General features: G+C 62.1%; 57 protein-coding genes and 1 tRNA gene (2 of these 58 running past the window's edge). 22 read left to right on the top strand and 36 right to left on the bottom strand.

Translation table 11 applies throughout. The annotated features are described in order from the left end of the window. A protein-coding gene (locus tag HY795_13395; GenBank protein MBI4806224.1) for an MFS transporter crosses the window boundary here: on the top strand, positions 1-97 show its end. 1265 nt of this gene lie to the left of the window's left edge; only the last 97 of its 1362 coding nucleotides appear in the window; the start codon falls outside the window, past its left edge; it ends in the stop codon at positions 95-97. Positions 98-145: 48 nt separating this feature from the next. On the opposite strand, the gene der is transcribed toward HY795_13395, so the two are convergent. The 10 genes from der to gatB form a co-directional block, all read right to left on the bottom strand. After that, positions 146-1642: a ribosome biogenesis GTPase Der gene (gene der, locus HY795_13390; protein ID MBI4806223.1), complete on the bottom strand. Its 1497-nt coding sequence runs from the start codon at positions 1640-1642 to the stop codon at positions 146-148. Between the two features lie 128 nt (positions 1643-1770). Then, on the bottom strand, positions 1771-2322 hold the full coding sequence (locus HY795_13385) for a cysteine hydrolase (protein MBI4806222.1): 552 nt from the start codon (positions 2320-2322) through the stop codon (positions 1771-1773). A gap of 12 nt (positions 2323-2334) precedes the next feature. Next, positions 2335-2685 carry a cupin domain-containing protein gene (locus tag HY795_13380; GenBank protein ID MBI4806221.1) on the bottom strand — a complete coding sequence of 117 codons (351 nt, stop codon included), beginning with the start codon at positions 2683-2685 and terminating at the stop codon, positions 2335-2337. A 137-nt stretch (positions 2686-2822) separates the two neighbouring features. Beyond that, positions 2823-3455 (bottom strand): thiamine phosphate synthase, encoded by a 633-nt coding sequence (gene thiE / locus HY795_13375; GenBank protein MBI4806220.1) that lies wholly within the window; start codon positions 3453-3455, stop codon positions 2823-2825. A gap of 8 nt (positions 3456-3463) precedes the next feature. After that, entirely contained in the window at positions 3464-4078 is a 615-nt protein-coding gene (thiF, locus tag HY795_13370; protein MBI4806219.1) for a sulfur carrier protein ThiS adenylyltransferase ThiF, read from the bottom strand. Between the two features lie 10 nt (positions 4079-4088). Continuing rightward, positions 4089-5192 carry a 2-iminoacetate synthase ThiH gene (thiH, locus tag HY795_13365; protein MBI4806218.1) on the bottom strand — a complete coding sequence of 368 codons (1104 nt, stop codon included), beginning with the start codon at positions 5190-5192 and terminating at the stop codon, positions 4089-4091. A 219-nt stretch (positions 5193-5411) separates the two neighbouring features. Beyond that, positions 5412-6191 (bottom strand): thiazole synthase, encoded by a 780-nt coding sequence (locus HY795_13360; GenBank protein MBI4806217.1) that lies wholly within the window; start codon positions 6189-6191, stop codon positions 5412-5414. Between the two features lies 1 nt (position 6192). Then, a complete protein-coding gene (gene thiS, locus HY795_13355) occupies positions 6193-6393 on the bottom strand; it encodes a sulfur carrier protein ThiS (GenBank protein ID MBI4806216.1) in 201 nt (66 codons plus the stop codon). A 266-nt stretch (positions 6394-6659) separates the two neighbouring features. Next, a complete protein-coding gene (mtnA, locus tag HY795_13350) occupies positions 6660-7703 on the bottom strand; it encodes an S-methyl-5-thioribose-1-phosphate isomerase (protein ID MBI4806215.1) in 1044 nt (347 codons plus the stop codon). Between the two features lie 8 nt (positions 7704-7711). After that, entirely contained in the window at positions 7712-9142 is a 1431-nt protein-coding gene (gene gatB / locus HY795_13345) for an Asp-tRNA(Asn)/Glu-tRNA(Gln) amidotransferase subunit GatB (GenBank protein MBI4806214.1), read from the bottom strand. Positions 9143-9279: 137 nt separating this feature from the next. On the opposite strand from gatB, the gene HY795_13340 reads away from it, so the two are divergent. Both HY795_13340 and HY795_13335 read left to right on the top strand, forming a co-directional pair. Beyond that, entirely contained in the window at positions 9280-9600 is a 321-nt protein-coding gene (locus HY795_13340) for a hypothetical protein (GenBank protein ID MBI4806213.1), read from the top strand. 102 nt (positions 9601-9702) lie between these two features. Beyond that, a complete protein-coding gene (locus tag HY795_13335) occupies positions 9703-10377 on the top strand; it encodes a GNAT family N-acetyltransferase (GenBank protein ID MBI4806212.1) in 675 nt (224 codons plus the stop codon). Positions 10378-10496: 119 nt separating this feature from the next. On the opposite strand, the gene HY795_13330 is transcribed toward HY795_13335, so the two are convergent. The 3 genes from HY795_13330 to HY795_13320 form a co-directional block, all read right to left on the bottom strand. Continuing rightward, the gene (locus HY795_13330) at positions 10497-10856 is read right to left on the bottom strand and encodes a LysR family transcriptional regulator (protein MBI4806211.1); all 360 of its coding nucleotides are present in this window, start codon (positions 10854-10856) and stop codon (positions 10497-10499) included. A gap of 232 nt (positions 10857-11088) precedes the next feature. Continuing rightward, positions 11089-12849, bottom strand: a complete 1761-nt coding sequence (locus tag HY795_13325) for a DUF89 family protein (GenBank protein ID MBI4806210.1) — start codon at positions 12847-12849, stop codon at positions 11089-11091. A gap of 95 nt (positions 12850-12944) precedes the next feature. Next, entirely contained in the window at positions 12945-13796 is an 852-nt protein-coding gene (locus HY795_13320; GenBank protein ID MBI4806209.1) for an NAD(+)/NADH kinase, read from the bottom strand. 157 nt (positions 13797-13953) lie between these two features. Here HY795_13320 and HY795_13315 point away from each other — a divergent pair, with 157 nt between their 5' ends. From HY795_13315 to purU, 3 genes are all read left to right on the top strand, one after another. Further along, positions 13954-14373 carry a hypothetical protein gene (locus tag HY795_13315; GenBank protein MBI4806208.1) on the top strand — a complete coding sequence of 140 codons (420 nt, stop codon included), beginning with the start codon at positions 13954-13956 and terminating at the stop codon, positions 14371-14373. A 113-nt stretch (positions 14374-14486) separates the two neighbouring features. Next, positions 14487-14807: a flagellar biosynthesis anti-sigma factor FlgM gene (flgM, locus tag HY795_13310; GenBank protein ID MBI4806207.1), complete on the top strand. Its 321-nt coding sequence runs from the start codon at positions 14487-14489 to the stop codon at positions 14805-14807. A gap of 230 nt (positions 14808-15037) precedes the next feature. After that, on the top strand, positions 15038-15922 hold the full coding sequence (gene purU, locus HY795_13305; GenBank protein MBI4806206.1) for a formyltetrahydrofolate deformylase: 885 nt from the start codon (positions 15038-15040) through the stop codon (positions 15920-15922). A 163-nt stretch (positions 15923-16085) separates the two neighbouring features. Here purU and fliW read toward each other — a convergent pair whose 3' ends face one another. The 12 genes from fliW to HY795_13245 form a co-directional block, all read right to left on the bottom strand. Continuing rightward, entirely contained in the window at positions 16086-16541 is a 456-nt protein-coding gene (gene fliW / locus HY795_13300; protein MBI4806205.1) for a flagellar assembly protein FliW, read from the bottom strand. After that, complete coding sequence (gene csrA / locus HY795_13295; GenBank protein ID MBI4806204.1) at positions 16517-16756, bottom strand: carbon storage regulator CsrA; 240 nt, start codon at positions 16754-16756, stop codon at positions 16517-16519. Before csrA ends, fliW begins: the two co-directional genes overlap by 25 nt. Before the next feature lie 71 nt (positions 16757-16827). Further along, positions 16828-18372 carry a flagellar hook-associated protein FlgL gene (gene flgL, locus HY795_13290; protein MBI4806203.1) on the bottom strand — a complete coding sequence of 515 codons (1545 nt, stop codon included), beginning with the start codon at positions 18370-18372 and terminating at the stop codon, positions 16828-16830. A gap of 16 nt (positions 18373-18388) precedes the next feature. Further along, positions 18389-20512 carry a flagellar hook-associated protein FlgK gene (gene flgK, locus HY795_13285; protein ID MBI4806202.1) on the bottom strand — a complete coding sequence of 708 codons (2124 nt, stop codon included), beginning with the start codon at positions 20510-20512 and terminating at the stop codon, positions 18389-18391. Next, positions 20513-20986 carry a flagellar export chaperone FlgN gene (gene flgN, locus HY795_13280; GenBank protein ID MBI4806201.1) on the bottom strand — a complete coding sequence of 158 codons (474 nt, stop codon included), beginning with the start codon at positions 20984-20986 and terminating at the stop codon, positions 20513-20515. It abuts the gene before it with no gap. Between the two features lie 12 nt (positions 20987-20998). Further along, a complete protein-coding gene (locus HY795_13275; protein ID MBI4806200.1) occupies positions 20999-22255 on the bottom strand; it encodes a peptidoglycan DD-metalloendopeptidase family protein in 1257 nt (418 codons plus the stop codon). 1 nt (position 22256) lies between these two features. Beyond that, a complete protein-coding gene (locus HY795_13270) occupies positions 22257-23369 on the bottom strand; it encodes a flagellar basal body P-ring protein FlgI (protein ID MBI4806199.1) in 1113 nt (370 codons plus the stop codon). 41 nt (positions 23370-23410) lie between these two features. Then, a complete protein-coding gene (locus tag HY795_13265) occupies positions 23411-24175 on the bottom strand; it encodes a flagellar basal body L-ring protein FlgH (protein MBI4806198.1) in 765 nt (254 codons plus the stop codon). 16 nt (positions 24176-24191) lie between these two features. Then, the gene (gene flgA, locus HY795_13260; protein ID MBI4806197.1) at positions 24192-25196 is read right to left on the bottom strand and encodes a flagellar basal body P-ring formation protein FlgA; all 1005 of its coding nucleotides are present in this window, start codon (positions 25194-25196) and stop codon (positions 24192-24194) included. A gap of 15 nt (positions 25197-25211) precedes the next feature. Further along, complete coding sequence (gene flgG / locus HY795_13255; protein ID MBI4806196.1) at positions 25212-25997, bottom strand: flagellar basal-body rod protein FlgG; 786 nt, start codon at positions 25995-25997, stop codon at positions 25212-25214. A 17-nt stretch (positions 25998-26014) separates the two neighbouring features. Beyond that, positions 26015-26800, bottom strand: a complete 786-nt coding sequence (gene flgF / locus HY795_13250; GenBank protein MBI4806195.1) for a flagellar basal-body rod protein FlgF — start codon at positions 26798-26800, stop codon at positions 26015-26017. Positions 26801-26853: 53 nt separating this feature from the next. Continuing rightward, the gene (locus tag HY795_13245; protein MBI4806194.1) at positions 26854-29235 is read right to left on the bottom strand and encodes a glycosyltransferase family 39 protein; all 2382 of its coding nucleotides are present in this window, start codon (positions 29233-29235) and stop codon (positions 26854-26856) included. A 100-nt stretch (positions 29236-29335) separates the two neighbouring features. On the opposite strand from HY795_13245, the gene HY795_13240 reads away from it, so the two are divergent. The 12 genes from HY795_13240 to HY795_13185 all read left to right on the top strand — a co-directional run bounded on the left by HY795_13240 (position 29336) and on the right by HY795_13185 (position 41049). Next, positions 29336-29411, top strand: a tRNA-Gly gene (locus tag HY795_13240). A gap of 80 nt (positions 29412-29491) precedes the next feature. Continuing rightward, positions 29492-30034, top strand: a complete 543-nt coding sequence (locus HY795_13235) for a ribosome maturation factor RimP (GenBank protein ID MBI4806193.1) — start codon at positions 29492-29494, stop codon at positions 30032-30034. A gap of 30 nt (positions 30035-30064) precedes the next feature. Continuing rightward, positions 30065-31405: a transcription termination/antitermination protein NusA gene (nusA, locus tag HY795_13230; protein ID MBI4806192.1), complete on the top strand. Its 1341-nt coding sequence runs from the start codon at positions 30065-30067 to the stop codon at positions 31403-31405. Then, entirely contained in the window at positions 31383-31631 is a 249-nt protein-coding gene (locus HY795_13225; protein MBI4806191.1) for a YlxR family protein, read from the top strand. Before nusA ends, HY795_13225 begins: the two co-directional genes overlap by 23 nt. Beyond that, positions 31618-34524, top strand: a complete 2907-nt coding sequence (gene infB, locus HY795_13220; GenBank protein ID MBI4806190.1) for a translation initiation factor IF-2 — start codon at positions 31618-31620, stop codon at positions 34522-34524. Before HY795_13225 ends, infB begins: the two co-directional genes overlap by 14 nt. Before the next feature lie 89 nt (positions 34525-34613). After that, the gene (locus HY795_13215; GenBank protein MBI4806189.1) at positions 34614-34901 is read left to right on the top strand and encodes a DUF503 domain-containing protein; all 288 of its coding nucleotides are present in this window, start codon (positions 34614-34616) and stop codon (positions 34899-34901) included. Between the two features lie 136 nt (positions 34902-35037). Further along, positions 35038-35379: a 30S ribosome-binding factor RbfA gene (gene rbfA, locus HY795_13210; protein MBI4806188.1), complete on the top strand. Its 342-nt coding sequence runs from the start codon at positions 35038-35040 to the stop codon at positions 35377-35379. Next, the gene (locus HY795_13205) at positions 35360-36334 is read left to right on the top strand and encodes a bifunctional oligoribonuclease/PAP phosphatase NrnA (protein ID MBI4806187.1); all 975 of its coding nucleotides are present in this window, start codon (positions 35360-35362) and stop codon (positions 36332-36334) included. The genes rbfA and HY795_13205 overlap by 20 nt, the downstream gene beginning before the upstream one ends. Positions 36335-36455: 121 nt before the next feature. Beyond that, positions 36456-37379 (top strand): tRNA pseudouridine(55) synthase TruB, encoded by a 924-nt coding sequence (truB, locus tag HY795_13200; protein MBI4806186.1) that lies wholly within the window; start codon positions 36456-36458, stop codon positions 37377-37379. A gap of 15 nt (positions 37380-37394) precedes the next feature. Then, the gene (gene rpsO, locus HY795_13195) at positions 37395-37664 is read left to right on the top strand and encodes a 30S ribosomal protein S15 (protein ID MBI4806185.1); all 270 of its coding nucleotides are present in this window, start codon (positions 37395-37397) and stop codon (positions 37662-37664) included. A gap of 199 nt (positions 37665-37863) precedes the next feature. Beyond that, positions 37864-40101, top strand: coding sequence for a polyribonucleotide nucleotidyltransferase (pnp, locus tag HY795_13190; protein MBI4806184.1), 2238 nt, complete (start codon positions 37864-37866; stop codon positions 40099-40101). Between the two features lie 192 nt (positions 40102-40293). Then, positions 40294-41049 carry an SDR family NAD(P)-dependent oxidoreductase gene (locus HY795_13185; GenBank protein ID MBI4806183.1) on the top strand — a complete coding sequence of 252 codons (756 nt, stop codon included), beginning with the start codon at positions 40294-40296 and terminating at the stop codon, positions 41047-41049. A gap of 93 nt (positions 41050-41142) precedes the next feature. Here HY795_13185 and HY795_13180 read toward each other — a convergent pair whose 3' ends face one another. From HY795_13180 to HY795_13155, 6 genes are all read right to left on the bottom strand, one after another. After that, the gene (locus HY795_13180; GenBank protein ID MBI4806182.1) at positions 41143-41775 is read right to left on the bottom strand and encodes a hypothetical protein; all 633 of its coding nucleotides are present in this window, start codon (positions 41773-41775) and stop codon (positions 41143-41145) included. Positions 41776-41835: 60 nt separating this feature from the next. Further along, complete coding sequence (locus tag HY795_13175; protein MBI4806181.1) at positions 41836-42519, bottom strand: TVP38/TMEM64 family protein; 684 nt, start codon at positions 42517-42519, stop codon at positions 41836-41838. 196 nt (positions 42520-42715) lie between these two features. Next, positions 42716-43528, bottom strand: a complete 813-nt coding sequence (amrB, locus tag HY795_13170) for an AmmeMemoRadiSam system protein B (GenBank protein MBI4806180.1) — start codon at positions 43526-43528, stop codon at positions 42716-42718. Positions 43529-43605: 77 nt separating this feature from the next. Beyond that, on the bottom strand, positions 43606-46800 hold the full coding sequence (locus tag HY795_13165) for a tetratricopeptide repeat protein (GenBank protein MBI4806179.1): 3195 nt from the start codon (positions 46798-46800) through the stop codon (positions 43606-43608). 52 nt (positions 46801-46852) lie between these two features. After that, complete coding sequence (locus HY795_13160; protein MBI4806178.1) at positions 46853-47869, bottom strand: sigma-54-dependent Fis family transcriptional regulator; 1017 nt, start codon at positions 47867-47869, stop codon at positions 46853-46855. 95 nt (positions 47870-47964) lie between these two features. Continuing rightward, positions 47965-48357, bottom strand: coding sequence for a hypothetical protein (locus HY795_13155; protein MBI4806177.1), 393 nt, complete (start codon positions 48355-48357; stop codon positions 47965-47967). A gap of 253 nt (positions 48358-48610) precedes the next feature. On the opposite strand from HY795_13155, the gene HY795_13150 reads away from it, so the two are divergent. After that, positions 48611-49084 carry a hypothetical protein gene (locus tag HY795_13150; protein MBI4806176.1) on the top strand — a complete coding sequence of 158 codons (474 nt, stop codon included), beginning with the start codon at positions 48611-48613 and terminating at the stop codon, positions 49082-49084. Here the strand turns inward: HY795_13150 and HY795_13145 are convergent. The 4 genes from HY795_13145 to HY795_13130 all read right to left on the bottom strand — a co-directional run bounded on the left by HY795_13145 (position 49081) and on the right by HY795_13130 (position 51959). Then, positions 49081-49854 (bottom strand): GTP cyclohydrolase I FolE2, encoded by a 774-nt coding sequence (locus HY795_13145; GenBank protein ID MBI4806175.1) that lies wholly within the window; start codon positions 49852-49854, stop codon positions 49081-49083. The genes HY795_13150 and HY795_13145 overlap by 4 nt on opposite strands. A 104-nt stretch (positions 49855-49958) precedes the next feature. Then, on the bottom strand, positions 49959-50735 hold the full coding sequence (locus HY795_13140) for a 4Fe-4S binding protein (protein ID MBI4806174.1): 777 nt from the start codon (positions 50733-50735) through the stop codon (positions 49959-49961). Between the two features lie 4 nt (positions 50736-50739). Next, positions 50740-51159 carry a nickel-responsive transcriptional regulator NikR gene (gene nikR, locus HY795_13135; GenBank protein ID MBI4806173.1) on the bottom strand — a complete coding sequence of 140 codons (420 nt, stop codon included), beginning with the start codon at positions 51157-51159 and terminating at the stop codon, positions 50740-50742. Between the two features lie 92 nt (positions 51160-51251). Next, positions 51252-51959 carry a 50S ribosomal protein L11 methyltransferase gene (locus tag HY795_13130; protein MBI4806172.1) on the bottom strand — a complete coding sequence of 236 codons (708 nt, stop codon included), beginning with the start codon at positions 51957-51959 and terminating at the stop codon, positions 51252-51254. A gap of 149 nt (positions 51960-52108) precedes the next feature. Here HY795_13130 and gcvH point away from each other — a divergent pair, with 149 nt between their 5' ends. Genes gcvH through gcvPB form a run of 3 tightly spaced genes read left to right on the top strand, consistent with a single transcriptional unit; the run spans position 52109 to position 55273 of the window. Beyond that, positions 52109-52486, top strand: coding sequence for a glycine cleavage system protein GcvH (gcvH, locus tag HY795_13125; protein MBI4806171.1), 378 nt, complete (start codon positions 52109-52111; stop codon positions 52484-52486). Between the two features lie 13 nt (positions 52487-52499). Then, positions 52500-53831, top strand: a complete 1332-nt coding sequence (gene gcvPA / locus HY795_13120) for an aminomethyl-transferring glycine dehydrogenase subunit GcvPA (GenBank protein MBI4806170.1) — start codon at positions 52500-52502, stop codon at positions 53829-53831. Then, a complete protein-coding gene (gene gcvPB / locus HY795_13115; protein ID MBI4806169.1) occupies positions 53828-55273 on the top strand; it encodes an aminomethyl-transferring glycine dehydrogenase subunit GcvPB in 1446 nt (481 codons plus the stop codon). Before gcvPA ends, gcvPB begins: the two co-directional genes overlap by 4 nt. Before the next feature lie 243 nt (positions 55274-55516). On the opposite strand, the gene HY795_13110 is transcribed toward gcvPB, so the two are convergent. Next, a protein-coding gene (locus HY795_13110) for an NAD-dependent malic enzyme (protein MBI4806168.1) crosses the window boundary here: on the bottom strand, positions 55517-55803 show its 3' end. Its footprint extends 1342 nt past the window's final position; 287 of the gene's 1629 nt are visible here — the last part of the coding sequence; its start codon lies off the right edge, out of view — the gene reads right to left on this strand; the stop codon is at positions 55517-55519.

Genomic DNA, 55803 nt, shown 5'->3' with positions numbered 1-55803 from the left:
ACCGGAGATCGTAAGCGCCCTGGGAGCGTGCTTCCTGCTTTTCGGGGTGGTTTCGCTGGCCGGAGCCGTGGTATCAATGCGAACGGCCCGGCAGTGACATGACATCACGCCGGGCCTTCAATCTTCACCGCACGTAAAACGTGCTCTAGCCTTTCCGGCTCGACTTCGACGGGCTCGATTTCGACGGTTTCCGCTTCGTACCACTCGCCTTGGGCGAACCCGACCTGAACTGACTCTCCTTCGATTCCCTGGCCTTCTCCTGATACGACTTCCCTTTCCCAGGCCTGGGCGTGGGCGGCTTGGCCCTGGTGATGAGCGAGCCGTCCTCGGCCTTCTGGCGGCTTCCCCTGAACAGAAGCTTCACGGGCGCATGGCGTATGCCGAAAAGCTTGCGCAGTTGGTTCTCCAGGAATCTGGCGTAACTGGCCTTGATGCGCTCTGGGTCGTTGACGAAGAAAACGAAGGTGGCCGGGACCGTGGCGGTCTGGGTGAGATAGTAGAACTTGGGCCGCTTGCCCTTCACCAGCGGCGGCTGGTGGCGCTCCAGGGCCTCGCGCAGGAGCCTGTTCAATTCGCCGGTGCCCACCCGGATATGGCATTCGTTGCGGATAACCTGGGCCGTGGGCAGCACGTCCCGCAACCCCTTGCGGGTGGCTGCCGAGACGAAGAGCACCGGCACGTGCGGGCAGATGCGAAGTTCCTGGCTCATCTCCTGCTTGAGTGCGGCAAGCCCCTTGGCATCCACCAGGTCCGTCTTGTTGATGGCGATGAGGAAGGGAACCTTCTCCTTGTCCAGGTAGGCGATGAGGCGCTTGTCCTGCATGGCCAGGCCGCCCGGACCGTCGATCACCAGGATGGTCACGTCGGAGCGCTTGCCGCTGCCCAGGGCGGTAAGGCTTGATATGCGCTCGAGCTGGTCCTCGATCCTGGTCTTGCGCCGGACTCCGGCAGTGTCCACGAAGATGTAGTGCTTGCCGTCCTTCTCGAAATGCACGTCAATGGCGTCGCGGGTGGTCCCGGCCTGTTCGCTGACGATCAGGCGCTCGTCTCCCACCAGGGCGTTAATTATGGAGCTCTTGCCCGCGTTGGGGCGGCCCAGCATGGAGAAGGTCAGCTCCGTGGCCAGCTTGACCTCGGGTTCGTCCACCTCCGGCAGGCGGGATACGATCTCGTCCACCATGGTGCGCATGCCGAAGCCGTGCTCGGCCGAGACCGGGGTCTGGTCGAGGCCCAGGGAGTGGAAGTCCGCCGTGTAGAGCCCTTCCTTTTCGCCTCCGTCCACCTTGTTCACCGCCACCAGCACCGGCTTCCCGGACTGGCGCAAAAGCTTGGCCACGCGCTCGTCCTCGCTGGTCAGGCCTTCGCGGCCATCCACCACAAAAAGGACCAGATGGGCGGCCTCCACGGCGCGCCGCGCCTGTTCGAGAACATCGAGCTCCAGACCCTGCGGATCGTCCAGGGTCATGCCGCCAGTGTCGATCAGGACGACGGGTACACCGGCCAGCACGGCATGGCCTTCCAACCTGTCCCGGGTGACGCCGGGAAGGTCGTGGGTGATGGCTTTGCGCTTGTGCAGGAGCCGGTTGAACAGGGTGGACTTGCCCACATTGGGGCGCCCGATGATGGCTACGGTGGCTGGCATGGTGGAGTGTGTCCCGGGTTAGGCCTCCGGCGGCAAAAGGGATCGCCTTTTGAATCCCCTTGAGAGGGGCGTCCGCCGGGGACGGGTTCTTTGCATCAATTGCCTGTGCGGGTCAACCAACTGGGGTCTTACACCAAAGATCCCGCCATGTCCTTCACTCCGGTTACCTCGGCGTACACGGCCCCCAAGGCTGCCATGAACGAGGCGTGCACGTGCGCGGCAGGCACCTTGACGTGCCCGAACTCAAGCTCGCGGGTGGCGCAGGCGTCGGCCAGGACCACGCACTGGTAGCCCAGGTCGAAGGCGGCCCGGGTGGTGGCGTCCACGCACATGTGGCTCATCATGCCGGCTATCACCAGCCGCTTCACGTTGGCCTCGTCCAGCTTGTCCTGCAGCCCGGTACCCCGGAAGGAATTGGGGAAATGCTTCTGGATAACGGTTTCGCCCTCAAGCGGGGCCACGAAGGGGTGGAACTCCACTCCGGGGGTGCCGGGGATGAAGAAGCCCGCCCCCTGGCGTACGGACAGATGCTGCACGTGAATAACGGGCCAGCCCTTTTCCCGAAACCAGCCCAGGGCCCGGCCGGCCTTGGCCGCGGCTGCCTCGGAACCGGAGAGTTCCATGGCCCCGCCCGGGAAATAGTCCTTCTGGATGTCGATAACGATAAGTGCCGTGTTCATGTGATGATCCGCTTACAGTTCGGGTGCGCCAGAAGGCACCAGGCACACCACCACCAGGGGAACGTTGCCGGTATTCTTGATCTGGTGCTCCTCACCCGACTTCACGTACACCACGCTGCCGGGGCCGACCGGGTTCCATTTCCCGTTGCCGTACACCTCGCCCTGGCCCGAATGGTAGAACATCTCGTGCTCCCAGGCGTGGGTATGTTTGGGGGTGTGACCGCCCGGGGCGATCTCGAAAAGGCGCATGCAGAAGTTCGGCGCGCCGTCGGCCTTGCCGATGAGCACGCGCCCGGCCACGCCCTTGGCCACCTCGTTGTTGAAATGCGTCGCTTCTATGGATGAATACTGCTTGAGCTCCACGACTTCCTCCAGGTGACTGCCGGGCAGGTGTCCGGCGTTTGTTGCGTTGATACCTCTCGAGCCGAATTAGCAGCCCGCTCTAAAGCCGACCGTCGCAGTCGCGGCAACGCCGCCAGCGGGAGTTTTTGGGCAGGCAGCTAGCCTTTCATGATGGCCTGGAGCGAGCGGACCTTGCCCGCTATGTCCCCGGCTCCGACTATTTCCGTAACCAGACACGCCATCCTGGCCCCGCGCCCTCGCACCTCGGCCAGATTGCCTTCCTTGATGCCCCCGATGGCCACGAACGGCATGGGAACGTGCTCCACCACGTAGTCCAGGTATTCGAAGCCCACCGGGTCGCACACGTCCTTCTTGGTCTTGGTGGCGAAGATGGGCCCCACACCGATGTAGTCCACCAGCCCGGAGGTCTGGGCCGCGCGGGCCTGGCCCGGGCCGTGGGTGGAGAGCCCGATGATTCTGCCTGGGCCTATGAGCTTGCGCACAGCCGCCGGAGGCAGGTCCTCCTGGCCGATGTGCACGCCGTCGGCCTCCGTCAGGAGGGCCAGGTCAATATGGTCGTTTATGATGAACGTGGCCCCGGCCTGGCGGGTCATGTCCCGAAGAACAAGGCACTCGTCGTACATGGCCCCGGCTTTTTTGTCCTTCTCCCGGTACTGGACCACCTTCACCCCGGCCAGCAGAAGCTCTTCCGCCACGTCCAGGTTGGAGCGGCCCAGGGAGTGTTCCTCGGAGAGGATGGCGTAGATGCCGCCTGCCAGGAAATTCTTCATGACCTGCTTCACGGTTGCCTCCGCAGCGCGAATTCAAGCACCAGATCGGCCTGCTTGGCCGCGGCCACAGTGACGCACGGCGACAGGGGCGGGCACTCGGGCGACACCTGGGTGACCAGATCGCCCACGACGTAGAAATTGTCCTTCATCTTATGCGTCTTGATGCGGTCCGCATCGCCGCAGCCGGCCAGGCCGGAGGCGGCCACCAGGAATTTTCCCGTGCCCAGGTAGGCCTCCACTATCATGCGTTTGGCCTGGGGTTGGTCGAAGGCCTCGATCACCACGTCGCGGTCCGCGAACAGGCTGCCTACGCTTTCCTGGGAGACCAGGCCGTCTATGGAATTTACTGTAACGTCGGGATTGATGGCGAGCAAGTTCTCGGCAAGGGCCTTAACTTTGGGCATGCCCGCCTGGCGGGCGAAGAAGAACTGGCGGTTTAAGTTGCTCGGCTCAACGACATCGTTGTCCACGATGATGAAGTCCGTGAAGCCCGAACGCACAAGCATCCAGGCGCAGTTGGAGCCCAGGCCCCCGGCTCCGGCGATGCCCACGCGGGTTGCGCGGATTCGTTCAAGCTCTTCCGGCCCCAGATAGCGGCACAGCCCGGTTTCAAACGGATTCATGGTTCTCAGTCTACAGGTACTGCCAATCCTTGTACACTGGCTGATACCCCTTGGAATAGAGCATCTCGGCCATCTCGGCCACGCTGCGGCCGTCGGAAATCTCGAACTGGCCCGGATCGTCCTGGCCCGAAGCCCGGCCGCCAACCTGGGTGCACACGCCTGCGCTCATCTTTGTCACACCAAGACTGAGCAGATTCTCGCGCAATTTGGCGTTCTCCCGGGTGGAGACCGTCACCCCGGCCCGGGGCATGAACAACCTGAAAGCCAGAATGTACTGCACCAGATCCGCGTCCGAGACGATCTCCTTGGGGGGGAACCCGCCCAGGTGCGGCCGCATGCGCGGCGGGGAGATGGCCACTTCGATGTCGGGATAGGTGCGCTGCAAAAAGTCCGTGTGCACGCCGGTGAAGAAGGCCTCCCGGCGCCAGTCGTGCAGGCCCAGGAGCGCCCCGGTGGTTATCTGACGGATTCCGGCCGCCGCTGCCCTTTCCGGAGCTTCCAGGCGCCTGAGATAGTTGCGCTTGGGCCCCTTGGGGTGCAGCTCCAGGTAGGCAGGCTCGTCGTAGACTTCCTGGAACATGGTCATGCCGTCCACGCCCGCCTCGGCAAGCTCGCCGTACTCTTCCCTGGTGAGGGGATAGACCTCGATGGAAATGCTGGTGAAGTACTTCTTGAGCGCCTGCACGCACTCCACCATGTAGCTGACCGGGGTGACCTTGCGGTCCTCGCCGGTGAGAATGAGGATGTGCTTGAGCCCGCTCTTGGCGATCTCCTGCGCTTCGGCCTCCACCTCCTCCACGGTGAGCTTGCGGCGCTCCAACTCGTTCTTGGTGTTGAACCCGCAGTAGACGCACTGGTTGGTGCAGAAGTTCGCCAGATAAAGCGGCGTGAAAAGCACAACCGCCCGTCCGAAGTGCCGGACGGTCAATTCGTGGGCGCGCGTGGCGATTGCTTCCAGGTGGGACGCGGCGCGGGGGGAAAGAAGCGCCAGGTAGTCCATGGGGGAAAGCCTGTTCTTGGCGATGATGCGGGCTATGTCCGCATCGGCCACCTGCGAGAAGAACCTGTCGAAATCGAGGCCGTCGTAGCGGCGCAGTTCGTCGTGAAACGTCATGATATGGTGCTCTTTTGGCCAGAGAGGGCGCCGCCCTCTCTGGACTCTCCCGCCAGGGGGAGTGCCTCCCCCTGGACCCGGCATTATGCTTCGCGGTTAAGTTACCGGGTCAAAGCTCTGTAGCGCTAGGGCCACACGGCGCCGCGCTTCCTGCGAAGCGAAACGGGATTCCAAAGGGACGCAGTCCCTTTGGCCGCCGGAAGCCTCTTTACTCTTCTCTTACTCGTGCAGAAAGCCCGTCAGCGGCGACGACGCCTTGGCCGTCTCCTCCACCGCTCCGGGCCCGGCCAAAAACGCTGTCCGGCCAGCGGCCACAGCCTGGCCGAAGGCCCTGGCCATGGCCACCGGGTCCGCGGCCGAGGCCACCGCGGTGTTCACCAGCACGGCCGCCGCGCCCATCTCCATGCACTCGCAGGCCTCGGAAGGCCTGCCGATGCCGGCATCGACGATAACGGGGAGGCTTATTTCCTCGATCATGATGCGAACGAGTTCCTTGGTGCGAAAGCCGCGATTAGTCCCGATGGGCGCGCCAAGCGGCATTATTGCCGCCGCGCCCGCCTCGGCCATGCGCTTGGCTGCCATGAGGTCCGGGCTCATATAGGGCAGAACGGTGAACCCTTCTGCGGCCAGTATGCGGGTGGCTTCTATGGTCTCCTGGTTGTCGGGCAGCAGGTAGCGGTTGTCGCTTATCACCTCGATCTTTATCCAGTCGCCGCAGCCGGCCGCCCTGGCCAGGCGTGCGATGCGCACCGCTTCCTGGGCGTTTCTGGCCCCGGAAGTGTTGGGCATGAGAATGCAGGACTTGGGGATGTGGGTGAGGATGTTCTCCTGGCCTGCCTCAGGGTCCACCCGGCGCACGGCCACGGTGATCACCTGCGCGCCGCTGGCGTTCACGATGGGCGGGATGAGGGAATTGGACGAGTACTTGCCGGAGCCAAGAAACAGGCGGCTCGAAAGCATGCGGCCGCCGATGAGAAGCGTGTCTGACGCGTGAGTCATATCAGCCCCCTCCCACAAAGGACACCACCTCAAGCCGGTCGCCTTCCTTCAAGGCGATGGTTGGCCAGATGTCCTTGGGGACGATGGATTCATTGAGTTCAACGACCACGGCCTTTGCGTCGAAGCCCTTGGAGGCGAGGCAGCCTTCCAGGCTTTCACCGTCTTCAAGCTGCGCGTCCTTGCCGTTTATGACCACTTTCATGTTTGGATTCTCCCGGTGGGGAAGAGTGTACCACTGCTGGCAGCGGCGTAAAGAGTGGGGAAAGATATTGAGTATGGTTATCAGGGAGTGAGGCCCTGCCCCCGAGGGCTCGGATCGATCTGAAGACGATCCGTCGCCCTCGGCTGCAAAACCTCACTCCCTGTAAGCTACTTATGGCTGCATGATGCGAAGCCGAACGGGATTCCAAAGGGCGCAAGCCTTTTGGCCGCCAGAGGCCTCAAAATCCCAAAGCCCGCACGCCTCGCCTATTTGCCGCCGATGATCTTGGCGATGTTCTCCACGTACGGGGCGCGGATGACACCGCGCTCGGTAACTATCCCGGCGATGAGCTCGGAAGGGGTGACGTCGAAGGCGTAGTTGAACACGCCAACGCCCTCGGGAGTGATCTGGTGTTCGCCCACGTGGGTCACTTCGCGCGGGGTGCGGTCCTCGATGGGGATGCCCGCGCCCGTGGGGGTGTTCAGGTCGAAGGTGCTGGCCGGGGCGGCCACGTAGAACGGCACGCCGAAATGCTTGGCCAGGATGGCCACGCCGAAGGTGCCGATCTTGTTGGCGGCGTCGCCGTTGGCCGCGATGCGGTCCGCGCCCACGACCACCTTCTGCACCATGCCGCGCTGCATGAGAAGCGCGCAGGCATTGTCGCAGGCCACCTTCACCGGGATGCCGTCCTTGTGCAGCTCGTAGGCCGTCAGGCGGGCACCCTGGAGAAAGGGCCTGGTCTCGTTGGCGATTACCTGGATCTTCTTGCCCTGCTCCCAGGCCCCGCGGATAACGCCAAGGGCCGTGCCGTGCCCGGCCGTGGCCAGGGCCCCGGCGTTGCAGTGGGTCATCACCGTGTCGCCGTCGGCGATGAGTTCCGCGCCGAAGCGGCCCATGGCCTTGTTGATCTCGATGTCCTGGGCGTGGATCTCCTTGGCCATGGCCAGCCACTTGGCCTGAAGGCCTTCCAGGCTCAAGCCCTGCTCGGCCTGCCAGGCGCTGCGCATGAGCTCCACGGCCCAACGCAGGTTGACCGCCGTGGGACGGGCTTCCTCCAGCTCCTTTAAGAGCTTTTCCAGACGGGCCTTCCACTGGGCGTCGGAAGGTTCAACTTCGCGCGATGCCAGGTAGCAGCCGTAGGCGGCGGTGACGCCGATGGCCGGCGCTCCGCGCACCACCATGGTCTGGAGGGCGTAGATGGTGTCCAAGGTGTTCTTGCAGAGGAAGTACTCCTCGCGTCCGGGAAGGATGCGCTGGTCGAGAAGCATCAGGGCATTTTGGTCTTGGGAGAACTGAATATGGTCGGTCATGGTGTGTCCTAGCTGAGTTTTTTCACTAAAAGTTCGTTGACCAGGCCCGGGTTGGCCTGGCCCTTGGTCGCCTTCATTATCTGGCCCACAAAAAAGCCCATGAGCTTGGTCTTTCCGCCCTTGAAGGCTTCAACCTCGGCGGGGTTGGCGGCCAGCACCTGGTCGATGGCGGCCTCCAGGGCCGAAGTATCCGAAATCTGCACCAGCCCCTTGGCCTTCACCAGGGCTTCGGGGTCGCCGCCCTGGGCGAAGAGTTCAGGGAAAATCTGCTTGGCGATTTTGCCGGAAATGAGCCCGGAATCGATGATGGCCACCAGCTTGGCCAGATCCGAAGGCGTAAGCTTCACCTGGGTGGCCGAAAGCTTGGCCTCGGCCATCTCACGCATGAGCTCGCTCATGATCCAGTTGGCGCACTTTTTCGCATCGCCGCCAGCGGCCACTGCGGCCTCGAAGTACTCGGCCACGTCGCGCTCGGCGGTAAGGACATCGGCGTCCTGCACGGAGAGGCCGAAATCCTTCATGAAGCGCTCGCGCTTGGCGCGGGGCAGCTCAGGCAGGACGGAGCGCCAGTCCGCTATCTGTGCGGGATCGAGCTTTATGGGCACCAGATCCGGGTCCGGGAAGTAGCGGTAGTCGTGGGCCTCTTCCTTGCCGCGCATGCTGGCCGTGATGTTCTTGTCCGGATTGTAGAGCCTGGTTTCCTGGACAATGGCCTCGCCGTCCTCCAGGCAGTCCTTCTGGCGCTGGATTTCGTATTCGATGGCCTGGCGCACGTGGCGGAAGGAGTTGACGTTTTTTATCTCGGTGCGGGTGCCGAATGCTTCCTGCCCCACGGGCCTGATGGAGACGTTGGCGTCGCAGCGGAACGACCCTTCCTCCATGTTGCCGTCGCAGATGCCCAGATACACCAGGATGGAGCGTAGCTCCTTAAGATAGGCCACGGCCTCGTCGGAGGAACGCATGTCCGGCTCGGACACGATTTCGATAAGCGGGACGCAGGCGCGGTTTAGGTCCACGTAGCTCACGTTGTCCGTGGCGGAGTGGATGTTCTTGCCAGCGTCCTCCTCCATGTGGATGCGCGTGACGCCGATGGTCTTGGCCTGGCCGTCCACCAGGATGTCCACGCGGCCATGCTCGCAGATGGGGAGCTCGTACTGGGAGATCTGGTAGCCCTTGGGCAGATCGGGATAGAAATAGTTCTTGCGGGCGAACACCGAAACCGGATTCACCACGCAGTCCACGGCCATGCCCATCTTGGCCGCATATTCCACGGCCCTGGCGTTCAGCACCGGCAACACGCCGGGCATGCCTGAACACACGGGGCAGACGTTCTCGTTGGGGTCCGCGCCGAACTCGGTGGAACAGCTGCAGAAAATCTTGCTTTTGGTCAGAAGTTGGGCGTGGACCTCAAGGCCTATCACCGCCTCATACTGCGCCATATCGGGAGGCTCCTGGGAGATGTGTGCTTGCGGGCCTTGGTCTTACAGCCCAGGGCTTACAGGGTCAATGGGAACGCGGCATTGACTTGACCGCAAGTTCATGGTGTTTGTTACTTGGCATATCCCAGGAGGACACCATGCGAGCAACCATATTTCTTCTGCTTAGCCTCTCGCTGCTGGCCGGATGCGTGGAGAGCGGACGGGGCGGCTATTACGACGACGGCTATTACGACACCGGCCAAGGCTATTACCATCCCACCTACCAACAACGCCACGGCGGAACGTATTACGGCCCTAACCAGCAGAATTACGACCAACAGCGCAGACGCGTCGAAGCCAACTGCAACATGAACTGGCAGAACTGCGCGGGCGTCTGCAACACCATGCGCGACGCCAACCAGCGCGCTGTGTGCATCGCCAACTGCAACAACGCATTGAACCAGTGTAAAAGCCGCTAGCAGCCAGCAGGCGACCTCCCTTCCAGACCGTCTGGAAGGGAGGCGCGAGCGCCCGGTGTCCAAGCGATTGCCCCTATCCACCCAGCGTGGTAGACTTTCTTCATGCCCGTAGACAATACCGAACCCCTCTCCGTGTACCGGGCCGGGCCAGGATACGCCAGATGCCTGGCGGACATGATCCTTCTGGCCTCCCGTTCCCACCACAAGCGAGGTTTCCTGGATCACCTCACCGGCTTGCCTGAAGCGGCCCTGCTCAAGCTGCTGGCTGGCCTGGCCATGCACCCGGCCCAGCCCTGGGGCCGCATAGACAACACCTATGTGGCCCTGGTGGACGGCGTGTGTTCCGGCACGGTCACGGTGCGCGAAGACATCTCCACACCGGATTATCCGTTCTCCCCCCAGGCACTGCGCGATCTTGCACCCGGCATCGGGATAAATCCCGAACAGGTCGAGAACATCTTGAGCCGGCAACGCGTCTTCGTGGATGCCCTGCCAGCGGTGACCGAACCGGCAACGCCTGGAACATGGCTTGTGGAATTTCTCGGCGTGCGCAGGGAGAACCGGGCGGGTGGCGTGGCCAGAGGCCTCATGGCCAGGGTGGAACAGGACCTGCGGGCCGCAGGCGCGAAAGCCGTGGAGCTTTATTGCGACCTGGGCAACACGCGTGCGGAAAGGCTTTTTTCCACCCTGGGTTTTACCCTCGTCAGGGAGTACCGCTACGGCCCCGGGATGGAGGTCTATGGCGAGGGCGTCAGCCTCTATAAGCTGGAATTGTGATTTCCCTGGGCACGGGGATTATTTCATGTGCGCAAGGGACGCTGATTAGAATTAACGAAAGGATGGACTTGGTATCGGCGATCTCCCGACGAACCGCCACAACGCACTCCTGCCAGGGATCAACTCTCGTCGGCGTCGCCCGCGTCCCTGGCCAACCCACGCTTCATCTTGCGCGCCTCTTTGAAACTTAGGCAGGCCCAGGGGAAGAGTTCCCGGGCCTTGTCCACAGCGGAGTTCTCCACCGCCTCATACCACTCGCGGAACTTGTCCATGAGAAGCCGTCCGCCAGGCGTGAGCCTGTGTCCTCCATTTCTGCTCCCGGCCTGCTCGATGAGCACGACGCCTAACACCTTTTCCGTTCTCTTTATCTTGCCCCAGGCCGCCCGGTAGGACATGCCCAGATGCTCGGCGGCCTTCTTGAGCGAGCCGAAACGGTCCACGGCCTCGAGGAGCATGCCCCGGCCCGTACCGAAGAACATGCCGTCCTCCGTTTCCAGCCATAGCCTCAGGCGCACAACGGGAGGCGGGGTTTCCCCAAAGGAACCATTGGCTCCCTTCAATTGACCATCTCCTGGCGTAGACCGTTTCTGAGATTTGTTTTCCAATCCGGCCAAATTGTATCAAACCCTCCCGGGAAAAACCTCCCGGAATCTTGGGCGTATAGACTCATGCTGACACGCCTAGTTTCACGAAGACCGGGTGAAGAGAATTCTACCGCGCCGCTATGGCCGCGTCGAAGAACTTCCCTACCCCGTACTCGCGGCGGCGGAAGAACTTCTCCGGGTCTGGCCCGATGACCTGCATTTCCGGGTGGGAGCGCTGCATGTCCAGGGCGATCTGCATTTCCTTGGTGCAGCCTGTGGAGAAAGTGGCGTCCTTTCCGGCCCAGACCGGAGGGATGCTGCGCCCCATGAGCTCGAAGGCCTGCTCGATGTCCTGGGTGGACTGAAATCGCCACACGTTGATGAGCCCCGAGCGCTGCACCTTCTCCCACATGAACATCAGGTCGTCGGCGTCCATGCCTTCCTCGAAGTGCTCCGCCGGATTGATGATGTAGGTCCCGGCGAGCTTGGCCCTCAGGTGTTTGACGAAGGTGTGCAGGATGGTGATGGCTGTCTCGGTTTCATGGGGAATGGAGCCCACAATGGCCGAATAGAACATGATGGACTTGCCCGCCGACTTTTCGGAACGCATGCGGGTGATGATGGCCTCGGCCTTGGCCGTGATCTCGGGTTCGGTGAAGGTGCGAAGCTTGGAGGGCTTCGGCTTGAACTCGATGCGCAGCGTTCCTTCCTGGTCCCGGTGTACGCTGATGACGTCCCGGGTGAACTCGGTCTTGGTCATCATGAGGCGGCGATGGTTGAGCTCGCCCTTGGCGATGATCAGGTCCGACTCCTTCCAAGCCCGCGCAAAGGTGATGCTGGTCTTGTACAGGTTGAGCCGTTCCCTGGTCCCGTCGGAGATCACCAGGAAGGGGTTCTCCTTGATGGCCTGGAGGAGCTGATTCTTGCCCACCCGGTTGTCGCCCAGGATGCGCGCCCCGAACATGGAAAAATACTGCGCCAGGATCGGGTCCTCGTCCGCGTCCCATACCGTGGGGCAGTCGAAGAAAAAGCCTTCCTTGAGCGCCATGATCACCCTGTGCCCCATGCGCAGCAGCGAACGCACCACCAGAAGATCGAAGAGCATCCCTCCCGCCGTGTCCGGGAGGTAGAGAATCTTCATGGACTTGGGCTTGCCCGGGTCCAGGGCTAAGCGGAACGCGTCGAACGGGCCGCAGTTTAAGACCTCCCGTTCGATTTCCTCGGGCTGGGGGAACCCCTGGTCGTCTTTCCAGACCTTGCTCCAGACCGAAAGGCACAGGAGGCGAGAAATCTCCAGCATGTCCAGCTCGAAGCGCATGTCCCGGATTGTCGCGCAGTTGGCGGACATGCCCGGACAGGTGTTCAGGGCGGCGTTCATGGCCGGCGTATCCATGAACTGCCTGGCCCGGCGGTTCATGACGCGCTTGCGGGCCCGGTACGGGTCGTCCTGGCCGGCCTGGGCCAAAAAGACCGACGTCAGGCGCTTTAAGAGCCTGGACGGAATGAGCACCGGCGCGTTCACCGCCTGGCGGTATTTGTGGTCGCACAGCGCGAGGATCATCATCTTTTCGTACTGGCCCGGGCAGTGGTTTTCTATAAGCTCCAGCACCATGCGCCAGACCTTGGCGTAGGCGTCCATGAGGGCCGGTTCCTGATTCTTTTCCAGCAGGTGTCCCAGCATGACGTCGGAACAGGGCACATAGATCTGGTCCGGCCCAAGAGCCACCATGAAGCGCATCTGCTCAGGTGAAGCGTTGCGCAGGGGGTCGATGCTGTATTCGATGTGGTTCTCGCTCATGAAATGGAGAATCCAGGCATCGAGGAGAGGGTCTTTGCCGTAGCGCAGTTCCGAGGGGGAACCGATGGAGGGAAAGCTGACCGGGCTCATCGTTCTCTGATGGGGTCAATCCTGTAAGAAGTCAAACGATATGGAGGGTTATACCCGCGCTTAGCGTAAGTATTCCGTTTTCCTTCCACAGCGCATCAACGTTCCCTGATGAATCCCTTATCCAAAAGCTTGTTGAAATAGGTATGCCTGCCCACGGCCACGAGCTTGAGCGAATGCGGGGCCTGGCGCACCCTTATCCAGTCGCCTGGCTTCAGGGGGAAGGTGGACTGCCCGTCGCAGGTGAGCACGACATCCGCGGTGGCCTCCTCCACTCCAAGGTCAAGCGGACGGTCGGTGGGGAGAACCATTGGCCTGAAGTCGCACAGGAACGGACAGATGGGGGTAAGGGTGAGCACCCGAAGATCCGGGTGGACCAGCGGCCCGCCCGCGCTCATGGAATAGGCGGTTGCGCCCGTGGGCGTGGCCACCACCATGCCGTCGGCCCGGAAGCCGCCCAGCTTTTCTCCGCCGAATACGACGCCGACCTTGATGAGCCGGGCCATGGACCCGCGCACAACCACGTCGTTCACCGCGCCGCTGGAAAAAACCTGCCTGCCGTCGCGGGCCACTTCGCAGGCGAGCATGATGAGCTGGCCAACGGAGAAACCCTTCACTATCACCTGTTTCAGCGGCTCCTGCCAGTCCTCGGCAGTGAGCTGGGTCAGAAAACCCAGCCGGCCCTGATTGATTCCCAGAAGCGGCACCGACTCGCCGGCCAGCTTGCGGGCCACGCTGATCATGGTTCCATCGCCGCCCAGAACAACGGCGAGCTGCGGCCTGGGCAGGGTTCCCACCAGGCAGAACGCGTCGAAACACCCTTCCTGGTCCGTGCGGTTTTCCACCACGCGTCCCGAGGACCCGAGGCCGGAAAGCCAGGAGAGAAGTTGCTGAGCCATTGCCCGGGCCTTTTCGTCCCCGGCCTTGACCACCACGAGAACATCGCGCACCGCTGGTTGCATAGCGCGTGTCTAGAGCAAAGCGGACCTGGCTTCAAGACGTATCCGGCATTACTGGCAAAAATGGATATGGCTTTTTTTAAAAGCCACCCTAAAGACTTCACTGTTACTGACCGATAGAGTACGTGACGAGCGAGGAGAATCGAGAATGGCTGCGAACCCCGCCCTGCTCCGAAACATGCTTCGCACCTACGGGCGGCAGGTTACGACGGCCAGACGGCTGGCACGATACAGGCGTTCGCTTCGGGCGGCCGGGGCGGAGGACCAGATCGAAATCTCCCGCGAAGCCAAGCGCCGCGAACTGGTGCACAAAGTGGCTGCTGAAATTGTCGAGAGTCTGATCGTCACAGGTTCCGACAATCCAGTCGTGGAGGAAATACTTCGAGAGTTGGAAACCGCGTTTCGCACGAAGTTCCTTTTCGCCTACCCTCCCGAGGAACAGGACTTGCAGATCTTTCGGGTCCCGGGTGAAAAAAACGCGGTCGAAGTGACCGGCGCCGAGCGGGCGAAGGTGTTGGAGAAGCTCTGGCACATCGCACTCGAAAAGGTCGACGAAACGATGCTTTAGCGGGCTAAAGCCCGCAAGAGTGCCAGCAAGTCAGGCCATCTGGGGAGAGGGCCCTTACCGGAAACGGAGTCTTGCGAGGCATCTCGGCGGCAGAAGCCGTCGGGGAGGGGATCATGGACATCAAAAAGATTTTGGGAGGAGCAAACCCGTACGCACAGTCCAAGGTGGACAAGGGCGAAGGTTCCGAAGCGACCGCCAAGGCTGACAAAGCCAAGGCAAAAGCCAAGAGCCAAGCCGCCACTGGAGACAGGGTGTCTGTTTCCTCCGACTCCAAACTGGTGGCCGAAGCCGCCAAGGTGGCGGCGGAGAGCCCAGACGTCCGGGTTGACAGGGTCGAGGCGCTTAAGAATCAGGTTCAGGCGGGCACGTACAACCTGGATTCACGGCGTATCGCCGAAAAAATGGTCGAAGGCGAACTCGACTTCCTGCGCTAGAACAATTTGCCGTCCGGGAGGCGGCCAACCATGAAAAGGCACTCTCGCTCGCCAAGCTTGGATTAATTATCCTCGCTTGGCGAGCTTTCATGCCTGTTTTTTTTCGCCTCAACACCCAGGACGACCGTCCCGGGGTGGTTCAACCGGCCGTCCCGGCCAAGCACCGCACCCATCACGCTCCCCCCGCACCACAAGTGGATTTCCCCGCTCCTTTCCGATAGTTTTTCCGGATGAGAACCGATTCCACCCCGTCCCTTCGCACAACAGCCAGACTGCTCATTACTTGCCCGGACCGACCCGGCATCGTTGCAGCTGTGAGCCAGTTCATTTTCACCCACGGCGCCAACATCACCCAGCTCGACCAGCATTCCACCGACCCCGAAGGCGGAACGCTGTTCATGCGCCTTGAATTCCAGACCCCCAACCTTGACCTGGGCCGTGAGGCTCTCATGTCCGCCTTTGACAGGGTTGTGGCAAAGCCTTTCGAGATGCGCTGGGGCATCTACTACGCCTGGCCCCCAAAGAAACTGGCGATCATGGTGTCGCGCCACGAGCACTGCCTGATGGAGCTTCTCTGGCGTGTTTCCCGTGGGGAGCTCCCATGCTCGCTGTCCATGGTTATCAGCAATCACCCCGACCTTCGTCATGAAGTTGAGCGGTTCGGGGTGCCGTTTCACCACGTCCCGGTGCCACGGGATACTGAAGGCAAACAAGGCGCGGAAAACGCCATCCTCGAGCACTTGGCCGGACATGCCGACGCAGTTGTGCTGGCTCGCTACATGCAAATACTCTCGGCTGATTTCATATCTCAGGCACCAGGTCCTGTCATAAACATCCACCACTCCTTCCTGCCAGCCTTTGTCGGATCTGCGCCCTACCATCAGGCATTCGACCGAGGGGTGAAGATCATCGGGGCCACCGCCCATTACGTCACGGAAGAACTCGACGCTGGCCCGATAATCGCCCAGGACGTCGCCCACGTGTCCCACAGGCACGGAGTGGAAGACTTGAAAGACCTGGGCAGGGACCTGGAGCGACAGGTGCTGGCCCGCGCGGTGAAGGCCCACCTGGAGGACCGCATAATCATCGACGGCAACAAGACCGTGGTGTTCTAGTCCCGGCGCAAGACCGGCCCTCCGCCGCGCCTCTTGCGCGTCAAAGCATTGAAGGTTCGGACCTGATACGTTTCGGCCCTTCCCGTACAGAGCGATCTGAACAAAAAAACCGGGCGCCATCGGGCGCCCGGTTTCACATTCCAGAGCAGCAAAACAGCTTTCGCTATTTATTTTCCAACAACTCTCCAGGCTTGAAATGGGTCAGGTATTTGGCGTCCGTCTGGGGAACCTGGAGGCCGATGCGGGCCTGCATGTTGATTACCACAGGTCCGGTGAGGTTGAGGGTGGTGTCTTCTGGCCTGCCTGGAGGGATGGTGACGGTGACCAGCACCATGACCTGGCGTATGTTCTCGATGCGCAGGAGCTTGCGCTCGGCATCACCCACCACCACATCGTAGTCCTGGATGAAGCTGTAGGGGTCTACCACCATGAGTCCCAGGCGAGGATCGTTCATGCTCTGCAGTATGAGAAAGGGCGAATCTTCCTTGATCTTCACCAAGGTGAATTCACGCTCGCTCTCAAAACCAATGATCCCCCGGGGGAAATGCAGTATCCGCTCGGCAGGGATGATCAGCTTGCCTATTCGGCTCTGGATCACTCGTTCTTGCTTTTTTGCCATAATGCCGCCGCCGCGAGAACGTCTTGTTGATCCGCTTCAAGTGCCATGCGGTTCTGTTCGAGCACACGCAGGTATACTTCTTCTCTATACACAGGCATTTCCTGAGGCACATCCAGGCCAATCTTGATCTGCTTTCCCTGCACACCAAGAACGGTAATTTTTATTTTGTCACCCAGGTGGATGGATTCCCCAGGACGACGTGTCAGTATAAGCATTCCCGCCTCGTATCCTTCCGATGTCGGGTACCCTAGAGCGCGTACCGATGCTTGTCAACGAATGCCTTACTCTAGAGATAGTTCATCAAGCTCAAGTTCATGATCATCGAAGTGGATTTAAGTACCGACTGATATGCAAGCTGCTGCTGGGCGAGTTTGGTCATCAGCGCGGAGATGTCCACGTCTTCGATGTTCGAAAGCTGCTCGGTCTGGTTGTCGTAGAGATTGGTGAGCACGCCTGTGGCCACCACCAGCCTGTTCTCGCGCGCACCCACGTCCGCCGCGTAATTGAGAACCGTCTGGCTTGATGATCTGAGATCCGCCAGGGCCTGCTGCACTCCCGACTGGTTGTTGGTCTCCAGATAGCCCACCAGCTTGCCCACGGTTTCAAAGAGGTTCGTGGCGTTGGAGTACCCCGCTATGACCACTGGCCTGGCGGAGTTGCTCGCCGGGTCCTGGTAGACGCCGCCGAAGATGTTCTTGCCTATGCCGTTTACCGCGATGCGTTCCGTTGGCGAAATGTCGTAATTTATTATGCCCTTGCGCGGGCGGACAACGAACATGCTCCCGGCCGTGAGTTGGTTCCCGCCATTTGAATGCAGGGTCAAAACGCCGCCGGGAAGGTTCAGGCTGGCCGAGCTGGCGGTATTGTCCGGAGTGGACGAGTTGGACACCTTCCAGGTCGCCCCTCCGTCCAGACTGTACGAGTAGGTCACCCTGGATGCCAGGGTGGTGGTCTGGTCCACGCGCACTATGACGTTGCTGTTGAAAGACCCCATGGCCGAACCGGTCACGGTGGACCCCATGCCCTGCAGGGGATCGACGGTGATCGTGTCCTCGTCGTCTCCCGTGTATTGGGCGGTGGGCCTTATCCACATCCATGTTCCGTTGGTGTCGTTGGTGTTGGTGGCGCTGGTGGCAACGACGCTCGTGTTCCTGTCGAGTTCCAGGCTCACTCCTCCGAGCGACAGCTGGAGCCTCTCCGGAGCTCCCGGATCCACCACGGTTCCCTGGGTCCAGGTGGAGCCGCCGTCAGTTGAATAGCGGAACGGAGAACCGTTGGAGAGCAGGCCGGAAGTCGTGAATTGAACCAGGGTCGTGGTCTGGTTGAAGCCATTGATCTTGAACCCGGCGTTGGAGACCACACCCTGCTGGTTCGTGGTCAGCCAGAGGGCTTCGGTAAAGGGATTGGTGTCCGTCTTGTGCCCGGCGAAAATGGCCTTTCCGTCAAACTGGGTATTGGCCATTCCCACAAGCTGACTGAACAGCTGCCTGACCTCGGAGGCTATTTCGGACCTGTTGTCGGCTGAAAGGGTGCCGGTCGCGGCCTGCTCCGCCAATTCCTTGACCCGGGTGACGACCGTATTCATCTGGATCAGGGTGCTGTCGGCCAGGTTGAGCCACCCTTCGGCCATGGAAATGTTGGTCTTGTACTGGTCGATGGCGTTCAGGTTGTCCCGGTAGCTCAATATGCGGCTCATGCCCACGGGGTCGTCGGAAGGCCTGTTGACCTTCTTCTGGCTGGCGGCCTGCAGATTGGACTCCATGAGCTGGCTCAGGGAGGTGTTCATGTAGCCCAGGCTGGATGAGTAGATCATCTGTTGGGCGACGCGCATAGCCATGACGCCCTCCTTATTGTTTGAGTCCCAGCACGGTCTGCCACATCTGGTCGGCCGCGGAGATCATTTTTGCGGCAGCCTGGTAAGAGTGCTGAAACTTTACCAGGTTGGACATTTCTTCATCCAGGTTCACGCCGGATACTTCCAGTTGGCGGTTTTTGAGATCATTGGCCAACGAGCTTTCATAGGAATAGTTGAACTGGGCGCTTTCGGTGTCCGCTCCCACAACGCCCACCAGACTGGCGTAGTATGCCTGGATGGACTGGGTGGTGGGGGCGTCTATGGACGTGCCTATGGTCACGGCCTTGGTGCGAAGCGCGGCGATGTTGAGCGCAGTGATGTTGTCGCCCTGGTTCGACTCGGCCGCTCCGTTTATGTGACCCGCGTTGACGAATCCGGAGTCCGCTCCGCACTTGGGGTTTATGATCATGGTGCGGGCGGTGTCGCCAGCGAAGAAGGTGTTTATTCCAAGCGCCGCCCACAGCCCCGTGGCATCGGTGCCGAATCCGAACGTATACCCGGCCTTGGCGTTTATCTGCAGCTCGTTGTTGACCACGGTGGCGGTAAGAAAGTTGCCGAAGGTGTTGTTCACGGCTCCGGCCACGTCCGAGAGGGTGTGCAGGTGCGGGTTGAAGAGCTGGAGTCCGCCCTGGGTCGAGTCGAAATCCAGGAAGCTGTTGGATACCAGCTGCCCGGTCGAGGAATCGTACACGTACATCATGGACGCGCCCGAAGTGAGCTTGGAGGCGAAGGTCAGGTTCGAGGAGTCGGACCCCAGGGCCACATCGGCCGACCTGACCTGGTAGGTGCCGGTCACGTCGGTGAACATCTTGGTCCCCGAACCTTGGCTGTGGATGCGGTTGGTCTCCCAGATGAGGGTCTTGACCATCGCGTCGAGGCGTTCCCTGTAGCGCCCGATGTTGTAGTCCCTGAGCTGGAAATTTCCGGCCAGGCTGCCCCCGGTTACCCGGGTCATGTTGTCCTCGCCGTTCATGTATATCTGCGGGGTCACGTTGATGGGCGTGGCCGCGGACGTGTACCAGAACAACCCGGACTTGGGCACGATGGTGAACTTGTCGCCCGCCTGGAGCATTCCGGTGGGCGTTATGGTCGAGTTGGAATTCTGGCCGAAATAAATGTTCAAGTTCCCGGCGTTCACCGAGAGGCTTTCCGGGCGCGCGTAGAAGGTCTTGATGGCTCCCGAGTCGCTCCTGAGCCAGGTGACTCCGCCATCCAAGGACACCTGGAACTGCGCCGCGGAGGAGCCCGAAGAGACGTCGCCGTCCTGGGTCACCTTGACGGTATATTCGAAGTTGTCGGTGCCGCCGAAATAGACGTTGCCGTCAAAGCTCGAGCCCGTGACCAGCTGTTTGATCACCTTGTTGCTCTCGAGCTTGAGCTCGAAATAATTCACGCCGTCAAGCAGGGTATGCCCGGCCCTGTCCATGATCGTCATGTTTCCGCCGCCGTTGTCCACCACGTTCACGTCGATGAGCTGAGCCAGGGCGCGGATTTTCCGGGCCCGCTCGTCGTAGAGGCCGTTGGCGTTGTTGCCCGGGGGGTTGTCGTGGATGACGATCTGCTTGTTGATGTCCGTGATGTCCTTAAGCAGGCTGTTCAGGGAATTCACGTCCTGAGCAATGTAGTTGTTGGCCTGCTGCCAGATGGTGTTCAGGTCCGAATCGGCCTGAGCCAGGATGGACATGAGGGACTGGGTGTCGGACAGGACGTTCTGGCGCTGCGGGTAGCTGCCGGGGTCCAGGCTCAGGTTCTGCCAGTCGGTGAAGAACTTGCTGAGCGCTTTGGCTACGCCGCTTCCGCTGGCGTCGTTGAATGTGGACTCCACAGAGCGCATCATCTGGTAGAGCGAGTTGTAGCGTTCCGCGGAAGAGGCTTTGGTGTTGTAGGAACTCTCTATGAACTTGTCGAACATCCGGATAATCGACGCGGCATCGACGCCCGTTCCCATCTGGCCGGGCTGGGAATCGACATAGAGAGAGTCCTCGAAGATCACCCTTTGCCTGGAATAGCCCTCGGTATTGACGTTGGCTATGTTCTGGCCGGTGACTTCAATACCGACCTGCGAGGCGAACAGCGCCTTCTGGCCGATATTGAGAAGGGACGTGATGCCGGCCATTTACAGGGCCCCCCTCAGCATTGCCGGAGCGGGCTTGGATTTGCCGAAGACGCCCCGGGGACCGTAGGAGGTTTTTTGCGGCATGAGCGTCTGGGTGAAGAAGTCCACGTAGCCGCTGGACTGATCAAAGAGGGCCAGGGCCAGGGAGTAGCTCTTCTCGGCCTGCTTGGCGCAGCCCTGTTCGAGAGCGTCGATCTTTTCGAGAAAGCTCTTCGCGTCGGCCCACTTGTCCCCGAAGAAGGGAGCCAGGTCCTGGAGCCGCTTCGCGGAAGGATCAACCGCGAGCATCATGCGGCGGGCATCTTTGCGTTCAACGAGAAGCTGGCGCATGAGCTCCTGGATGGAAAATTCCACCGCACCCACGGATTGAGGCCTGAACTCCTTCAGGTGGGCAAACTCTTCCTCCTGGAGGAACTGCAGGACTTTGAGGGCCTGATACTGCCGGGAAAGATTTTCCAGGATGCGCTGGGTCATGGCGAACTCCCTTTAGAGATCCGGTATCATCCTTTCGGGTTCCGGAGCGGCTGCCAGCATTGAGCCGCCGAGCTTTGACGGGTTCACCGCCGAGTCGTTCACCCTCACCTCGAAATGCAGATGGGGGCCTGTGGCTCTGCCCGTCTGACCCACTTGTGCAATTACCTGACCAGCCTTCACAGCCTGGCCCACGGCAACGGAATTGGCCTTGTTGTGGCCGTAAAAACTCTTGACCCCGTCCGCGTGCTCCACCACCACCAGATTGCCGTATCCGTGCATCTTTCCGGAGAAAACAACGTTGCCGTCCCGCCAGGATTTGACCGGAGTACCCTCGGCCGCGGCGATGTCCACGCCGTTGTGCCAGGCGCGCTGCCCGGTGAAGGGGTCCTTGCGCCAGCCGAATTCGGAGGTGAGTTCGCCCTCAACCGGCGCGACCGCGCCTACTCCGGTAGCGGCAAGCTGGACGTCCGCACCCTTTAGGTATTGGGCGCCGGGAAGACCCATATGCTGCGAGGGCGTGCCCTGAAGTGATCCGGGGGATGTTTGCTTGGGTGCGGCAGACACTGGAGCGTACGGACCAGGGGGGGTGCCCGGGCGGACGGCGTCAGCGGCCAGGACCACGCTTTGCCCGCCGGAAAGCCCCGAGGGACGCAGCTGATTGAACAATCTGCCCCGCAATCCGTTCGCCTGCACCTTGTTCACGGGAGCGGTGACCACCGATTCCGAAGCCGTTCGCCTGAGGCCCGCTTGCGATTCCGGTGAGGCCTGCTGTTTTTTCGAGGAAGCGCCAAGAGCGAGCTGGCGCTGCATGAAATCAGCAAGGCCAATTCCGCCCTGCTTGGTCAGGGTTTTGGACAGCTCCTCATCGAACATGGAGACGTATTCGTCCTCGTGCTTGCCGTGGAGCATGCCGTCCTTGGGGACGGTCTTGCGCATTTCCTTGATCATCTGGCCGATGAATACGGCTTCGAAACCCTCGCAGGCGTCCCTGGCCTTTTTCTCCTCGCTCGGTCCCGGGCTTAGGCGTTTGTTCATGGCCTGCCCCGTCAGGGTCTTCACCACTTCCGGGCTGGCCCCGGCCGCCTCGGCCTTTTCGGGCGTGAGCGAATCGAGAATCTTTCCGAAAGCCTTTTCAGGGATCTTTGGGCTCTGGGTATTCTGGGGGTTCTGGCCCGGAGCTACGCGAGCGGCCAAGGCCTGCGCCGCAGACGCCTTGCGGGCGTCCGCGGCCAGGGAGACTTGGGCAGCGCTGTCCGGTCCCAGGCTCATGTTAGATGACCTCGAGATCGGCGTGCAGGGCTCCGGCTGAGCGAAGGGTCTTCAAAATGCTTATCAGGTCGCGGGGCGTGGCCTTCAATACGTTCAGGCCTTCCACAAGTTCCTGCAGCGTGGCGCCTTCCACCATTCGCAGCTTGCGGTTTTCCTCGGTGGCGGAGATGGCCGTCTCCGGTACAACCACCGTCTGGGCGCCGATGGGCGCGAACGGTAGCGGCTGGGAGACCTCGGCGGATTCCTGAATTGTGATCTGGAGGTTGCCGTGGGTCACGGCGGAGCGGGTGAGCTTCACATTGAGTCCGACCACCACGGTGCCAGTCTTCTCGTCCACCACCACGCGCGCCTTGTTGTCCGGAGTGACTTCAAGGTTCTCGAGGGTGGCCATGAGGGGGACCATGTTGCCCCGGTGCTGCTCCGGAATCTCCAGCTTGATGGTGGAGGCGTCGGTGGCGCGTGCGAAACCGCCGCCCATGGCCTGGTTGATCTTCTTGGCTATGGCCTGGGACGTGGTGAAGTCCGCGTAGCCCAGGTTGATGGTCAGATCACGCTGCCCGTTGAAATCGAAAGGAACCGAGCGCTCCACGTTGGCTCCGCCGGGTATGGTGGCCACCGTGGTGACGTTCTTGGTGGCCGAAGCCGCCGCGCCGGAGGCTGAAAAGCCGCCCACGGCCACCGGCCCTTGGGCCAGGCCGTAGATTTCGCCGTCCACGCCCTTCATGGGAGTCATGAGAAGCACGCCGCCCAAAAGGCTCGACGCGTCGCCAAGCGACGACACCGTCACGTCCAGCTTGGTGCCGGGCCTGGCGGTGGCGGGCATCTGGCAGGTGACCATGACCGCGGCCACGTTGGCCGGCCGCAGGGTCTTCTTGTCAACGCGCACGCCCATCTTGTCGAGCATGTTCCAGATGGACTGGATGGTGAAATCCGAACCGCGCTTGTCGCCTGTGCCGCCGAGACCGACCACCAGGCCGTAGCCCACCAGCTGGTTGGTGCGCACGCCCGAGAAGGAGGCCACGTCCTTGATCCTGGCCGCCCACCCCTCCCCAGAGGTCAGCCCGGCCAGGATCAAGGCCGTCAGCAGTACAATGTGTATCCGTTGCTTGAGCATATTGGTAGCTCCTGGAACTGTCGTCCCCTCCCCCGAGAGGACTAGAAAGGCCACATATTGTCTAAGATTCTAGAGAGCCAGCCGGGTTTTTGCCGGTCGGCCAGCACGCCGGTGCCGAACATGTCCACCTGCGCTTCAGCCAAAGACGTGGAGGACACCGTGTTGTCCGGGCCCACGTCCATGGGGCGCAGAAGCCCGCGCACCACCATGATCTGCGTGTCGTCGTTGACGCGCACCTGGCGGGCGCCCTCCACCTGCATCACTCCGCCGGGCAGGATGTTCACCACTCTGCACCCGATGGTGTAGGTGACAGTGGACTCGCGGCTCGTTTCGCCGTCCGAGTCGAACTGGTTGTTCCTGCTGGTGTTCACGATGGGGGTTCCGGTACCCACGTAGCCCTGCATGCCAACGGCCCCGGCCAGGTCTAGCCCGGTGGCTCCCTTGAGGAGGCTGTTGCCCGGGATGGGGGTCATGGAATGCTGGTTGAAATAGTTGTTCACGTTCATGTCCATGGTGTTCTTGCCATTGGACTTGGTCTTGGACTTGTTTTTGGCGTTGGACTTCTCCACCACGTTGACCATGACGATGTCGCCGATGCGCCTGGCCCGGTTGTCCTCATAGAGATAATTGGGCTGTGCGGCCTGCGAATAGAGCGACCCCGGGTTCACGGAAGGGGACGGCGCCTGCATCACCGGCGGGGTGAGCGAGGACATGGGGCTCGGCTGCTTCTGCGCCGGAGGCGCGCAGGCTGTGCCCGCAACGGCCAGAGCGCATGCGGCCCAGGTCAATACCGTTTTCTTGTTCATGGTGTGCCCTCCTCCCCTACTTGGCCAGGACAGTCTTGGAGTCCTGGACAATGGCGGCCAGTTCCTTGCCGCTTTGCACATTGCGTACCGTTATCGCCCCGCCCTTGGCTCCGTCGGTAATGGCGGTCACGGGCATGACCAGCTGAACATTGACCCCGCGCCACAGGCAGGTGATCTGCTCGCCCTTGAGAATGGCGGGCATGGGCTCCAGGGTTTCCGTAGTAAGCGGCGTTCCCTGGTTGATGGATCCCTTGACCCGCATGGGAACGGGGTCGTTGGTGTTCCACGGGGTTCCCCGCACAAAGGCGAGATTACGCCGTTCAAAGGTTACCTTGTCCGAGCCCAGGGCACCTTCGCGCATGTTGAGCGGGCGCGAGGCCACGGGAATAACCTTCCAGACGTTCACGAAGGCGTTGGCGGCGATTTGCCTGAGCACCCGCCCGTCGGGGGTGGACACGGTCAGGCGCAGGTTCACCCGGCCAGGCACCATGTTGCCCACGCCCTCAACGCTCATCCGCTCCAGCTCGTTGTCGATGAAGAGCTGGCCGGGCAGGGAAATTTCCTTGACCTCGATCTCCCCGTCCTGGCCGGTCATGTTGGTTGTCAGAAAGTCGACGATCATGCGTTCCACGTCGTTGGTGGCTACTGGCTTGCCTCCGCCCTTTCTGATCACCACCTGCTCGGGCACGTGAAAATTGCCCTCGGCGTTGGGGAAAAGCCGGTCCAGATCTTCAAGGATCTTCTTGCGCGTCAGGGTGATCTGTCCTTCGCGCCCGGGGAAGGGCCACAGAGGAGTCGAGGCCAATATGCGCCAGGATTCGGGGTCTATCTTGCCTATTGGTTCGGCGATGTCGCCCAGCATGACCCGGTCGCCGGTCACCGCGACAGCCGGGGCGACCTTGAGCTTCCAGTCCATAACTCCGGCCCCCAAAGCGGCGCTGACCGCGAACACGGCCGCAGATGCCGCTATCGCCGTGAGAAACACGCCCACCCGGCGAACCCAAAGCGTATGCTGAGACATTTTCAACTCCTGGCGTTACCGTTTGAGGTTCGCGGCGGTTTGAAGCATGGCGTCCGAGGTGGCGATGGTCTTGGAGTTGGCCTCGTAGGCCCTCTGGCCCACGATGAGCCCCACCATTTCATCGACCATGGAGACGTTGGACATCTCCAGAAAGCCCTGGACCAGCGTACCGGCGTTCTGGTCGCCGGGAGTGAGTTCCTGGGCCGCGCCGGAAGCATCCGTGGTTTTGTACACGTTGCGCCCCTGGGCGGTGAGGCCGGCCGGGTTGATGAACGTGTAGAGCGGAATGGTGGTTGTGGCCAAAACGTTGCCGCTGGAATCCGTGGCGTTTATCACCCCGCGTTCCGTCACCACGACGTTGGTGGCCTGGGACGGTATGGTGAAGGTCGGTTGCAGTGTGTACCCGTTGGCATTGACCACGGTGCCGTCCTGATTGAGCTTGAAGGCCCCGGCCCGGGTGTACACGTCGTTGCCCGCCGGATCCTGGAGACGGAAGAACCCCTGGCCGGAGATGGCCAGATCCAGCTGGTTTCCGGTGTTCTGGAAATCGCCCTGCTGGAAGAACTTGTGCACCGTGGTGGGCTTCACGCCCATGCCCACCTGGATGCCGGTGGGCAGGCGCGAGCCGCCTTCGTTCTGGGTGCCGGCCACGTTCAAGGTCTGGTACATCAGGTCCTCGAACTCGGCCCGGCTCTTCTTGAAGCCCAGGGTGTTCACGTTGGCCAAGTTGTTGGACATCGTGTCTATCTGAAGCTGCATGGCCACCATGCCGGTGGTTGCCGAATAGAGCGAACGCATCATACGGAGTATCCTCCTTCCTAACGGGTTTCGCCGACCTTGGTGGTGGCGTCCCTGTCCATATCCTGGGTACTGGTGATGATTTTGGTGTATGCCTCGAAGGAGCGGTGGGCTTCGATCATTCCCACCATCTCCGTCACCACTTGCACGTTGGGTTTTTCTATGTAGCCCTGGTTGAGAGAGGTTCTGGTGCCGTCAACCGGACGGGTGACGGCCTGGGCGCCGTTCAAGCCGGTGAAGAAGCTCTGGCCCACCTTTGAAAGCGTTTTGGGGTCGGCCACGTCCACCACGTCGATGGTGCCCACGATCTGGCTGTCCACAACCACCTGGCCGTCCGGGGTGATGGACACCACCTGGCCGTCCGGAATGGTGACGTTGCCCGACTGGCCGAGCACCGGGTAGCCCTGGTTGGTGACCAGAAGCCCCTGGTTGTTGCGGTAGAATTGACCGTTTCTGGTCAGGAACTGGCCTTCCGGGGTCTGGATTCGAAAGAACCCTGGCCCGCTGATGGCCACGTCGAAGGTGTTGCCCGTGTTCTCCAGGCTGCCCTGGGTCATGTCCACGGTCTGTTCAGCCAGGCGGGGCTTGGCCACCACAATGGGCCTGGGCAAAAGCTGCTTCTGTTGCAGGTCGTTTCGCGCATCCGGGTTGTAGTCGGTGGCCATGCGCTGGAACACGTCCTGGAACGAGACCTTGTCGGCCTTGTACCCGGCTGTGTTCGCGTTCGCCAAATTATTGGCTATGAGATTAAGACGCGTTTCGTTGCTTAACGCCCCGAACAGCGCGCTGATTGAGCTTTGTTGCATGGCGGACACCTCCTCGCCCAGCAAATGAGCAGGAAGCGTGCCAAGCGGAAGAACTACTTCGGAAGCACCTGGGGCGGAGGCGGAGGACCGGAATGGTCCTGGGACTCAAGGGAAAGATCAAAGAACATCACGCTCAACTGGCGGGGATCATCCGGGGCGAAGGTCGAGGAGGCATCCTTGTGGTTCCAGGTCGCAGGGCGGAACTCCAGGAGGCCGGGGCCGGACTTGGGGGCAAGCTCCATCACTTCCGCCACCTCCTGCCCAGGCTCCAGATTCTGGTACAGGGCGAGGCGCTGGCCGTCCCGCAGCACTTCGACGCCTTGTCCGGCCACGCGGCTCACGAACCGGTAGCTCAACACCAGGGGTTTCTCCTCTTCCTGGTCAAAGGCCAGCGCGGTGACCTCGCCCAGGCCCCAGCGCATGAAGACGTCTCCCGGCAGCACCTCCAGCGAGCCCAGACCGGACTCCCTCAAGGGTACAGTCCGGCTGCCGAAGCTTGCTCCGTCCTGTTCCGAAAAGAGCATCAGCCTGTTCAAACGGACCTGCGTCCGCGCTCCCCACTCGGAAGTCGCCACCTTTTCCCCGGCCACCAGGACCGCCCGAAGCCACAAATGCTCGAACGGCTCTTCCCGGTTGAAGCGAATCAGGCGGCAGGTGCCCTTGCTTTGCCTCTTCTCTTCCAGGGCCGTGGTCCAGGAGCTCTGGTCGAACTTGTATTCGATCCGTATGAGATTCCCGGGAGCCTCCAGTTCGAAATCCGCCAGGAGGTCAAACCGCATGGGAGAGTGCTCGCCGGCTCTGGTTATCCTGTAGACCACTTCGCCGGGCTGGCCAGAGGAGGAGGGAAACAGCGAGCATCCGAAATAGGGCAAAAGGCCAAGGTCGGTAAGCGACCACGCCCTGGAATACACGTCCGTGGGGCGCGCGGTCAGGTCGGCGAAGACGTGCTTGCCGTCGAACACCATGTCCGGATTTCTGGCAATCGCGGTTTGATAGAGGTTCATGTTGTCACGGTGGGCCACCACCGCTGATTGTCCGAAAAGCGTCCTGAACTCTGATTCATTCTTGAAAGCATGGCCGAAATGCTCATGGTTGGTAACGAAGACAGCCATGACCGTCTGGGCTTCGGGCTTAAGCCGCTGGCTGGCCGGCACACCCGGTCCCTGGCGCGAGGCGTACCAGTTGACGGATTCGAACAGGGCCGGGTCGTGGAAAGCGATCATGTCCGCCGGGGTGAAAAACTGCCGCAACATCTGGGCTATATCCTTATAGAAGCCCATGTGCCACCAGGCGGCCACCACTCCCTTTGCCTCGTAATAGTCCTTGGATTTGAGGCTGACGAAGGTTCCGGACAGGCACAGGCACAGCACCAGCGCAAACCAAGGACGGCAAAGCGCCCTGGGCGCGAGCCCCTCCAATCCCGCCCCCGCCAGCAAGACCGCCACAGGCAGAAGAAAGCTCAGATGAACGGCATACATGTGGCTGGCGTACTGGGCCAGCACCAGGGCGACCGGGGGAAGCACGAAGAGTGCGATGAGTGCAGAACCCGAGGCTCGCCTGAAGAGAAGCGAAAGCGTTCCAGCGAGCATGAGCCCAGCCATTGCCGCCCAGGCGTACGGGACGTCTGCGCCGAAGGAGAGCACGCCCTGAAGCGAGGAAAGCACTTTTTCCAACGCCGGGACAATTCCCTTGCCTGCCTCGATGGAGGCTTCATGCCTGTTGAACTTGGCTTCCCAAAAAAAATACGCCGAAGGCAGAGCGCACAGCACGGCCCCGCAACCATACCCCACCACGGAGCCCAGGGAGGGAACACCCCGGAAAAGCGCTGCAACGGCAGCCACCACCCACTGCGTCCCCAAAGCCAACAGCCCCACATAGTGGCTTAACACCATGGGAAGGCAGGCCAGCAGGTTGCGCCTGGCCTGGCGGGAATCGCCCTCCTCCAGATATCTGAGCAGGTAGCCCGCTGCCAGGATGAAGCAGAGCGCTATCAGGGCGTAGGGACGGACCTGGCGGGAAATCCATATGTGCAGGGGGTGCGCGGCCAGCATCCCAAGGGCGGCCAGGGCGGCGAAGCGGCTTTCCAGGTGGCGCTCCCCCGCCCTCCAGACGAAATAGAGCGTCGCCGTTCCGAAGACGGCCGAAGGGAGCCTGAGCCAAAAGTCCGATGAACCAAGATGAAAGAGAAGCTTATAGAGGAAGTAGAAGTACGGGGGATGAACTTCGACATTTTGAGACAGGCTGAATATGTAGGCAGGTTCCTTGGACGCATTGAGCGCCACGAGCATTTCATCGGCCCACATGGAAGGCTCGCCCAGGTTGTAAAACCGCAAGGCCGCCCCCAGAGCCACCATGAGAAACGCGGCCAGACAGAAATCCCCGGTATCTCTCTGGGAAGAGGTGTTTCGTTCCAGGAGCATGATTTGCTTGCGCATCCAGCCAAGCTACCAAAGGCTGAGGCCTGGGCGCAAGCCCGGAAAACACGCAAAACACTTGACACGGCCCCGGATACGCATAATATGACGTACTTTGCGAGCGGGTGTAGCTCAGTTGGTAGAGTACAAGCTTCCCAAGCTTGGTGTCGCGAGTTCGAATCTCGTCGCCCGCTCCAAAAAATCCTCATGACGCTGAGGCCAATGCTTCGGTGATTACAGGGGTGGGCCAATCGGTTCGGTCCACTTTTTTTTTGGTATGACCCAGGACAACGTAAAAGTGCTCTCCAGGATTAAGGAATTGGTCTCTCCCTACGTGGAAGGCCTCGGCCTTTTTCTATGGGGAATGGAGATCGCCAGCGGAGCGGGCCGCCCCGTTGTGCGAATATTCATAGACGGTCCGGACGGCGTGGATGTCGAGCACTGTGCCAGCGTGAGCCGGCAACTCAGCTTGGCCCTGGACATGGAAGATGTCATCCATGGAGCCTTCCAGCTGGAAGTCTCCTCGCCCGGCCTTGACCGGAAATTTTTCGAGCTTTCCCAGCTCGCCCCCTACGTGGGCCAGGAGCTGGACGTCACTCTGGCCGACCCCCTGGACGGCCGGAAGCGTTTCAAGGGGACCTTCGCGTCCCTGGACGGCGAGACACTTTCGCTCGTATGCGAAGGAGTTCCCGTCAGTTTTCCGTGGAACCATGTGGCCAAGGCCAAGCTTGTCTACGTGTTTGAGACGCCCGAGGAGGCCAAGGCCAAGACCAAGGGCAAAAAGACCATCAAGGCAGATAAAGACGCCTCCCGCGCTTAAAGCGCGCAAGGCTCTATCCGGAGGACCCTCATGGGCATGGAGCTTCGCAAGGCTATTGACCAAATCAGCAAAGACCGCGGCATCGACCGCGATTTGCTCATCGACACCCTAGAGGAGGCCGTGCGCTCCTCGGTCGCCCGCAAGTTCGGCGAGCACATGGACATCGAGGTCAGCTACAACGACGAAGCCGGCGAGATCGAAGTCTTCCAGTTCAAGATCGTGGTGGACGAAGTTGAGGACCCGCTGTCCGAAATCACCCTGGAAGATGCTCAAAAGGTCGACCCCAACGTGCAGATGGACGACGAGCTGGGATTCAAGCTCAAGGTCGAGGATCTTGGGCGCATCGCCGCCCAGTCCGCCAAGCAGGTGATCATCCAGCGCATGCGCGACGCTGAGCAGGAAATCATCTACGAGGAATACAAGGACCGCAAGGGCGAGATCGTTTCCGGCATCGTGCAGCGGCGCGACCGTGGCGGCTGGATAATAAACCTCGGGCGCACCGAGGCCATGCTCCCCAAAGAGGAGCAGATCCCGCGCGAGCGCTACAAGCGCGGCGACCGCGTCCAGGCCTACATCATCGAGGTTCTGCCCAGCGGGCGCGGACCCCAGATCATCATTTCCCGCACCCACCCGGACTACATGGCCGCCCTGTTCAAGCGCGAGGTGCCCGAGGTGTCCGACCAGACGGTGCGCATCCTGGGCGTGGCCCGCGACCCGGGCTCCCGGGCCAAGGTGGCCGTGTCCTCCAAGGACCGCGACGTGGATCCGGTGGGCGCGTGCGTCGGCGTTCGCGGCTCGCGCATCCAGAACATCGTGCAGGAACTGCACGGCGAGCGCATCGACATCGTGGTCTGGCATCCGGAAATCGCCACTTACGCGGCCAACGCCCTCTCGCCCGCGCGCATCACCCGCATCATGGTGGACGAGGACGAGAAGACCCTGGAAGTGGTGGTGCCCGACGACCAGCTCACCCTGGCCATCGGCCGCAAGGGCCAGAACGTCAAGCTGGCGGCCAAGCTTCTCGGCTGGAAGATCGATATCTTCACTGATTCCCGCTACTCGGAGCTCAATGCCGCCCGCGCGGGCATGGACCAGCTGGCCAGCGTGGCCGAAATGAACATGGAGAACTTCCTGTCCGCCGGGTTCGACACCGTGGCCATGCTGGCCGAGGCGTCCGACGAAGAGCTGGACCGCATCGAAGGCATGACTCCCACGAAACGAGAGCACCTGCGTTCCGCCATCCGGCTGCTGCTGCCCGCCAAGCCCGTTGAGGAAGAGTCCGATTCGACCTCCGAGGGCGAGGATGGCGCGGCCGCCCAGGCGACCGAGGATGAGGCTTCGGCCCCGGATGACGGGAAAGCCGGAGAATAACGACTTCAAGGGGCCGGTGCGCAGCTGCATAGTCTGTCGCAAACGGTTTCCCAAACATGAATTGACCCGCCACGTGTGGCGGGGGGAATGGACGCCTGACAAGGCGTTTGACCTGCCCGGAAGGGGCTACTATTGTTGCGCGGGGGAGGCCTGTATGGCCAAATTCCCAAAACGCGCCGCCGCCGTGAGGAAAGGCAAGGGGGAAGGCAGACGTGACGAAGCTTAGAGTCCGAGACCTCGCTAAGGAGCTGAGGGTCAGCAACAAGGACATCTACCAGGCGCTGAGAGAGCTGGACATTCGTGTGTCCAGCGACATGGCCACACTGGAGGACGACCAGGTCGCACTGGTGCGCTCCAAAATGAAGACTGGCCTCGCCAAGTCCGAAGTTGTGCAGAGCCAGTCCCAGCCGGGAGTGGTTGTCCGCCGCCGCCGCGCAAGCGCGCCCCATGCAGAGCAGGAGCCTCAGGCCGAAGCCCCGCAGCCTCCTTCCACCTCCACCCCCGAGGTTGAGGAAGAGGCCTCTCCGGCTTTGGAGCAGGCCCCCCAGGCCAAGCCCCGCCGGCGCGCCATCCAAACGCCTCCGGCCAGAATCATTTCCCAGCCCGAGCCCGAAGCCGAAGCGGAGGCCCTGCCCGAAGCCGAAGACCTTCCCGTGGTCCACGAGCACGAGTTTGCTCCTGCCGAGCAGGCCGGGCACGAGGAAGAATCATCCGCCGAGCACGCCGCGCCCGAGGAACCTATCGCGGACGAGCCTGTCCACGAGGCTCACGTCCACGAAGACGAATCACTCGCCGCGTCTGACGATGCCCAGGCTCCGGTTGATGCCGAAGCCCCGGCCCCCGCTGAAGGCGCGGAACCGGAGAAGAAGGTCAAGAAGCCCAAGCGCGAGGTTCCCATCGGGCCGCAGGTGCGCATCATTTCCATGCCCGACCCCCGCACCGCCGAACCGCCCCGCCCTGTGCAGCAGCGTCCGGCCAGCCCCGGCGGACCGCGCCCGGCTGGTCCCGGCGGACCGCGCCCCGGCGGACCCGGCGGACAGCGTCCAGGCGGACCCGGCGGACCGCGCCCGGCTGGTCCCGGCGGCCCACGCCCCGGCGGACCCGGTGGCTTTGATCGCCCCCAGCCTGCCCCTGTTCCGGAGTCGGACGACCGCAAGCGCCGCAAGGACAAGCGTGTGGTTGAATTCGGCGGCCAGGCTCCCGCGGACGACGGCGACCGCGGCCGCGGCGGCGCCAAGAGGCGCATGGGCGACATTCAGGACCGCACCGGACGCGGTGGCAAGCACCCCAAGAAGAAGAAGGGCGGCGATCAGGTTGCCCAGATCATGGCGGCCCAGGCCCAGTCCCAGCCCCAGAAGGCCATCAAGCGCAAAATCCGCATGGAGGACGCCATCCGCGTCTCCGAGATGGCCCGTCAGATGGGACTCAAGGCCCAGGATCTGATGAAGGTTCTCTTGTCCATGGGCATGATGGCCACCATCAACCAGTCCCTGGATTACGAAACCGCAGTGCTCGTGGCCGCTGAGTTCGGCTACGAGGTGGAGAAGGTCGGCTTTGACGAAGAGCAGTTCATCGACGTCGAAGCAGCGGACTCTCCGGAATCTTTGAAGCCCAGGCCGCCCGTGGTCACCATCATGGGCCACGTCGACCATGGCAAGACGTCGCTTTTGGACGCCATCCGTTCCACCAACGTGGTCATGGGCGAGGCTGGCGGCATCACCCAGCACATCGGCGCCTACCACGTCACCACCCCGCGCGGAAACGTGGTCTTCCTGGACACTCCGGGCCACGAAGCCTTCACCGCCATGCGCGCCCGCGGCTCCAAGGTGACGGACATCGTGGTCCTGGTTGTGGCCGCAGACGACGGCGTCATGGACCAGACCCGCGAAGCCATCAACCACTCCAAAGCAGCCGGCGTGCCCATGGTTGTGGCTGTCAACAAGATCGACAAGCCGGGAGCCGAACCCGACCGCGTGAAACGCGAACTGGCCGATCTCGGGCTCGTGCCCGAGGAATGGGGCGGAGAGACCATCTTCGCCAACGTATCCGCCAAGCAGCGCGTCGGCCTGGATGAACTCCTGGAGATGATCCTTTTGCAGGCCGAGGTGCTCGATCTCAAGTCCAACCCGGACAAGCGCGCCAAGGGCCACATCATCGAGGCCAAGCTGGACAAGGGCCGTGGCCCGGTGGCCACCGTGCTCATCGAGGAAGGCACCCTGAACCAGGGCGACGCCTTCGTGTGCGGCCTGTTCTCGGGGCGTGTGCGGGCCTTGTTCGACGACCAGGGCCGAAAGATCAAGGAAGCCGGACCGGCCATGCCCGTCGAGGTGCAGGGTTTCGAAGGCGTTCCGGAAGCGGGCGAGACATTCAGCTGCGTCGAGGACGAGAAGGTCGCCCGCCGCATCGCGATGACGCGCCTGACCAAACAGCGCGAGCGCGATCTTGGCAAGGCCACCAAGCTCACCCTGGAGACCTTCCTGGCTTCGCGCGGCGAGGCCGAGGCCCAGGAACTCAAGCTGGTGCTCAAGGCCGACGTGCAGGGTTCCCAGGAGGCCATTGCCGAAGCCTTGAACAAGCTCTCCGGCGAGAAGGTCAAGATACGCATGATCCACGCCGGCGCCGGCGCCATCACGGAATCCGACGTCCTCTTAGCCGCCGCCTCCGGGGCCATCGTCATCGGCTTCAACGTCCGCCCGTCCGTGAAGGTCAAGGAAACCGCCGAACGCGAGAACGTGGACTTAAGGTTCTACGACATCATCTACAAGCTGGTGGACGAGATCAAGGCGGCCATGTCCGGCATGCTCGCCCCTGTCTTCAAGGAGCAGTACCTGGGCCAGGCCGAGGTGCGCCAGACCTTCAGCGTGCCCAAGATCGGCCTGGTGGCCGGTTGCGGCGTCCTGGACGGCAAGATCACCCGCAACGCCCAGATCCGCTTGCTGCGCGACGGCGTGGTTGTCTATACCGGCAAGCTCGCCAGCCTCAAGCGTTTCAAGGACGACGTCAAGGAAGTCACAAAGGGCTACGAGTGCGGCATGGGCCTGGAGCACTTCAACGACGTGAAGGTCGGCGACGTGATCGAGGCCTTCGAGACCGTGGAAGAACAGGACACCCTGGACTAATACAGCTTGGCCTCCGGGGTTTCCGCAATGCGCGGGAGCCCCGGGGGCCTTAATTTTTTGCTGCGCACCCCCGCGCCCGGGTGACCCTCATGATCATCGGCGTGCTCACCCTGGAATTTCGCCTGCACGGAAACGACTCCCTCAAGGGCAAGCGCTCCGTGGCCCAGCGGTTAAAAGCCAAGCTGCGCAACAAGTTCAACGTGGCCGTGAGCGAGATAGCCAGCCACGACAGCCACGACACCCTGGTTCTCGCCGCCGTGACGGTGAGCCCGGACGGCAAGCACGCCCAGGGGCTTTTGCAAAAAGCCTTGAACATGGTGGTTGCCGCCGACGAAGCGGAACTTATATATGACGACATTGAGCTCATCGGGCAGTGACACACCCGCTCGAAACCTCGACTCAGTCGCCTGTTACATATATACATATTAAATTGGGATTCCAAAGGGCTTAAGCCCTTTGGCCGCCGGAGGCCTCTCCCAACCAGACCTCCAGCGCCATGAGACAGGACATACAATGACGACCAAAGAAGGCCCTTCCCGCCGCTCCATCCGCATGGCCGACCAAATCATGCGCGAACTGGCCCTCATGCTCTCCGAAGAGATTCAGGACCCGCGCCTGGAGCTGGTGACCATAAGCGGCGTGCGCCTTAACGCCGACATCTCCGTGGCCACGGTGCTTTTCACCATGCAGGGCGACGCAGAACGCATCAAGGCCGTCAAGGATGCCCTGTACAAGGCCAAGGGGTTCCTTCGCTCCAACCTGGGGCGCAGGGTCAAGATGAAGTTCGTGCCCGACCTTCGCTTCGAACACGACGACTTTTTGGAAACCATGGTCTATGGGCACCCGCATGCATGACCTTTTAAAGGCCATCAAGGCCGGGTCGCGCTTCCTGGTGACCTCCCACGCCAGTCCGGACGGCGACGCCATCGGGGCCATGGCAGCCATGGGGCATCTGCTCACGGCCCTGGGCAAACAGGCCGTTCTCTACAATATTTCCGGCCTTCCCGCCCATTTCTCCTGGCTTCAGCTGCCCTCGCCCATTCTCACGGAACTGCCCGCGGACGGTTTCGACTGGATCATCGCTCTCGATTGCGGAGACGAACGACGGGGAGGAAAGATCCTTCAGGACGCCATGTCGGCCCATCCCACCATGGTCATCGACCATCATATCGGCAACCCCAAATGGGGAGCCCACAACTGGGTGGAGATGGACCGGTCCTCCACGGCGGAGATGGTGGGCGTCATGGCCCTGGAAGCCGGTTTCGAGCTCGATGGTCCTTTGGGCGAAGCCGTGTACCTGGGCATGGTGACCGACACCGGAAACTTCGCCTTCGACAACACCAGCCCCAGATGCATGGAACTGGCCGCGCGCATAATCCGTCAGGGTCTCGACACGGCCAAGATAAATGAGCTCATCCAGAACCAGTGGTCATTGGCCCGGTTCAGGCTCTGGTCGGAAATTCTCGGTTCGCTGGCGCTCTATTTTGATGGACAGCTGGGTGTGATTCGCATAACGAGCGAGCAGCTTTCCCGGCTTGGGGCCACAAGTGCCGACTGCGAGGGGCTTACGAACTTCGTCCTGCGTATCAAGGGCTGCAAGATGGCCCAGTCGCTACGCGAGGATGGAGCCGGGGCACTCAAGCTTTCCTTGCGCTCGGTCTCAGAGGTGAACATCCAGCCCGTGGCTGCCGCTTTTGGCGGAGGCGGGCACAGGTGCGCGGCCGGAGCCAACATTCAGGGATCGTTTGACGAGGTTGAACCCAGGCTCATCGAAGCCTTGGGCAAGGTGCTCGAGGAAAGCGGCGCGTGACGGCGCCCTGTTTGGCCGCTTCTTTGCAGTGTGTTCGAATTGACGAGTATTGCGCGCGAGCCGGGACTTAAGGTATTTTGTGACTCAGACGATTTCTGATCCGGCGTCCCGCCCGCCCCAGATGCACGGGGTGCTGGTGCTCGACAAGCCCAAAGGCCCCACCTCGGCGCGCTGCCTGGAGATCGTCAAGCGCCAGCTCGGGCAGAAGAAGATCGGCCACGCCGGAACCCTGGACCCCATGGCCACCGGGGTGCTGGTGGTGCTTCTGGGCGAGGGGACCAAGATCGCCTCGTACGTGACCGAAGGCCAAAAGATTTACACGGGCCGCCTGCGCCTGGGCCAGAACACCGACACCTTCGACGCCGAAGGCACGGTGACGGCCGAGGCCCCGTGGGAGCACCTGGCTCCCGAGGCGGTTCGCGAGGCGGTTCTCTCCTGGACGGATATGACCACCCAGGAGATACCGCCCTACTCGGCGGTGAAGGTGAACGGCCAACCTCTTTACAAGAAGGCCCGCAAGGGCGAAGAGGTGCCGGTCATCGTCAAGCCGGTAACGGTTTTTGAAGCGGAAGTGACCTCAATGGACCTTCCGCATGTGAATTTCCGGGTGAAAGTGAGCCCCGGCGCCTACGTTCGCTCCCTGGTCCACAGCCTGGGGACGCGACTTGGGTGCGGAGCCCACCTGACCGAACTCACCCGGGAGTGCAGCCATCCCTTCGAGCTTCGCCAGGCCGTCTCCTTGGACGCGCTTCTGGAAAAGCCCGAACGGCTGGCCGAACGGGTTGTTCCGCTCGCGAGCGCCCTGCCCCACCTGCCGAAGCTGGTTCTGAACCAGGCCCAGGCCAAAATGGTGAAGGATGGCAAGATGCTCGCGGTTTCGGACCTTCCCGGCCCTCATTCGCGGGTATTGCTCGCGGACGAGGCTGGCTGGCCCGTGGCCCTGGCCGAACCCCAGGACCGGGATGGCACATGGCGCTGGGCGATTCTTCGCGGCCTGAACCCCGCCGGGGAAACGCCCACGGCAATTGTGCCCCAACAAGACTAAACGGAGGGTACCGCTGTGGTAATGACAGCTGATGACAAGCTGAAAGTCATCGAGGACTACAAGACGCACGAGGGAGACACTGGTTCCCCCGAGGTGCAGGTGGCGCTTTTGACCAATCGCATCACCTATCTGACTGAACACTTCAAAGCCCACGCCAAGGATTTCCATTCCCGCACGGGCCTGTTGAAACTTGTCGGCCAGCGCCGCAAGCTGCTCAACTACTTGAAGAACAAGGACGTCAGCCGCTATCGCGCGCTGATTTCGCGGCTCGGCATCCGCAAGTAACATGCCCTTCCGGCCGGTTCGGATTGTCCGGACCGGCCGGTTTTGTTAGGTAAGCCGCGCTTAACGCGCGAAGCTGGCCGACTGGCCGACCCCGAACGTTATCCGCGCGCCAGCGCCCGGGAGCAGAAGTTCCCGGCCCCTTGCGCGCTCATCACGTTCCGGGAAGGCCCCCCGTAAACACAAACAAAGAGGTTATTTCATGGGTCTTCTCGACAAAGCAGTCCGGATCGAACGCACGGTCGGACAGAATGCAATCATTATGGAAACCGGACGTCTGGCCAATCAGGCCGACGGAGCGGTCTGGATACAGAGCGGCGGCACCGTGGTGCTGGTCACCGTGTGCTCGCAGGCCCTGGAATTCGACAAGGGCTTCTTTCCCCTCACTGTCGAATACCGGGAGATGTCCTACGCGGCCGGCCGCATTCCCGGCTCCTACTTCCGCCGCGAAATCGGCCGCCCCTCCGAGCGCGAAGTGCTCACCTGCCGTTTGATCGACCGCCCCCACCGTCCGCTGTTTCCCAAGGGATACCGCGACGAGGTGCAGATCATCGCCACCGTGCTCTCCTCGGACGGCTACAATGATCCCGACATCCTGGCCATGACCGGTGCCTCAGCGGCCCTCCACATCTCCAGCGTCCCCTTCATGGGCCCCATCGCCGGCGCCCGCATCGGCTACATCGACGGGCAGTTCGTGCTGAACCCTCCCATCACCGCCTTGAAGGACGAATCCTCCCTCAACCTGACCTTCGCCGCCACGCGCGACGCCGTGGTCATGGTCGAAGGCGGGGGCAACTTCATTTCCGAGGACCTTCTCGCCGACGCCCTGGACTGGGGCCACAAGCAGGTCCAGCCCCTTTTCGAGCTGCAGGACGAACTGCGCGAGAAGGCCGGCAAGCCAAAGAGCGTCTTCACCCCGCCGGTGGAGAACGCCGAGCTGAAAGAGCTGGTGCAGGCCACCGTGGAGGCTGAGATCAAGGGCGCCCTGTGCATCGTGGAAAAGATGGCCCGCCGCGACGCCCGCAAGGCTTTGAAGGTCAAGGCCGTGGAAGCCGCCAAGGCCACCTTCCCCGACGACGCCACCGTCCCGGCCAAGGCCGCCGAGATCTTCGAAGCCCTGGAAAAAAAGACCATGCGCGCCTACATCCGGGAAACCGGCACGCGCATCGACACCCGCGACACCAAGACCGTGCGCCCCATCGACATCCAGGTGGCAGTGCTGCCGCGCACCCACGGCTCCTGCCTGTTCGCCCGCGGCGAGACCAAGGCCCTGTGCGTGGCCACCCTGGGCTCCACCGGCGACGAGCAGCGCATCGAGACCCTGGCCGGCGAGACGTCCAAGCGCTTCATGCTCCACTACAACTTCCCCCCCTACTGCGTGGGCGAAGTAAAGCCCGTGCGCGGCCCATCACGGCGCGACATCGGCCACGGCGCCCTGGCCGAACGCTCCATCCTGCCTGTTCTGCCCGAGCCCGGTGAATTCCCCTTCACCCTGCGCGTGGTGTCCGAGGTGATGGAGTCCAACGGTTCGTCCTCCATGGCTTCGGTCTGCGGCGCCTCCCTGGCCCTGATGGACGCTGGCGCGCCCATCAAGGCTCCGGTGGCCGGCATCGCCATGGGCCTCATCAAGGAAGGCGATGACTATCTGGTTCTCACCGACATCCTGGGTGACGAAGACGCCATGGGCGACATGGACTTCAAGGTTGCCGGCAGCGCCGAGGGCATCACCGGCATCCAGATGGACATCAAGATCACTGGCATCCCTCAGGAGGTCATGCGCCGCGCCCTGCACCAGGCCCGCGACGCCCGCCTTGGCATCCTGGACAAGATGAACTCCACCCTGGCCGCGCCGCGCACCGAATTGTCGCCGTACGCGCCACAGCTCACCGTGGTGGAGATAAACCCCGAGAAGATCCGCGAAGTGATCGGACCCGGAGGCAAGACCATCAAGGCCATCACCGCCTCCACGGGCGCTTCCATCGACATCGACGACTCCGGCAAGATCTCCATCTTCGCCCCCACCCAGGAGGCCATGGAGCGCGCCAAGGAGATGGTCCTCTTCTACGACCAGAAGGCGGACCTGGGCCGCAACTACCAGGGCAAGGTCAAGAAGATCATCGACTGCGGCGCGGTGGTGGAAATCCTGCCCGGACTGGAAGGCCTGGTCCACGTTTCCCAGCTGGATATTAACCGCGTGGAGAACGTGGGCGACGTGGTGGCCATGGGGCAGGACCTGGAAGTGAAGGTCATCGCGGTGGAGCCCAACGGACGCATCCGGCTTTCGCGCAAGGCCGTGCTCCTTGAGGAACAGGGCGAGACCATCGACCTGAACGACTTCGCGGCCCCCTCCCGCCCGCGCGGCGACCGTCCCGGCGGCGACCGCCGCGGCGGCAGCTGCGATCGCGGTGGACGCGGCGGCGATCGAGGCGGACGCAGGTAGAGCGAATCGACAACAAGGGGGCTTCGGCCCCCTTTTTTATTGGCGCAAGGGTGGCATTCTTGCCCCCCCTCATGTACATCGTTTCTGTTTAACAGCTTTGCCAGACGGCATGCCCCTGATGGATGATGGCCTTGCGAGGGCCAATCCCGCGGCAAACGTACTCAGCCTTACAGCCACATCGGAGAAGCGAACATGCTGCTCAAGGACAAGACCCTGATCGTAACCGGCGCGTCCATGGGACTCGGCCGCGCCTTGGCGGAAGCCTTGGCAGTTCTGGGGGCCAAGCTGGTTATAAACGCGCGCGGTCCGGAAGCCTTGGACGAGGCATGGCATGCCTGCGACATGGTCGGGGCCAGGGTGGTGTCGGTAGCAGGAGACGCATCCAAGGCCTCCACCGTGAAGTCGCTCATGGAGGCCGCGCATTCCCTCGGAGACTTCACGGGGTTCATACACTGCGCCGGAATGCTCAGGCCAGGCCCCTTGCTTTGGGAAATGGAGGAGCACGGCTTCGACGAGGTCTTCTCCTCCAACGTCAAGGCCGCCTGGCAGCTGACGAGGCACTGCGTTCCAGCTTTGCGCTCTGCGGGAAGGGGTTTGGCGGTGTTCATCGGCTCCAAAGCGGCTTCGGTGGCCCAGCCAGGCATTTCCCTGTACTGCTCGGCCAAGGCCGCCGAGGAGCACCTGTGCAGGCAGCTGGCCGCGGAAGCTCCCTGGCTCACCACGTTCGTCTACCGCCCGGGGATTGTGGACACCCGCATGCAGGAGCAGGCCCGCAACGCCGTGGGCGGAGGCGGAGAGGCCCTCAGGAACCTTTTCCGTCCCTGGAAGGAACGAGGCGAACTGATAAGGCCAGAGACTTCAGCCATGGGACTGATGCGCCTGCTCGCAGGCGAGTGGGACGGGCTTTCGGGAAAAACGTTCGACATCCGCGACAGCATAGCGCTCTAGGATTCCAGACTTCAATAAGGAGCCCCCTCCGGTGATACCGCGAGGGGGCTCATATTCTGATACATCTCCAGTGGTGCTTCGACCTTTACATCCCTACTTGGTGCAGAACTTGATGGAGTCTTGAATGGAGCGCAGTTCGGCCTTGGCGGCCTCGAACTGATCCGGATGGGCCGTCGTGTTGAAATTGTAGTAATAATTCTGCCCGTCGTAGCCCTGCCAGATGATCCTCTGATGTGAGCCACCGCCACCGGTGGGGCTTTCCGTGATCTCCCAGCCTATCGCCCCGCATTTTTTCTTGTAGTCGCCGATATCCCGCCGTTTGGCATCGATGAGCCTTCCGGTCTTCACTTCACCCTGGGACTGTTTGAGCGAGGCCGCCACGGACGATCCGGCCGGGAAGTCCGCGTTCATTGCCGTAAAGTGAAGCTGGAAGCTCCATGTGGTGCCCGGCTTCATGAACACCGGGTTGTTGCCCGTGGGAGAGCCGCTTTCCAGCCGCCACCCGGCAGGCACGGTGTAGGTGAAGTTGCGTTCCGCATTGGTGAAGGTCTGGGCGGTGGCATAGCCCTTCCCCGCGGTTTTCTCGTCAGCCACGTTGTGGGCGTCGGACTTCTTGCCCTTGGTTGCGTCAAGCCCTTGCTGGATGATTCCGAACTGGGCCTGGGCGATGTTGGAAACAAGAATGAGCGCCACGAGGGCCACAAGACCTCTGAGGATGCACCGCATCGCTACCTCCCGGAAAATGGTTCTAGTTGGGAATCGCTTACCATCCCAGGATAAAAAAGGCTAGGCGGGCTTGCGTTTTTTGCGCCTGATCAAGGCGGGAACGACAGACACTGCTGCCAGAAGCGCCAGGATGAAGGCGAATTGGGGGCTGGCCATATCGGAGGCTGTTCTGATGCTTTCCAGGTGGCTGCCGGAAACCGCATAGATGGCGGAGCTCGGAATAACGCCCAGGAATGTGCCCAGCAGGAACTTCCGTTTGCGGATGCAGGAAAGTCCGGACAGCACGTTCACCAGAAAAAATGGGGTGACCATGAGGAGCCTGGCGGAAAGAACGTACCAGAACCCGTTGCGGGCTATATCCAGGTTGACCCTGGCCAGCTGGTGGCTGAAACGCGAATACAGCGGCCGATGGAAAAGATGCCTGGTGGCCATGAAGCCCAGCAGTCCGCCCAGCACCGATACGAAGACGTTCAGCGCCATCCCGGCCTGAACCCCGAAGAAAAACCCTGCCAGCACCTTGACCAGGGCGGCCACGGGAACAGGGCAATTGATTATAACGGCCCCAACAGCCAGGATTCCCAGCCAACACGTCGCGGGGTTGGCCAACACGAACCCCTTGTAATACCCGGCCCAGAACCTGACCAAGGAAAGGATCGCATCGGCGTGGGCTGTCCACGCGGCAAAGGCGGCCACCAGGGCGAACAGCACGAGGCTTAAGGCCAATCCCGTTTTTCGCGTTGTCATCCGTGCCGTGCGCATTTCTTGTTTTGCAAGGTGAGAAACCCGGCTGTATGCGCGTGAACGCCAGACAGCCAGACCATCTGCTCATCGATATCCGCTAACCCAGCCATGGTGACGTTTTGACGTCTGCACCGCTTAGCGGGCTGAGACGCCAAAACTCCATGCCCTTTCTTCAAGAGCTCCTTGCCGTAAGCCGGTGTCAGCTGACCAGCACGCCCGCGTAGCCGACCACCTTGGAATAATCCCCTGACGCGTCGCCTGACGTGGCGTACGCGGCCAGCTCGGCCTTTTTCGCTCCCATTTCCAGGGCGATAAGAAGCCCCAAGGTCATGGGCAGCACACCGCACATGCTGATGCCCGCCTCCCGCACCGTGGAATAGAGTCCCACCGGATCAAGCTCCAGCACGGGGCTCAAGGCCATGGAATCGAGCTCCTTGGCTCGCTCATGGGAGACGTAGTGGCTCATGTCCGAACTGACCACCATGGAGACCGGACCGGGCCAGGATGCGAGCACCTTGGAAATGTTTTTTGCCACCCCGGAAAGCTCCGACAGCTTGTGCTCAGCCACAGCCACAGGCACGCCCTTGAAGCCGCCGCCCTTGATGGCACACAGGAACGGCAGCATGACCTCCAGGGAATGCTCCTGGACATGGGCCGCCCTGTCGGCCGTGAGCCGGGAATCCGCGGCGATGAGGGCGTCCGCCAGGGCCTCATCAATGTCCATGGCGCCCATGGGCGTGAGCCACTGTCCCCTGTTCCAGACGGACAAAGGAGTCCCCATTCCTGTATGGTTGGGTCCAAGCAGCAGGATGGTGTCGGTGAGGTTGGCCTGACCCAGGGTGATGCCCGCCACCTCCCCGGAATAGACGTACCCGGCATGGGGGGCCATGGCCAAAATCGTCGGTTCGGTCCGGACAGCCGGGGCACGGGAAAGACAGCGACGGACTTCTTTTTCCAGGGCGGAAGCGGAACTGGGGTAGAACTGGCCGGCGACAACAGCTTGGCGGATCATGGGTGCACCCTCCTCAGACAACGGCTTTTACGCACATGACATGAAATAAACCGCCTCTTGAGGGGTGGCAAGGCGAATCACTTCGGGCTGGTCAGCTTCCCGGCCCGCTCTTCAATACCCTTGGTGGCAAGCTCGGTGGAAGCCAGTTTACCGTAGAGCGAGTCTCCAAGGCTGTCACGCATGTCCACCAGGATCTTGCGCCACAGGTCCATGTTGCCGAGCATGCGGTTGAGATTGGCCATGCGCAGACGGTTGGACGCCCATTCCGCGCTGTTCTCCGGGGCTTCGCCTTCGTACTCGTCGCACAGGGCCAGGGCCTCCCGGTAACGTCCGGCGGCCTGGTTGGCTTCGATCATGAGCAGCAGGGCGTCCCTGGCCTTGCCGTCGTCCTTGGCCGCCTCCTTGAAGAGGAGGCGGGAATCCATGGCCCACATGAGGGCCTTGTCGAAGTCCTTGCGGTCGTAGGCGGTGCGCGCCTGGTAGTAGACGGCGTAGGCCCGTTTGGCCGGATCGAGCTGGTTGTCCGCAGCCAGCTTGGCCCAGAGAAGACGCGAACGCGCATGCTCACCCGTATGCTCCAAGGCCATGGCCTGGGCGAATTCCAGGGCGCGGCGGGGGTTGTCCGCCAGCTTCCAGGAGGAAACCTTGCGCAAGGCGTTAATTATGGACTGCCAGTCCTGATTCTCGCGGTAGATGGTGAACATAAGGGCCAGGGCCTTCTGGGCGTCCGGGGTGGGCCCCATGTCCAGGTACGGCTCGGCCATGGCCAGGGCCTCCCTGGGCGCGCCCTGATAGTAGAGCGCCAGTGCCACGCCCAGGCGTTCGCGGTCGCTCAACACGTCGGCTCGCTTCACCAGATAGGGATAGGCCTGCCAGAGTTCCTGAATCCGTTTGTAATTCATCTCCTCAAGCAGGGTGCCTATCATCTTGCCGAAGGCATGGACCCCCACCTCGATGGCCTGGTTCTCCAGAACATCGCCGGGATAGGACTTGGTAAAACGCCCCACCAGGTCCAATGTTTCCGGATACTCCTCCTTGTACATCTTCCACATGGCCAGCTTAAGAAGCGCCAGAGGGGCCAGGATGCTCTTGGGGTATTCGTTGACTATTATCTCGTAGATCTTGTCGGGCTTTATGTCTTTCGGGTCGGCGAAGGCCTTGAACATCTCCTGAAGGGTCGGCGCGTCGTGGATGCCCTGCTCGGCAAGACGCATCATGGCCATCAGCGCCCCCTCCTTGCCGGGGTACATCCGGATGGCCATGTCGTAGAATTCGCGGGCCGGGTCCTTCTTGCCGAGCCTCATGCTCACGTCGCCAAGCCTGGCCAGCACCAGGTCGTTGGAGGAATCTCCGGGCACGAGGTTGTAGAACCAGAGGTAGTCGTCCTTGGCCTTGTCGAACTCGCCTAGCTTGTAGGCGATGTCCGCTGCCACGCGGCGCATGGTGGGGTTTTCAATGTAATAGCGGGGCCAGCGCTTGTCGACATATTCAATGATTTTACTGGCTTCAGCATACTGCTGCAGTTCGAACTGGGCTTTGGAAAGCCCAAGTGCCGCGTCGCGCGCGAACCGGCTCTCCGGGTGCTTCTGGAGCACTTCGCGAAACGACTGCGAGGCCCGCTCATAGTTGCCCTTGGGGTCGCCCTGCTTGGCCAGATCGAGATAATACTCGCCCCAATACACGTCGATGAGCGGTATTTCCTCGTCCATGGGGTATTTGGTGCGCATCAGGTTGAAGTACGCCCTGGCTTCGGGAAGATTGCCCTGGCGCAGATTGATGTAACCGAGCTTGATGAGCGCCCTGGGAAGCTTCATGGACGAGGTGTTGAAATTGAGCGCCTGCTGGAGAATGTCGCTCGTCTCCAAAAACAACTCGGGCATTTTGTCCTTGTTTAAATGAAACACAGCCTCCGCCTGGAGGTACAAAGCCTCTTCACGCAGATCCTTGCTCAGCTCGGGCTTGGCCAGAAGCGTCTTGGCCACGATAAGGGCCTTGTCGTAGTCGCCATGGGCAAGGGATTGCTGGCCGGAGACGATGTAGGTTTTATCCTCCAGCGTGTCTCCCTGCGTTTTTTCGGGCTGCTTCGCCTCTTCCACAGGAGGGAAGGGTTCCGGCTGCTCGGCCTGGGGAGGAGCTTGGGGCCCTGGCGCTGGCGTTTGTGCCGCCTGTTCCTGCGCGACCGGAGGCGGAGAGGTTTTCTCAGGCTGTGGCGCGGGCTGAGCAATCTGGCCGGAAACGGCGCCGGCGGGCGGCTTGGCAGCGCCAGGTTGCGGCGGAACGTTGGGGCTTTCCTGAAGGGCCTGCTGCATGGAGATCGCGCCGCGAACCTCACCGCGCGGAGGCTGCCCGGTCTGCGGCGGTTCAGCCGTGACCGGAGGGGACTGAGCGGCAGGAGCGGACGGCTGTTGCACCGCAACCGCTTGGGGCTGAGCATCTGTCTTAGGCGCAGGACTTTGGCCAGGTTGCGCAACAGGGGCGGATTGTGCCGCGGGTTGACCCGGCTGGGCCTGTGGCCCTGGCCGCGCTATGGTTCCGCTTACCCCCTGTCCGGATGATTGCGGTTTCGTCTGCGGGGCCGGTTTATCCGCCGGAGCCGTCTGTCCGGGTTGAGCTTGAGGCACTTGCGTGGAAGTCTGAGCGCCCGCCGGAGCGGCAGGCTGGCTCCCCTGCGCGGCGGGGCCGGTGCTGGCGGGCTGCGGGGACACCGACGGAGCGGGCTGGGAGCCGGGAAAATCGATTTTGCCGACCACGCCGCCGCCAGGCCGGGCCGTCTGATCAGGTTTCGCCTGGCCCGCGTCGCCGGATGGAGCCGTAGGCGGTTGTGCGGCCTGCTTGGCGCTGTCCGGCTGCGGCTGCTCAGGCGCCTTCGCATCGTCCGGGGTCTGCGGTTTCCAGCGCGAACCGGCAGGATCGTAGAAAAGCTGGAGCTGGTAAGATTTATCTCCTTTCGGCGAGGCGACAAAGCCGAAGGTGTCGCCCTCTGTTTCCACCACCAGCACGTTGTCGGCAACGCTCAGGTTGGAGACGTGGCGCCCCTTTACGCTTCCGCCGGAAACCCCTTTGAGCTTGGTGCCCGCAGGGAACAGCACTTCCACTCGCTTGGCCCCGGTGCGCAGAACCACGGGAGCGGGAGCGTTCTTGGGGAAAGTGATGGTCAAAAGGTCGGCTGAGGAATCCGTACTGAGGGAATAGCTCTGGGCCCTGACCTCGGTCAGGGAAGCGAGCAGAATGCACAGGCAGAGGAGCCAAGCTGTCTTGGCGGGTGGGCGCACCTTCACGGCGCCATGTGAAGCAAGAAACGTGCTAGGCCACACTGCGCTGGCCTTACGCTCCAAGCATGTTCTTCTTTTTGAGCTTTTCGATAAGCGTCGTGCGCTTGATTCCCAGTATCTCGGCGGCCTGATTCTTCACGCCGTCGGCCATGCCCAGGGCCTCCGTGAGCAAGCGCTCCTCGATCTCGTCCAAAAATTCCTTGAGCCCTATCCCGCGGTCTTTCAGATCGGACACTGCGGGCCACACAAAGCCAGGAGGTCTGGTGTACTGAACCTCCGGCTGAGGGCATGTCTGCCCGGCTCCCTCCCAGATCTTCTTGGGCAGGTCCTCAGGCTGTATCACGTCCGAATCGCACAGGATGGAGAGCCGCTCCATGAAGTTTTCCAGCTCGCGCACGTTGCCGGGCCAGCAATAGCGCAGGAAAAGATCCTTCGTTTCCTGGCGCATGCCGAGCACCTTGCGCCCTTTCAAGGCGCAGAAGCGCTGCATGAAGGCGTCCGCCAGGAGCAGGATGTCTTCCCCGCGTTCCCGAAGCGGGGGCAGGTGCAGGGGGATGACGTTCAAACGGTAGAAAAGGTCTTCCCGGAAGCGCCCTGCAGCCACCTCGGCCTCCAGATCGCGGTTGGTGGCTGCCACCACGCGCACGTCGGTCTTGATGGTTCGCGAACCGCCGACGCGTTCGAACTCCTTTTCCTGGAGCACCCGTAGTATCTTCACCTGAAGCGACAGGTCCATATCCCCGATTTCGTCCAGGAAGATGGTGCCACCGTCGGCCAGTTCGAAGCGTCCGGCGCGGTTCCGGATGGCATGGGTGAAGGCGCCCTTCTCGTGCCCGAACAGTTCGGATTCCAGAAGCTCCCTGGGGATGGCCCCGCAGTTCACCGGAACGAACGGCTTGGAATGGCGGCGGCTGTTGGCGTGCAAGGCCCTGACGAGTAGCTCCTTGCCCGTGCCGGACTCGCCGGTGACCAGAACAGTGGAGTCGGTGGGAGCCACCTTGGAGAGCACGGAGAAAACGCTGGTGAGGGCCGGGCTTTTACCGATGATGCCCGAGGTATCCAAACTCATTCGGCCTCCGCTTGATGCATCTGCATTTGAGGAAGCTGTCAATGAAATGACACGAAGTCAAGGGGTAGCGCGTAAAAAGAAAGCGTGCCGGGGTGTTAGGCGATGAGGCTCAGAAGCGTCCCTGTGTTCTGCTCGATGGTGCGGATCGGCTGCAGATTGGCCTGATACCCGTGTTCGTAGGAAATGAGGTTCACCATCTCCCGGGCTATGTCCACCTGCCCCCCGGTGTTCTGGTAATTCCAGGCCCGCTCGGTCACCCTGTCGTCGTTGGCGATCTCGGGGGGTATGGGGGCCATGTTCTGGCCGTACGTGTAGGTGTGCTCCGTGACGGCCTGGATATGGGAGACGTAGGACGGGCCGGAGTCGAAGACTGTCCGCACCGAGTCATACCCGTCCGTGGACACGTTGGCTATGTTGGCCGCCGTGTTGTTCAGGGCCTGGGCGTAGGCCCCAAGGGCCTGGAGGTTTACGTCGACGCGGTCGGTCATGGTTTCTGTTTCCTTATGAAACAGTGAGCATTTTCCTTTAACCTGTCAACCAGGCGTCCTGCTTAAGCTCCAGGCGGCTGATTCGCCGATCCGTTCGTATCCACATGGCGCCAACCTCCCAGAACGTTCCCTGTTGTTGCTTGGACCCTGGATTTCGGGCTACATACAAAAAATGCCGCTCTTAAGAGCCCTTTTCCTGGGCTTTGCGGCGTGCCTCCTCATTGGCTGTTCGCAGGAGCCGCCCAAATCCAGAATGTACGAGAACCCCAAGGCAGGGGTCCGCTTTTTCCCCTCGTCCGGCTGGACGGTGTCCGAGGTAACTGAGGACGGCTCCCTCTTCTCGGTGGAGGCCACCAAGGGACCGAACCTGCGCTTCCTGATAAGCGTGAGCCCCCCCCGCCAGGACATCCTGCTTACCCAGAACACCTTCGTGTCCTGCGAAAACATCAAGCAATACATCGAGCAATCCTTGAAAGGCGTCCAGCCCATCTGCCGCAGGGGCGGCGCCGGGCAGGTGTTCGGCTACGACACCCTCTACGCCAGGCTGCTCCAGTCAGGGGGCAAGGTCCGGGTGCAGTTCGTCAATCATCTCTTCATGCCCGTCCAGGGCAGGCTGGTGCAGGTGATGGCCTATTCCATAGGCGACGACGACAAGGCCGCCCAGGCGCTCTTCGACGAGAACCGCTCAGCCTTTTTCGCGATGATGGGGAGCGTGCGGTTGCGCTAGGACTTGTCCCGCTCGGTGCCGGCAAAGGCGCAGTGGTTGTGGATGGATTCGAAGCTCTCGGCCTCCACCGCGTACCAGGTGATGCGCGGGTGATCGTCCAGGGCCTGGGCCATGCCCCGCACCACGTCCTCCACGAAGCAGGGGTTGGCGAAGGCGGCCTCGGTGACGTGTTTCTCGTCCTCACGCTTCAAGAGCGCGTACACGGGCGACGACCCGGCCGACTCGGCCATACTGATAAGCTCCTCCAGCCACACGAAGCCCTTGAACCGGCACCGGACACGGATGACGGTGCGCTGGCTGTGCGCCCCCTGGTCGCTGATGGCCAACGAACACGGGCACACGGTCATCACCGGCACCTCGACACCCAGGGTCATGCGGAACCGGTCGCTGGAGAGATCGCCCTGGACCGTGCAGGCATAGTCCATGTTGGACAGGGCCTGGCTGGCCGGGGAGCGCTGGCGGATGAAATAGGGAAACCGCACCGTGACGTGGGCGTTCTGGGCCTCCAGGCGGTCGCGGACTCCAACCACCAGCTCGCGAAAGCCGTGATAGTCCAATTCGCCGTTCCAGCTCTCCAGGGCCTCCACGAAGCGCGACATGTGGGTGCCCTTGAACTTGGCCGGCAGATCCACAGCCAGGTCCACCTCGGCCACGGTATGCTGTTTCTCGTTGGCGCGGTCGCGCACGGTGAGCGGCAGCCTAAGGGACTTGATGCCCACGCGGTCTATGGCGATGGACACCTCGGCCGGGGAGGATTGGACGTCTTTCATGTTTTTCTTTTTACTCATAGCGCGTGATCAAAATGAAAAGGCAAGCCCCTGGGCGCAATACCCATTGGCCTTGGAATACTTTTCAGCGGGACGTTCCCCGATCTCTATATCTTTTTCCCGGCCCTGGCGAAACCCAATTGAAGAACGCCTTTGGGGCACACGTCGGCGCATTCGCCGCACAGGACGCATTCGGGGTGGCGCGTGTCGCCGGACGCGGCCATATCCGGAACCGGCAGGCTCATCAAGCAGTGTTTGCCACAAGTGCCGCAACGGTCGCACTCTTCGGCCCGGCTATCAAGGCGAAGCCTGGGCAGGCCGAGGGCGTCCCCGGTGCGCGTGCCCAGGATGAGAAACGGGGCCATCCAGCAGGCCGCGTGGCAGAAGCCGCGCCTGCCCACGGCCAGGGCCAGCCAGACGATGAGGGCCAGCACCGTGAAGTACGGAAAGTACATCATGGGCTGGGCCACGGAGATGCCGGAAGGCATCATGTAGAGCGGCTGGAAGCGCAGGCCATGCGGGCCTGTTATAGCGGCCAGGGCGTAGCAGGTCAGGATGGCGGTCATCCAGGGGACCCAGAGAATCCATTTGAACTTGCCCGCCGTGGGACTGGCTATTTTCTTGGGGTTAACAGCCATGAGCGGTTCCTGAAGCCCCGCCCCGGGGCAGACCCAGGCGCAGAAGCCGCGCCCGAAAAAAAGGCCGGAGAGAAAGAGCAGGCCGAAAACCACGGCGCTGGCCGTGACCACACCCTTTATTGCGCCCTGAAGGATGAGCACTGGGGAGAAATAGTTGAGAGTGATGGGAAAGAGAAGAAACGACGTGAAGATGATCGCCCTGCGCCAGCGCTGACGAGGGGCCAGGCCCAGGCGCAAGGGTTTCATGAGCTCAGACCAGCCCCTGCCCGGTGGTGGTAAGGGTCAGCTTGCCGTGCTTCACTCCCTTGGTGGCCACCAGCTTGTCCGACAAACGTTTGATGGCATCGCCGGCGCCCTTCAAGATGAGCACTTCCAGGCAGTTGTGATGGTCCAGGTGCACGTGCACGCTGGTCAGAATCACATCATGCTCGTCGTGCTGGATTTCCACCAGGCGCTGGGACAGGTCGGAAACGTGATGGTCGTAGACCAGGGTGAGCACCGCCGCGATCTCGGAGTCCCCAAGCTGCTGCTGGCGCTCCACCAGCACGCCCCGGATGAGGTCGCGGATGGCCTCGGAGCGGTTGGGGTAGCTTTTTTCCTCGCAGAGGTCGTCGAACTTGTCGAGCAGATCGGAATTGAGCGACACGCCGAAACGGATGGTCTTTCCCATGGAGCTTCCCCTTGCCTTGATGCTGGGACCTGCGCGTTGGCGTCCCGTTTATCCACTACGAAAGGTGCGAATCCGTGACGCCGCCTTGAAGATCAGTCCGGAAGCGTCATTTCCCACAGGTTGACCGTAACGTGGTACCCTTCCACGGGCACGGGCTCGGTGAAGAGCTTTCGCACCGAGAAACCATCCCCGGCAAGGCGTTCCCATACCGGCCGCGACACGCTGCGCTTGGGTTCGGCCAGCCAGATCCTGCCACCCGGGGCCAGATGCTTCTTAAACAATTTCGTGAGCGGATGATAGAAGCGGGTTTCGTACACGATGTCCCCGCCCCACATGAAATCGAAACAGCGAGGCTTGAAAGCCGGAGCGCACCAATCCATCTGGGTCCACAGGGGCTGGTCCACCCGGTTAAGCCCCGCGTTTTCGCGGGAAAAAAACACGGCGGGCCACTGATGATCCATGCCCACCACCTTGGCCCCGAGCCAGCTGCCCACGATGCCAGTGAGCCCGAGCCCGCAGCCCACGTCCAGGCAGTACCGCCCTGCCACGGTTTCCCGGTTGCGCTCCAGCCAGCGGCACAACAGGAGGCTGGCGGGCCACAGTTCCGCCCAGTAGGGCATGCGCTCGTCCTCGCCCAGTTCCTCGCGGCTCATGTTCTCCCAGATGGTCTCCAGGTCCTCGGTCCGGTTAAGGAGCCAGGTGCGTCCGTTCTCTTTAACGGCAAGCTGCTGGCGGGGACCCTGGGTATAGTCCGGGAGCGGGGTTTTCTCTAAAGCCTTGGCGGCCGCCTGAATGGGCATCAATCGTTTCCTCCGAAGGCGAACCTGATACCCGCAAGCCGGACCGCGCGCAAGAGCCGCAAGGCAAGGAAAGCCTTGCCCCGCAGTGCCCCTGAGGGTAAAGTCCGCCCGTTTCGCGAGACATTCCCGCTCAAGCCAAGGAGACATGCATGTTCCCGACCGAGCTCAAGTACACGCCATCCCATGAATGGGCCAAGATCGAAGGCGACACCGCCACCGTGGGCATCACCAGTTTCGCCCAGGAGCAGCTGGGCGACATCACCTTCGTGGACCTCCCCGCCGTGGGAGCCCAGGTGACCCAGGGCAGCGAATTCGGCTCCATAGAATCCGTTAAAGCTGCCAGCGAGCTGTATTCCCCGGTCACCGGAGAGGTTATCGAGGTCAACTCCGCCCTGGAAGCAAGCCCCGAACTTGTGAACCAGGAGCCCTTCGAGGGCGGCTGGATGATCAAGGTGAAGCTCTCCGCCGACCCCAAGGGGCTGCTGGACGCTTCCGCCTACGAACAAACCGCCGTTTCCTGCCACTAGGCGAGGTATACGAATGCCCTACGTTCCCCACACCACGGCGGACACGCGGGAGATGCTCACGGCCGTTGGCGTTTCTTCCATGGAAGAGCTTTTCGCCGAAATCCCACTGTCTTTGCGTCCGAAAAGCTTCGACCTGCCGCCCGGCATGTCCGAGATGGCCACCCGCGCCAAAATCGAGGATCTCTCCTCGCGCAATAACACCAACCTAGTGAGCTTCCTCGGCGCCGGCTTCTACGACCACTACGTGCCCTCGGCCGTGGATGCGCTCATTAGCCGCGGCGAGTTCTACACGGCCTACACGCCCTACCAGCCCGAAGCCAGCCAGGGGACGCTCCAGGCCATCTTCGAATATCAGACAGCCGTGACCCGCCTCCTGGACATGGACTGCTCCAACGCATCGGTCTACGACGGCGGAACAGCCCTGTACGAGGCCATGATGATGGCCGTGCGCCAGACCAAGCGCGTGCGTGTGGTCATCTCCGAGACGGTCAGCCCCATCTACCGCATCCTGCTGGGCACCTACACCAGGAACCTGAAGCTCGATCTGGTCACCGTGCCCCACAAGGACGGCGGGACGGACTTCGCGGCCATGGAAAAGGCCGTGGACGCTTCCACCGCCTGCGTGGTGGTGCAAAGCCCCAACTTCTTCGGGTGCGTGGAGGATTTCTCCGCCCTGTTCGCTTCGGCCAAGGCCAAGGGCGCGCTGGCCATCGTCAGCGCCTACCCGGTGCTGGCCAGCGTGCTGAAGACTCCCGGCCAGATGGGCGCGGACATCGCCGTGGCCGAGGGCCAGAGCCTGGGCCTGCCGCTTTCCTTCGGCGGGCCGTATCTTGGCATCATGACCTGCACCAAGGCGCTCGTCCGCCAGATGCCCGGCCGCATCGTGGGCCGCACCACGGACAGCGAGGGGCGCACCGGCTACGTCTTGACCCTCCAGGCCCGCGAGCAGCACATCAGGCGCCAGAAGGCCACCTCCAACATCTGCTCCAACCAGGCCCTGTGCGCCCTGCGCTGCCTCATCCACCTCTGCCTCCTGGGCGAGGAGGGGCTCAAGCGCACCGCCCGGATTTCCATGGAGAACGCCCGCTACGCCGCGGGCAAGCTCTCCCAGATCAAAGGGGTCTCGCTTCTAAACAACGGCCCCGCCGGCAACGAGTTCGCCATCACCCTGCCCAGGCCCGCCCAAGACGTTTGCCTGGCCATGATCGGCCGGGGCTACGTGCCCGGCTTCCCGCTGGGGCGCTACTATAAGGGCCTGGACAACGCCCTTCTGGTCTGCTGCACCGAAAAGCATTCCCGCCGCGACATCGACATCCTGGCCGCCTGGCTGGAGGATGAAATATGAGCACCGTGTTCAAGAAATCGACCCAGGGTCGCGAAGGGGTCTGGCCCCGCTTGCCCGAGCACGAGCTTGGCGAGATTCTTCCCGCCAATCTCACCCGCGAGACCCCGGCATCGCTGCCTTCGCTGTCCGAACTGGACGTGGTGCGCCACTTCAGCCTGCTCTCGCGCAAGAACTTCGGGGTGGATTCCAACTTCTACCCGCTTGGCTCCTGCACCATGAAGTACAACCCCAAGTTCTGCGAGGACATCGCCGGACTGCCCGGGTTTTCCCGCCTGCACCCCCTGCTTCCCCAGCTGCCGCGCGGCGACGAGCTGACCCAGGGCGCGCTTGAGGTGATGTACGAGACCGAGCGCTGGCTGTGCGAGATAACCGGCATGGCCGAGTACACCCTGCACCCCATGGCCGGGGCGCACGGCGAGCTCACGGGCGTGCTCACCATGGCCGCCTACCACGCGGACAAGGGCAACAAGAAGACCAAGATCATCTGCCCGGACTCGGCCCACGGCACCAACCCGGCCTCGGCGGCCATCGCCGGGTACGAGGTGGTCTCCATTGCCTCCAAGGACGGCATCGTGGACCCGGCCGCCCTGGCCGAGGTGCTCGACGACGAAGTGGCGGGCATGATGATGACCTGCCCCAACACCCTTGGCCTGTTCGAGAAGAACCTGCCCAAGATCGTGGAGATGCTTCGGGGCGTGGACGCCCTGCTCTACTACGACGGCGCGAACTTAAATGCCGTCATGGGCAAGATGCGCGTGGGCGACGCCGGGTTCGACGTGGTGCACGTAAACCTGCACAAGACCTTCGCCACCCCGCACGGGGGCGGCGGCCCGGGCTCCGGCCCGGTGGGCGTGTGCGAGAAGCTCGTGCCCTACCTGCCCATATCGCGCGTGGTGAAGGACCCCTCCGGGCGCTTCCACCTGCGCTACGACTACCCGAAATCCATCGGCTACGTGGCCCCCTTCTACGGCAACTTCGGCGTAGTGCTCAAAGCCTACGCCTACATGCTGCGCCTGGGCCGCGAGGGCCTTATCCGGGTGAGCGAGAACGCCGTGCTGGCCGCCAACTACCTGCGCAAGAAGCTCGACGACGTGCTGGAGGTGCCCTTCGACCGCATCTGCATGCACGAATTCGTGGCCTCGGCCGAGAAGCAGTCCGAAAAAGGCGTGCGCGCCCTGGACATCGCCAAGGCGCTTCTGGACAAGGGCTACCATGCGCCCACCATCTACTTCCCGCTCATCGTCAAGGAATGCCTGATGTTCGAGCCCACGGAAACCGAGTCCAAGGACACCCTGGACCAGTTCGTGGCCGACCTGCGCGACATCCTGGCCCAGGCCGAGACTGATCCGGCCGCGTTGCAGGCCGCTCCGGTCACCCTGCCCGTGACCAGGCTTGACGAAACCGCCGCCGCGCGCAACATGCACATCACAGACGACATGTAAGGGACTGCCAGCCCCTCGTGAAGCCGCCGCCCGGGCAGATGCACGGGCGGCGGCTTTTTTGTTAGAAAGAAGAAAGATGCCTCCGGCGGCCAGGGGGATGATCCCCCTGGACCCTCAGCTGCTTGGCGGTTTTCACCGGCAGCCGGTGAAAACCGCCAAGCGATAGGGGATTCCAAAGGGACACTGACCCTTTGGCGGGTGCAGGGCAGCGCCCTGCCGGGTACGGGCAGAGCCCGGCTTCTCTTACTTGTACTCAGGCTTGTAGACGTACGAACGGATAAACGCCTCCATATCCTTGGGGCGCTCCACGCCAGCCAGCCCCGAATCGAACACCAATGCCGCCACCCGCACCGCCGTCTTGATCTCCGTTTCCAGAATGTTCGATTGCAAGGGGTAGAGAAGCCCCTGGGCCAGCTGCTCGGCCGATACCTGGTCGGCCACGCCGCGCGCCGCCTCTATGAACATCTGGTCTGTTACCCGCTTGGCCCGTGTGGCGTATATGGCCATGCCCACGGCCGGGAAGATGTAGA

It is taken from the genome of Desulfovibrio sp. (assembly GCA_016208105.1).
Taxonomy (GTDB): domain Bacteria; phylum Desulfobacterota; class Desulfovibrionia; order Desulfovibrionales; family Desulfovibrionaceae; genus Fundidesulfovibrio.
Note: the sequence above shows the minus strand (reverse complement) of the source record. Positions and strands in the feature narration are given on the sequence as shown.

What these genes read in the sequence shown, in the direction of transcription:
- thiH (MBI4806218.1), bottom strand. Translation starts at nt 5,192, where the DNA reads ATGACGTTTCACGACGAACTGCGCCGCTACGACGGCCTCGATTTCGAC.
- flgL (MBI4806203.1), bottom strand. Translation starts at nt 18,372, where the DNA reads ATGCGCGTCGCCCAACAGATGATCTACTCATCCAGCCTGGGCTACATG.
- gcvPA (MBI4806170.1), top strand. Translation starts at nt 52,500, where the DNA reads ATGCCCTACGTTCCCCACACCACGGCGGACACGCGGGAGATGCTCACG.
- HY795_13205 (MBI4806187.1), top strand. Translation starts at nt 35,360, where the DNA reads ATGGGCACCCGCATGCATGACCTTTTAAAGGCCATCAAGGCCGGGTCG.
- HY795_13225 (MBI4806191.1), top strand. Translation starts at nt 31,383, where the DNA reads ATGACGGGAAAGCCGGAGAATAACGACTTCAAGGGGCCGGTGCGCAGC.
- HY795_13140 (MBI4806174.1), bottom strand. Translation starts at nt 50,735, where the DNA reads ATGAAACCCTTGCGCCTGGGCCTGGCCCCTCGTCAGCGCTGGCGCAGG.
- HY795_13175 (MBI4806181.1), bottom strand. Translation starts at nt 42,519, where the DNA reads ATGACAACGCGAAAAACGGGATTGGCCTTAAGCCTCGTGCTGTTCGCC.
- fliW (MBI4806205.1), bottom strand. Translation starts at nt 16,541, where the DNA reads ATGGCAAAAAAGCAAGAACGAGTGATCCAGAGCCGAATAGGCAAGCTG.
- nikR (MBI4806173.1), bottom strand. Translation starts at nt 51,159, where the DNA reads ATGGGAAAGACCATCCGTTTCGGCGTGTCGCTCAATTCCGATCTGCTC.
- HY795_13245 (MBI4806194.1), bottom strand. Translation starts at nt 29,235, where the DNA reads ATGCGCAAGCAAATCATGCTCCTGGAACGAAACACCTCTTCCCAGAGA.
- amrB (MBI4806180.1), bottom strand. Translation starts at nt 43,528, where the DNA reads ATGATCCGCCAAGCTGTTGTCGCCGGCCAGTTCTACCCCAGTTCCGCT.
- HY795_13385 (MBI4806222.1), bottom strand. Translation starts at nt 2,322, where the DNA reads ATGAACACGGCACTTATCGTTATCGACATCCAGAAGGACTATTTCCCG.
- HY795_13325 (MBI4806210.1), bottom strand. Translation starts at nt 12,849, where the DNA reads ATGAGCCCGGTCAGCTTTCCCTCCATCGGTTCCCCCTCGGAACTGCGC.
- flgG (MBI4806196.1), bottom strand. Translation starts at nt 25,997, where the DNA reads ATGATGCGTTCGCTCTATTCGGCAACCACCGGCATGGTGGCCATGCAG.
- der (MBI4806223.1), bottom strand. Translation starts at nt 1,642, where the DNA reads ATGCCAGCCACCGTAGCCATCATCGGGCGCCCCAATGTGGGCAAGTCC.
- HY795_13340 (MBI4806213.1), top strand. Translation starts at nt 9,280, where the DNA reads ATGCGAGCAACCATATTTCTTCTGCTTAGCCTCTCGCTGCTGGCCGGA.
- purU (MBI4806206.1), top strand. Translation starts at nt 15,038, where the DNA reads ATGAGAACCGATTCCACCCCGTCCCTTCGCACAACAGCCAGACTGCTC.
- HY795_13130 (MBI4806172.1), bottom strand. Translation starts at nt 51,959, where the DNA reads ATGCCCATTCAGGCGGCCGCCAAGGCTTTAGAGAAAACCCCGCTCCCG.
- flgN (MBI4806201.1), bottom strand. Translation starts at nt 20,986, where the DNA reads ATGACCCAGCGCATCCTGGAAAATCTTTCCCGGCAGTATCAGGCCCTC.
- HY795_13330 (MBI4806211.1), bottom strand. Translation starts at nt 10,856, where the DNA reads ATGTTCTTCGGTACGGGCCGGGGCATGCTCCTCGAGGCCGTGGACCGT.
- HY795_13180 (MBI4806182.1), bottom strand. Translation starts at nt 41,775, where the DNA reads ATGCGGTGCATCCTCAGAGGTCTTGTGGCCCTCGTGGCGCTCATTCTT.
- thiF (MBI4806219.1), bottom strand. Translation starts at nt 4,078, where the DNA reads ATGAATCCGTTTGAAACCGGGCTGTGCCGCTATCTGGGGCCGGAAGAG.
- HY795_13315 (MBI4806208.1), top strand. Translation starts at nt 13,954, where the DNA reads ATGGCTGCGAACCCCGCCCTGCTCCGAAACATGCTTCGCACCTACGGG.
- HY795_13275 (MBI4806200.1), bottom strand. Translation starts at nt 22,255, where the DNA reads ATGAGCCTGGGACCGGACAGCGCTGCCCAAGTCTCCCTGGCCGCGGAC.
- HY795_13215 (MBI4806189.1), top strand. Translation starts at nt 34,614, where the DNA reads ATGATCATCGGCGTGCTCACCCTGGAATTTCGCCTGCACGGAAACGAC.
- HY795_13185 (MBI4806183.1), top strand. Translation starts at nt 40,294, where the DNA reads ATGCTGCTCAAGGACAAGACCCTGATCGTAACCGGCGCGTCCATGGGA.
- thiE (MBI4806220.1), bottom strand. Translation starts at nt 3,455, where the DNA reads ATGAAGAATTTCCTGGCAGGCGGCATCTACGCCATCCTCTCCGAGGAA.
- HY795_13155 (MBI4806177.1), bottom strand. Translation starts at nt 48,357, where the DNA reads ATGACCGACCGCGTCGACGTAAACCTCCAGGCCCTTGGGGCCTACGCC.
- truB (MBI4806186.1), top strand. Translation starts at nt 36,456, where the DNA reads ATGCACGGGGTGCTGGTGCTCGACAAGCCCAAAGGCCCCACCTCGGCG.
- flgK (MBI4806202.1), bottom strand. Translation starts at nt 20,512, where the DNA reads ATGGCCGGCATCACGTCCCTTCTCAATATCGGCCAGAAGGCGCTGTTC.
- gatB (MBI4806214.1), bottom strand. Translation starts at nt 9,142, where the DNA reads ATGGCGCAGTATGAGGCGGTGATAGGCCTTGAGGTCCACGCCCAACTT.
- rbfA (MBI4806188.1), top strand. Translation starts at nt 35,038, where the DNA reads ATGACGACCAAAGAAGGCCCTTCCCGCCGCTCCATCCGCATGGCCGAC.
- HY795_13265 (MBI4806198.1), bottom strand. Translation starts at nt 24,175, where the DNA reads ATGAACAAGAAAACGGTATTGACCTGGGCCGCATGCGCTCTGGCCGTT.
- HY795_13335 (MBI4806212.1), top strand. Translation starts at nt 9,703, where the DNA reads ATGCCCGTAGACAATACCGAACCCCTCTCCGTGTACCGGGCCGGGCCA.
- HY795_13160 (MBI4806178.1), bottom strand. Translation starts at nt 47,869, where the DNA reads ATGAGTTTGGATACCTCGGGCATCATCGGTAAAAGCCCGGCCCTCACC.
- gcvPB (MBI4806169.1), top strand. Translation starts at nt 53,828, where the DNA reads ATGAGCACCGTGTTCAAGAAATCGACCCAGGGTCGCGAAGGGGTCTGG.
- HY795_13150 (MBI4806176.1), top strand. Translation starts at nt 48,611, where the DNA reads ATGTACGAGAACCCCAAGGCAGGGGTCCGCTTTTTCCCCTCGTCCGGC.
- pnp (MBI4806184.1), top strand. Translation starts at nt 37,864, where the DNA reads ATGGGTCTTCTCGACAAAGCAGTCCGGATCGAACGCACGGTCGGACAG.
- thiS (MBI4806216.1), bottom strand. Translation starts at nt 6,393, where the DNA reads ATGAAAGTGGTCATAAACGGCAAGGACGCGCAGCTTGAAGACGGTGAA.
- nusA (MBI4806192.1), top strand. Translation starts at nt 30,065, where the DNA reads ATGGGCATGGAGCTTCGCAAGGCTATTGACCAAATCAGCAAAGACCGC.
- HY795_13235 (MBI4806193.1), top strand. Translation starts at nt 29,492, where the DNA reads ATGACCCAGGACAACGTAAAAGTGCTCTCCAGGATTAAGGAATTGGTC.
- HY795_13270 (MBI4806199.1), bottom strand. Translation starts at nt 23,369, where the DNA reads ATGCTCAAGCAACGGATACACATTGTACTGCTGACGGCCTTGATCCTG.
- HY795_13145 (MBI4806175.1), bottom strand. Translation starts at nt 49,854, where the DNA reads ATGAAAGACGTCCAATCCTCCCCGGCCGAGGTGTCCATCGCCATAGAC.
- flgA (MBI4806197.1), bottom strand. Translation starts at nt 25,196, where the DNA reads ATGTCTCAGCATACGCTTTGGGTTCGCCGGGTGGGCGTGTTTCTCACG.
- mtnA (MBI4806215.1), bottom strand. Translation starts at nt 7,703, where the DNA reads ATGACCGACCATATTCAGTTCTCCCAAGACCAAAATGCCCTGATGCTT.
- flgM (MBI4806207.1), top strand. Translation starts at nt 14,487, where the DNA reads ATGGACATCAAAAAGATTTTGGGAGGAGCAAACCCGTACGCACAGTCC.
- gcvH (MBI4806171.1), top strand. Translation starts at nt 52,109, where the DNA reads ATGTTCCCGACCGAGCTCAAGTACACGCCATCCCATGAATGGGCCAAG.
- HY795_13360 (MBI4806217.1), bottom strand. Translation starts at nt 6,191, where the DNA reads ATGACTCACGCGTCAGACACGCTTCTCATCGGCGGCCGCATGCTTTCG.
- flgF (MBI4806195.1), bottom strand. Translation starts at nt 26,800, where the DNA reads ATGCAACAAAGCTCAATCAGCGCGCTGTTCGGGGCGTTAAGCAACGAA.
- csrA (MBI4806204.1), bottom strand. Translation starts at nt 16,756, where the DNA reads ATGCTTATACTGACACGTCGTCCTGGGGAATCCATCCACCTGGGTGAC.